Genomic DNA, 54,955 nt, shown 5'->3' with positions numbered 1-54,955 from the left:
CCAGGTGATCGGCGGGCCGTCCTCGGTCTGGTCGTCCTCCGTGGTCATGGCTGCCTCCTCTACCGAAACGGTAGGGGGCGTCGATGCCCGACGCGGACGAATGAATCAATGTCCCATTTGACCGCTATTCCGCCCCAAGGCGTCGCCGGTACAGGAAGAACACCCGCTCGATCCGCGCACCCGCGCTACCCGAGTAGAACGGCACCGGCCCCACCCAGCCGATCTCCGCCCGGTCCAGTCCCGCCGCACGCTGGTCCCGCAGGCAGCGTCGCAGCAACACCCCGCCGATGCCCGAGCCCTCGGCGGCCGGGGCCGTGCCCATCGGCCCGAACCAGCTCGGCCGGGACGATCCGTAGGCGGCGAAGCCCAGAACCTCGCCGGCCCGCTCCGCCAGGTGGCAGCCGGCCCTCTCGCGGCCCACCGATCCGGCCAGCTCACCGTCCCAGGCGCCGCCGAAGGTGGACCGGGCGAACGCGGTCAGCGCCGGCAGGTCCGCGGGCTCGGCCCGCCGTACCGTGATGCCCTGCCCGGCCAGCCGACGCTCGGCGGCCTCCGTCGACCGTAGCGCCGGGGACTCGTCGTACGACAGGTCCGCCGTCATGTTCCAGGCGGTCCGGTCCTGCTGGTAGCCGAGTGCGAGGGCCGCGCACACCGCCGGGGTGTACCGCACGTCGATGCCCGGCCAGGCGTAGTACGGCGGGTTTCCGGCCAGCAGCACCTCGGTCACGCCGTGCTCGGCGAGCGCCCGCTCGGCCCGGGCGAGCAGCGTGCGGCCCACGCCCCGGCGACGCTGCCCCGGCAGTACGGCGACCAGGTCCACGTGCCCGATGCCCGGCTCCGTCGGCGACACCGAGCAGAGCAGCACCCCGACCAGGTCACCGGCCCGGTACGCCCCCAGCCCGATCACCGTCCGGTCGACGGCGGCCCGGGGCCACAGGACGTCCACGATCGCGTCCGCCTCGGCGGCGTCCTCGGGCAGGTCGAGGGCCTGCGCGCAGAGCCGCGCCACGGTGGGCGCGAGATCGAGGGCCAGCCCGGTGACGGTGATCTCGGCGTCCATGGGTGCCGACCCTAGATCACCCGCCAGCCTCCGCACTGGTCACCCCCGGGCGGCGCGGACGGCGGCGTACGCGTCGACCTGGCCGGCGCCGGTGACGTTCGCCGGGGTGCCGCAGGCGTCACCGGGATTGCGCGAGCGGTACGTCGGCTCGGCCGGCGTGGCGGTGTCCCGCAGGATCTGCCGGGTCCGGGCCAGGTCGCCGATCAGCGCCGGGTTCGCCGACCACATGAGCGCGACCACTCCCGCCACCTGCGGGGTCGCCATCGACGTGCCGTCCAGCGCCGCGTACCCGCCGCCGGGCATGGCCGAGACGACCTGCACCCCGGGGGCCAGCACGTCCGGCTTGCCCGCGCCGCCCGGCACCGGCCCGCGCGAGGAGAACTGCGCAACGCGTCGCTGCGCGTCCACCGCACCCACGGTCAGCACGTTCGCGTACGGCGCGGGTGCGTCGTCGATCGACGCGCACCACGGGCCGGTGTTCCCGGCGGCGACGACCACGAAGATCCCGGCCGCGTCCAGCGCCGTGGTGGCCGGCAGCAACGCGTCCCGGTCGCAGCCCTCGATCGAGGGGCAGCCCCACGAGTTGGTCAGCACCTGCGGGGCACGCTCCGGCCGGCCGTCGGTGAACGGGTCACCCCCCGCGGGGAACGGCGCCAGCATGAACTGGAGGCAGTCCAGGTAGTGCCCCGGGCTGCCCAGGTTGCGGTCCAGGTCGACGCAGCCCACCCACTGCGCGTCCGGGGCCACGCCGATGCCGTTGCGCCCGACCGCGCTGCCCACCGTGTGGGTGCCGTGCCCGCCCTGGTCGTTCGGTGCCCGGGTGCCGTCCCACGGGTCGTACCAGGAGTCGTCACCGCCCCGGAACCCGGCCCGCAGCGCCGGGTGGCCGCCGTCCACGCCGGAGTCGGAACTGCCGACCACGATCCCCGTGCCGGTCACCCCGAGTTGGGACCAGACCCGGTCCGCGCCGAGTTGACGGATGTTCCACTCCGGGCCGGTCGGTGCCGGGGCGGTGCCCCGGGTCTGCCCCGCCGGGGCGGGCAGCGGCCGCAGGCGCTGGCTGACCAGCACCCGGGCCACCTCGGGCCGGCGGGCGAGCCAGGCGCGCACGGCCGGGCCGCCGTCCACCTCGACCGCGTTGACCAGGTAGTACGGCACCGGGTCGAGCCGTAGCCGCCCCGCCGTGCGGCGCAGGTCGGCCTGCGTACGGTCGGCGGTCGCCACCAGCCGCCGGTAGACCTCCGCCGCGCGCGCGTCCCGCCCGGCCTGCCCCGGGGCGCCGGCCGCAATGCCGCTCAGGTCGGCCTGCTCGCGCAGCACGACCAGCAGCCGCTCGCCGTACAGGCCGGGCTGACCCGGCCCGACGTCGACCACGCCCACCGTCACCAGCAGGACCGCCGCCGCCAGCGCGGCGATCCGGCGACTCGGGGTACGTGCCGCTGGGCGGGCCAGCAGCATCGCGTACCCGATGGCGAGGACGACCGCGACGGCGAGGCCGACGCCGGCGGCGGCCGCAACCCAGAACGGCACGTCGCGAGTGCCGACCAGCAGCAGGCTGATCTCTTCCGGGTCGGTGAACGCCAGCGGCCCGAGCGCGGCCAGGCCCACCAGCCAGCCGGTCGCGGCCCGGCCGGCGCGGACCGGACCGGTCGTGTCGACGCCGGGACGCGAGGCCGCGACCGGTCTCCCGGTGGCCGGTCGCCAGGTCGCGGCCCAGAGCGCGGCGAGCACGAAGCCGGTTGGCGGCAGCGTCAGCAGGGCGGGCAACTGCGCGCCGGACTGGCCGGTCCCGGCCGCGAGCAGCAGCAGCGCCACCCCGGCGACGAGGCCACCGACCAGCACCAGGCGGGCCGGTCGGGGTGGCCGGCCGACCGCGAACCGGGACCAGAAGCTGGCGTCCAGCAGCGCGGCCGCCAGCACGCCCAGCGAGGCGGCTGCCAGGACCGCGAGGACGGTCTCCAGCAGGCCGCCGAGCGCGCCCAGCCAGGCCCACGGCAGCAACAGCGCCAAGCCGGCGGCGACCGCCAGCAGCGGCACCGCGCCCGGCCGGCGCGCGCCGCGCCCCGCCAGCTCCGCGTCACCGGTGGCGTCGGTCCGCGCGGCGTCAGCCCGCCCCGGGTCGGATTCGGTCCGCGCGGCGTCGGTCGGGGTGGCGTCGGTCCGCGTGGCGTCGCCCTCGTCGTCGGGTGCCGGGCCGTCGACCAGGCCAGCCGGCCCGGGGTACGTCCGCCGACGTCCCGACCACCGGACGACGAGCGCGCCGAGCAGCGCCGTCGCGGCCAGCACGGCGAGGTACGCCTCGTGGTGCACGGGCGGCACGATGCGCAGCGACGTGAGCACACCGAGGGTCAGCGCACCCAGCAGCCACACCCGTCCGCTGGCCCGGACCGCGGCCGAGCGGGGCAGGACGGCCAGCAGCAGGGCGGGCGTGCCGGCCAGCACGACGGCGGTCAGGCCGAGCACCGGCCAGAGCCAGACCACCCGGTCCCGTCCGAAGCCGAGCAGCACCTGATCGGTGAGCCAGCCACCGGTCTGGGTGGCCGACGTGACCGCGACGGTCCAGCAGCCGACGAACACGGCCGCGACCACCGGCCACGGGGAGCTGCGGTGGCCGACGCCAGGATGACCATGCATCCGAGCACCCTACGACCGAGCTGAAAGTCTTGGACAGATTTCGATCCGGCCAACGGAAACTGTCCGAGATCCGTTCCGGCCGACGTGGAACGGGGGCGGTGTGGGGCGGGCGGCACATGCCGACCGGCTGGCACGGCGGTTACGGTGGATGAGTGCGTGATCCCAATGTCTCCCGCTCCGTCGCCGGCCAGCTCTCGCCGATCCGCCGTGCGGCAGACCTGCGCCGGCTCCGCGCCGAACGCTTCGACGTCCTGGTCATCGGGGGTGGGGTGACCGGTGCCGGCGCCGCCCTGGACGCGGCGTCCCGGGGCCTGAAGGTGGCCCTGGTCGAGGCGCGCGACCTCGCGTCGGGCACGTCGAGCCGATCCAGCAAGCTGATCCACGGCGGGCTGCGTTACCTGGAGCAGTTGGAGTTCCACCTGGTCCACGAGGCGCTGACCGAGCGCGGTCTGCTGGCGACCCGGCTCGCGCCGCACCTGGTCCGTCCGGTGCCGTTCCTCGTGCCGCTGCCCGCCGGCCGGGGTCTGCGCGACCTGCCGGCGCGCGTCTTCCGCCGTTCGTACTACGGCGCGGGCGTGGCCGCGTACGACGCCTTCGCCGGTCTCTTCGGCGGCGGCCGGGGCATGCCACTGCACCGGCACCTCACCCGGGAGGGCGCTCGGCGGATCTTCCCGAGCCTGCGTGCCGACGCCCTGGCCGGCGCGATCCGCTACTACGACGGGCAGGTCGACGACGCCCGGTTGGTCGTCACCCTGGCCCGTACCGCCGCCAGCCTCGGCGCCACGGTGGTGAGCAGCGCCCGTGCCGTCGGGTTGATCCGCCAGGCGCGGGAGGTCACCGGTGTCCGGGTCCGCGACCTGGAGGCCCCGCCCGGCTCGCCGGACGCGGAGTTCGAGGTCCAGGCCCGCACCGTCATCGCGGCCACCGGCGTGTGGAGCGACGACATGTCCCGGATGCTCAACGACGTGGGCCTGCGGCCCGGCATCCGGGTGCGTGCCTCAAAGGGCGTGCACCTGGTGGTGCCCCGCTCGGCGATCACCGGGGAGACGGGGCTCATCCTGCGTACGGCGACGTCGGTGCTCTTCGTCATCCCGTGGGGCGGGCACTGGATCATCGGCACGACGGACACCGACTGGCGGCTGGACCGGTCCCACCCGGCGGCTTCGGCACGCGACATCGACTACCTGTTGCAGCAGGTCAACACCGTCTTGGAGCGGCCGCTGACCACCGCCGACATCGAGGGCGTCTACGCCGGGCTGCGCCCGCTGCTGGCCGGGGAGGCCGACTCCACCTCGAAGCTGTCCCGGGAACACGCGGTGTTCGAGCCGATGCTCGGGCTCCTGCTGGTGGCCGGTGGCAAGTACACGACGTACCGGGTGATGGCGTCCGACGTGGTCGACCGGGCCGTACGCCGGTTGGGGGGTGGCCGGGCGTCGCGGACGGCCGACCTGCCGCTGCTGGGCGCGGACGGGTACGCGGCGCTGTGGCGGGACCGGGCCGACCTGGCCCGGCGGCACGGCGTTCCGGTGGGTGTGGTGGAGCACCTGCTGGAGCGGTACGGCAACCTCACCCTGGACCTGCTGGCGCTTGTCGACGCCGAGCCGCTGCTCGCGTCGCCGCTGGCCGGCGCTCCGGAGTACCTGGCGGCCGAGGTCGCCTACGCGGCGCGGGCCGAGGGGGCGCTGCACCTGGAGGACGTGCTGACCCGACGTACCCGGATCTCGTTCGAGACCAGTCACCGTGGCCTGGAGTCGGCGGAGCACGCGGCCGAGTTGATGGGCTCGGTGCTGGGGTGGGACGCGGCCACCCGGGCCGCCGAGGTGGAGCACTACCGCGCGCGGGTCGAGGCGGAGCGCGAGTCCCAGCTCATGCCGGACGACGCCGGGGCGGACGCCGCCCGACTCGGCGTGCCGGACGCCCGTGGGTACGCCGCGGACCGGGGTGGCGACGATCAGGCGGAGCTGCGACCCACGGCGAGATGACCGGTATGTAACGCTACCGATGGGTAACTAGCTATAGCAGCCCGGATGGTGGTTTCGAACGCTACCTACGGTGGGGTAGGTTTCCGCGCGTGCTGTACCGCGCGCGCCCCCGTCTACTCGTCCCCGTTCTCGCCGTGGTACTCGTCGGCGCGCTGGCCGGGTGCTCGCTGCTCGGTCGCGACGACGCCGAGACGCCGGCCGCCCCTCCGCCGGCCGGCTCGGCGGCCGGCCAATCGACCCCCGAGGTCCCCACGACGGTCGCCCAGGGGCAGGTCAGTCTGCTCCAACGCCTCGGAGCGGACGCTCCGCTGCGCACCCTGAGCGTCGAGCGGGACGGCTCGTGGCAGTGCCTCGACTGCGCCGGTGACGGGGTCACCTCCCGGGGCCGGCTGGCGCCGGAGCAGACCGAGCGGCTTCAGGTGCTGCTCGCCGACCCCCGGCTCGCCGAGGAGACCGACCAGGCCCGGCGGTACCGGACCACCTGCATCGACGCGCTCACGTCGAGCCTGCTCACCTCCTCCGGGCTGATCTCCTCGCAGGACTGCCCGGGTGAGGAACGCCCGCCGGTGGCCGGCGAGATCCTGTTGCTGCTCACCCAGGCCACGCCCGCCGAGGTCAAGGGCTGAGCGCCCGCCCCGTCAGAGCACCTTGCCGGGGTTGAGCAGACCGGCCGGGTCCAGCGCCGACTTGATCGCCTGGTGCACCCGGACGCCGACCGGGCCGATCTCCCGCGCCAACCACTCCCGCTTGAGCAGGCCCACGCCGTGCTCACCGGTGCAGGTGCCGCCCAGGTCCAGGCCGAGGCGCATGATCTCGTCGAACGCCCGCCGACCCCGCTCCACGCTCTCCGGGTCGGCCCGGTCGACGACGATGTTCGGATGCATGTTGCCGTCCCCGGCGTGCCCCACCACGCCGATCGGCACCTCGCACTCCGCCGCGATCCGGGCCACCCCGTCGAGCAGCGCGGCGAGCGCACCGCGCGGCACCGCCACGTCGTCGATCACCAGGCCGCCGCTGCCCCCGGGGTGGGTGTCGGCGGCGAACTTCTCCATCGCCGGATGGGCCAGCCGGCGGGCCTGCAACAACGCCGCCGCCTCCAGCGCGTCGGTGGCCGCGTAGACCTCCTCGGCGCCGGCGGCCTCGCACACCTGCGCGACGGCGGCCAGGTCGTCGGCGGCCCGGTCACCGGTGTCGGCGGCGGCCAGCAGCAGGGCCTGCGCGTCGGTCCGCAGACCCATCGGCCGGTACGCCTCGATCGCCCGCAGGTGGGTCTGGTCCAGCAACTCCAACAGGCTGGGCGTGAGGCCCCGCGCGGCGATCTGGGCCACCGCCGTGCCCGCCGCCGCCGTGGATCCGAAGACCGCCACCAGGGTCAACGAGTCGGCCGGGGCGGGCCGTAGCGCCACGGTCACCTCGGTGATCACGCCGAGGGTGCCCTCCGAGCCGACGAAGAGCCGCGTCAGGTCGTAGCCCGCCACCCCCTTGGCGGTACGCCGGCCGGTGCGCAGCACCTCACCGGAGGCGAGCACCACCTCCAGGCCCAGCACGTACTCGGTGGTCACGCCGTACTTCACGCAGCACATGCCGCCCGCGTTGGTGGCCACGTTGCCGCCGATCGTGGACGACTCCCAGGAGCCGGGGTCCGGCGGGTACCAGAGACCCTGCTTCGCGACGGCCGCCGCGAGCGCGGCATTGACGACGCCCGGCTGGACGACCGCGATGCGGCTCACCGGGTCGATCTCCCGGATCTCGTCCATCGCGACGGTGCTGAGCACCACCGAGCCGTCCACCGCGTTCGCCGCGCCGGCCAGCCCGGTTCGCGCGCCCTGCGGCACGACCGGTACGCCGTGGCGGGCCGCCGCCCGGACCACCGCGACCACCTGCTCGGTGGTCCGGGGGCGGGTCACCACGAGGGGTACGCCGGCGGCGCAGAGGTCGGCCTCGTCGCGCTGGTGCACGCGCAGCAGGTCCGGGTCGGTGAGGACGGCGTTCTCGCCAAGCGCGGCGCGCAGGTCGTCGAGGAGTCCGGTGGGGGCCATGCCGCCGAGGCTAGGCCGTGTGTCAGCGGTCATCAACGCGGGTTAACTTTGGCGACATGCTCTACCTGGACCGGCCTGCCTGGCCGTGGCGCGGTCGGCTCTGGTCGCACCTGATCAGCGATGTCTCCTACGCCGAGTTGCACGCCTTCGCGGAGGCGTTGGGCGCACCCCGGCGCGGGTTCGACCGGGACCACTACGACATCCCGGCCGATCGGTTCGCGGCGGCGGTGTGGCTCGGCGCCCGGGTGGTACCGAGCCGGGAACTGGTCCGGCTGCTCCGCGACGCCGGGCTGCGCCGCCCGAAACACCTCAGCGGTTCGCCGACCCGGTGAGAGTTGCCAGCTCACGACGAAGATTGTCGCGGGCCGAAGCCTCCCACCGTCGCGCCAGCGGCGGCAGCCGGAACAGCGCGGGCAGTTCCAGCAGCCCGGTGAGGACGCTGGCCCGACCGCTGCGGAAGGCCGGGTCGGGCACGTGCGCGTACTCCCGTCGAATGGCCGCCGCGTAGCGGTCGTAGGCGGCCGGCGGGCCGGCCAGCACGGCGAGGTCGGCGTCGCAGAGCAACGCGCCGTCGTGGTCGTCCGCCGTCACCCGGTGCCCGGCGGTGAGCAGGACCAGCCGGCGGACCTCGGCCACCACGGGCTCGGGCACCCCGAGCCCGGTGAGCAGGCTTTCGGCCAGCGCCGCGCTGTCCCGTTCGTTGGCGTCGGCGGCGGCGCGGGGGTCGTAGACCGCGTCGTGGCACCAGGCGGCCAACCGGACCAGGTCGGGCCGCTCGGCCAGGCCGGCATGGCGGTCCACCACATCGAGTACGGCGGCCAGGTGCGTGACGGTGTGGTAGTGCCGGTGCGGCTCCCGCCACCGGGCGAGCAGCCGCTCACCGGCCAGAGTCGCGTGCTCGTCCGGCTTCGCACCGGCGGCGCGGACCGCCGCCCGCCACCGTTCCAGCAGATCGGCCACCGTCCGAGTCTGCCGCATCCGCCCGCACCGCACGTCGGCGGGAGGATTCAGCGGGTCTGCCACGGGTAGTCGCGCCCATGGCGGTGGCCCGGGACAAGAGACCTCCGATGGTGCGGCGTGCGCCGCTGCGCGACGGACTGGTGGACGTCGACGGAGCGCGCATCGCCGAGGCCACCGAGCAGCTCAAGCACCGCAGCCGGGCCACCCTGCACGACCGGCTCCACCGGGTACGGATGGCCGGTGGGCTCGCCGTCCAGGCCGGGTTGGCGGCCGGCCTGGCGTACCTCGTCTCGCACAAGGTGCTCGGCAACCCGCAACCGGTCTTCGCGCCGATCTCCGCGGTCGGCACGCTGGCCGCGTCGGTGGGTCAGCGGTTCCGCCGGACCGTGGAGCTGATCGTCGGGGTGGGCGTCGGGGTGTTTGTCGGTGACCTGCTGATCTACTTCCTCGGCACCGGCGCGTGGCAGCTCGGCCTGGTGGTCACCGTGGCGATCCTGCTCACCATCTTCGCCGGGGCGAGCGTGGCCATCGTCATCCAGGCGGCGGCCACGGCGGTGCTGATCGTGACGCTGAGCCCGTCCACCCAGAACCTGGAGATCCCCCGCTTCGTCGACGCGTTCCTCGGCGGCGGCGTCGCGTTGCTGGTGACGGCGGTGCTGCTGCCGCTGAATCCGCTCCGGGTGATCAACCGGGCCGCCCGGCCGGCGCTGGACCTGCTCGCGGCGCAGCTCGACGCCACCGCCGACGGCCTGCGCTCCCGGGACCGCGCCACCATCCAGCGGGCGCTGGAACGGCTGCGCAACAACAAGGACGAGTTGGCCACCCTGAGCGAGGCGATCGAGGGCGCCAAGGAGACCGCCACCCTGTCGCCGGCCCGCTGGCACCGCCGCGACGAACTCGTCCACTACGCGGAGGCCGCCGACCCGATCGACCGGGCGATGCGCAACTCCGGCACCCTGATCCGCCGGTCCGTCACCCTGATCGAGGACGACGAGCCGGTGCCCGACCCCATGCCGGACGCGATCGGCCACCTCGCCGAGTCGGTCCGGCTGCTCAAACACGAGTTCGCGGCGGGGGAGGAGCCGCAGAAGGCGCGGGAGCGGTCGCTGCGGGCCGTCAGCGAGGCCGGCCGGGCGTACGGGGACGGGGTCGGCTTCTCCGGCAGCGTCGTGATCGCCCAGATCCGTACCACGGCCAGCGACCTGCTGGTGGCCTCCGGCATCGAGCAGGAGGAGGCGAACCGCTGCATCCGCACCTCCTTCGGGGACCAGGAGCGGCCGGTGGGTGAACCCGCCGAGCCGGGCGACGCGCCGAAGCCACCCACCGCCCCGCCGGTCGGCTGAGAACGCGCCTCAGGCCAGCTCGGCGAGCGCCGCGAGCAGCCGGTCCACCTGGGCGGCGGTGCTGCCCAGACCGATGCTGGCGCGCAGCGCCGTCGGTGGCAGATCCTTCCGGCCGGTACGGGTGGCGGCCTCGCCGAGCAGCCGCCGGGCCAGCGGGTGGGCGCAGAACAACCCGTCCCGTACGCCGATGTGGTGCTCGGCCGCGAGCCGGGCGGCCACCGTGGCCGAGTCCTGACCGGCGACCACGAACGACACGATGCCGACCCGGGGCGCGTCCGGGCCGAAGGTCCGCAACTCCACGACGTGCGGCAAAGCCGCGAGGCCGGCGCGGAGCCGGGCCAGCAACGCCTGCTCGCGGGCGGCGAGCGCGACCCGGTCGGCGTCGGTAAACGCCGTGCACACCGCCGCCAGCGCCACCGCGCCGAGCAGGTTCGGGGTGCCGCCCTCGTGCCGGGCCGGACCGGTCGCCCAGGTCACGTCGTGGGTGGCCGGCCCGACACGGCTGGTGGCCCCGCCGCCGGCCAGGTACGGCGGGGCCGCGTCCAGCCAGTCCGCCCGGCCGATGAGCACACCCGCGCCGAACGGGGCGTACAGCTTGTGGCCGGAGACCGCCAGGTAGTCCACGTCGAGCGCGCGCCTGTCCACCGTGGCGTGCGGGGCCAGCTGCGCCGCGTCGAGGACGATCCGGGCACCGTGCCGGTGGGCCACCCGGGCCAGCTCGGCGACCGGCCACAGCTCACCTGTCACGTTGCTCGCCCCGGTCACCGCGACCAGCACCGGCAGCGCGGGGTTGCTGTCGCGGCGCAGCTCGGTCAGCGCGGCGGCGAGGTCGCGTACCGCCCCGGCCGGGTTGGCGGGCACCGGCAGGCGTACCGAGCCGCGCGGCCAGGGCAGCAGGTTCGCGTGGTGCTCACCGGCGAAGGTGACCACCGTCGTGCCGGCCGGCAACGACCGGGCCAGCAGGTTGAGCGCGTCAGTGGTGTTGCGGGTGAAGACCACGTGGTCGTCCGCGCCCGCGCCGAAGAAGTCGCCGACCGTCTGCCGGGCCCGCTCGTAGGCCAGCGTGCAGCGCCGCGACAGCGCGCCCGCGCCCCGGTGCACGCTGGCGTACCAGGGCAGCAGTTCGGTGACCGCGTCGGCCGCGGCCCGTGCGCACGGCGCGGTGGCCGCGTAGTCGAGGTTGATCTCGCCGGGTACGCCGAGCACGTCGAGCGCCGCCGACGGCGGGGACGCGACGGCGGGCAGGCTGGGCAGCGAGGGTACGAGAGTGACGGACACGCCGAAACCTCCGGGGTCAGGGACCCCGGGTGTGGCATCGGGACGGGGTCCGCGCTTGCCCAGCACGCCGATCGGGCTGGGCCCGGTCATCACCCGGGGCACCCCACCGCGAACTCGACGAGGGTTGCCGGCCAGCAAGCCGGGGCTTGACGCTGGCGCTCGTGACCTGCCGGCAGCATAGCGGCTGTGGATGCGGCCGAACCAGCCGGCGGGGGATGGCTACGCTGACCGCATGGCCGACACCCCGCCCGGTGCACCCCTGCCGTCGCCGCCGCACCCGCCCGCGGCCCCGCCCGCCGGCACGTCACCCGGGATGCCGCCGCGCCGCTTCGGCTGGCTGCGGTTCCTGGTGCTGGCCGGGGTGGTGCTGCTCATCGCCGCGTGCGCGGTCTTCATGGTCATCCGCCTCGGTCAGTCGCTGGGCCTACAGGCGCTGCTGGTCGGGGTGGGCGCCGCGATCCTGCCGGTGCCGGTGCTGGTCGCCTGCTTCCTCTGGCTCGACCGGTACGAGCCGGAACCCCTGAAATACCTGATCTTCTGCTTCGCCTGGGGCGCGTTCGTCTCCACCGCCGCCTCGCTGAACGTGAACGAGTTCGCCGCCGGACGGTTCGCCGACTGGGGACTGCCGGACGCGCTGACCGCCGTGCTGGTGGCACCGTTCATCGAGGAGCTGACCAAGGCGCTCGGCCCGATCCTGCTGCTGGTGTTCCGCCGCCGGGAGTGGTCCGGGATCACCGACGGCCTGGTCTACTGCGGGCTCTCCGCGGTCGGCTTCGCCATGGTGGAGAACATCCTCTACCTGGGCGGGTACGGCTACGCGGCCGGCGCCGACCGGTACGGCCCGGCGACCGGCACCCAGCAGGTGATCGCCATCTTCATCGTGCGGATCCTCCTGTTCGGGTTCGCCCATCCCCTCTTCACCTCGATGACCGGCCTGGGTCTCGGCGTTGCCTCCCGCAGCGCCGACCGGCGGGTCCGGGTGCTCGCCCCGATCGCCGGCCTGCTGCTGGCGATGATGCTGCACGGCACCTGGAACCTGCTGCCCACGCTCACCCAGGCCACCGGCGAGGCGGTGATCATGCTGTACGGCTTCCTGGGCCTGATGGTGCCGGTGTTCTTCGGCGTCGTCGGGCTGGCCGTGTGGCTGCGCGCCTACGAAGGGCGGCTCACCGAGCGGACGCTGCCGGACTACGTACGCGCCGGCTGGTTGAGTCCGCCCGAGGTGGCCGCCCTGAGCAGCCTGGGCCGTCGGCACGCCGCCCGGAGCTGGGCACGCCGCGTCGGCGGCGACGCCGGTGCGCGTGCCATGCGTGGATATCAGCTCGCCGCGACCCGGCTGGCCCTGCTGCGGGACGGGACGCTGCGCGGTCTGGACCGCAAACCGGCCGACCAGGAGCGGACCGCCGTCGAGGAGCGGCAGCTCCTGGAGGCGATCAGCGCGTACCGGTCGTACTTCGTGGGCCGGGACCCGCAGGCCCCGGCCGGTGTCTGGGACGGTAGCCAGTACCACCTGCGCTTTCCGGACGGCACGCAGCGATCGGTGTCCGCGCCCGACGAGCCGGTGGTGCCCATCCCGGTGGTGCTCGCCCCGCCGCCCCCGGTCGGCTATCCGCCGGCCGGCTGGCACGGTCTGCGCCCCGCCGCGCCGTGGCCGCCCGGTAACGCCTGAGCGCGGGCGGGCGGCGGGTCAGGTCATCAGGGTGGTGAGGAAGTCGCCGAGTCCCTGGGCCATGGCCATCAACGCCGCCCCGATCCCCTTGAACAACTGCGCCGCGCCGTCCGGCCGGAACGCCATGAAGTAGATCAGGAACGCGACGCTGCCCCAGGTCAGCAGTTTCTTCACGAATACCGGCATCGTCCCTCCCCAGGGCCACGGTCGCCGGCTGGCTTCCCGTCGTACGGTCCGACAAACGGAGCGGTCGGGCCCGGGGCGGCTAAGGCCTGTTTCATAAGAACTGGCCGGCCTGCGGCGGGCCCAGACGACGACCGGCGGCGTTGCGGTTTCGTCCGGATACAACACCGGTATCCGGACGAAACCGCGCCTTGCCGGATCGCCGCCCGGACTCCGCCTCGGCTCGACCGCCCTTATGAAACAGGCCCTACAGGTAGAGGCCGGTGGAGTCGTTCTCGATCCGCTCGGCGGCCACGGCGTGCACGTCGCGCTCGCGCAGCAGCACGTACCCGCGGCCGTGCAGCTCGACCTCGGAGCGGTCGTCGGGGTCGAAGAGCACCCGGTCGCCGGAGACGATGGCGCGGACGTTCGGCCCCACACCCACGGCGGTGGCCCACGCGAGGCGCTTGCCGACCGCTGCGGTCGCCGGGATGACGATGCCAGCGGTGGAGCGACGCTCGCCCTCGCTGCCCTCCATCCGCACCAGCACGCGGTCGTGCAGCAGGCGGATCGGCAGGCCGGAGTCGAGATCCTGGTCGGCGGTCACGGGGCAGACGCTACCGTGTCGCAGGTGACCGGCCGCCGGTGGTTACGCCCATGGCCGTGCGGGCATTGTGTGGCGGAACTGCCCTACGGTGTCGGGAACGGACGTATGCTGTCCGACCTGTCGCCGTGGGCCGACGACTCTTCTGCCAGGAGGTGCGCTTGAGCCGCTTCGAGCGGGTACGCGGGCGGCTGCGCCGCGCCTACCAGTCAGAGAAGGAGTCGGTACGCGCCGCCCAGGAGACCCCGAGCGACGCGCCGGAGTCGCCCGGGATCGCCTCGCCGGCCGTCCCCGGGCCCGCCGCCCCGGCGCAGGCCACGGTCGTCGGAGCGGAGCCCCCGGTGGACCTGCACAGCTCGACGTCCAGCCGGGACGACGCCGACGTGCCGCACGGCCTGCGGATCGCCGCCGCCTGGTGCTGGCGGCTGATCGTGATCGGTGTGGTGGCCTGGGCGCTGCTCCGGATCGTCGGCACGGTCCGGATCGTGATCATCCCGTTGGCCATCGCGTTGCTGCTCTCGGCCCTGCTCGCGCCGGCCGTGGGCTGGCTGCTGCGGGCCCGGCTGCCCCGTTCGATGGCGACGGCCGTGGTGCTGGTCGGCGGCCTTGCGGCGGTCATCGGCACCCTGACCCTGGTGGTGAACGAGTTCATCCGGGGCGTACCGGAGCTGAGCCAGAAGTCTTCCGAGGGCGTCCGGCAGATCCAGAACTGGCTCAAGACGGGGCCGTTGCACCTGTCCGACACCCAGCTCGACCGCTACATCGACGAGGCGCAGGGCTGGATCAACGACAACACCTCGAAGTTCACCAGCGGCGCGCTGAGCACCGCGGCGACGCTGGCGGAGGTGCTCACCGGCACGCTGTTGGTGCTGTTCGCGACGTTCTTCTTCCTGCGCGACGGCAACAAGATCTGGCGTTTCGTCGTACGGCTGCTGCCGGTGGCCGCCCGCTGGAAGGTCGACGACGCCGGGCGGGCCGCCTGGCAGACCCTCGTCGCGTACGTCCGCGCGACCGTGCTGGTCGCCTTCATCGACGCGGTCGGCATCGGCATCTTCCTGGTCATCTTCGACGTGCCGTTCGCCTTTCCGCTGGCCGCGCTGGTGTTCCTCGGCGCGTTCATCCCGATCGTCGGTGCGGCGCTCTCCGGCGGTGTCGCCGTGCTGGTGGCGCTTGTCGACAGCGGCCCGGTCACCGCGCTGATCATCCTGGGCGCCGTGATCGGCGTGCAGCAGGTCGAGGGGCACGTGCTCCAGCCCATCATCATGGGCCGGGCGGTGGCCATCCACCCGCTCGCGGTGATCATCGGGATCGCGGCCGGCGTGGTGCTCGCGGGCATCACCGGCGCGCTGGTCTCCGTCCCCCTGATCGCGGTGCTGAACACCGCGGTGCGCCGCCTCGCCGCCCGTACGGTCCCCGACACCCCGCCCGACGCCGTGGTCGTCGCCTCGCAGGCCCCCTGACCGCCCGCCCCACCCCGCGGCCTCCGCGATCTTGCACTTTCGGTGGCGACAACAGGGCCCAAAAGCCCTGTATCGACAACCGAAACTGCAAGATCGGCGCGGGGTCCGGGGCCAGGGCCTACGTGGTGGCTAGGCGCTTCAGGGCGCCTTGGGCTACCTCGGGGCGGGTCGTGTACCAGAACGGGGGGAGGGAACGGCGCAGGAACGGTCCGTAGCCTCGGGCCGTCTCCAGGCGGGAGTCGAGCACCGCGACGACCCCCTTGTCGCCGGTGGCCCGGATCAGCCGGCCCACGCCCTGCGCCAGCCGTACCGCGGCGATCGGCACGCTGACCGCGGCGAACCCGGAGCCGCCGCCCGCGTCCACGGCGGCGGCGCGGGCCGCCGCGAGCGGTTCGTCGGGCCGGGGGAAGGGCAGCCGGTCGATGACCACGAGCTGACAGGCGTCGCCCGGCACGTCCACTCCCTGCCAGAGCGACATCACCCCGAAGAGGCAGCTCGACTTCTCCTCGCGGAACCGGCGCACCAGCAGCGGCAACGCCTCCTCGCCCTGCAACAACACCGGCAGGTCGGTCCGCGCGCGCAGCAGCTCCGCCGCCTGCGTCGCGGCCCGCCGCGAGGAGAAGAGCCCGAGGGTACGACCACCGAGCGCCTCGACGAGCCCGAGCAGCTCCTCACCGGCCGCGTCCGGCAACCCGGAAACGCTGGGCCGGGGCAGGTGCGCGGCGACGTACAGGATGCCCTGCCGCGCGTAGTCGAACGGCGAGCCCACGTCGAGCGAGCGCCACCCCGGTCCCTCGGTCGCGGGGATGGTGGTGGCGTCGGCCAGCCGGCGGCCCGGCGTCTCAGCGGCCGGGCGGCCCGCGCCGGTGCGGGCGGCCAGCGAGGCGGCGGCGGGCGACGCGGGGACCGGCGGCGCGTCCAGGCCGAGGGCGCGGGCCACCGTGTCGAACCGGCCGCCGAGCGCCAGGGTGGCCGAGGTGGCGACCACGGTGCGTTCGTCGTACAGGTGGGCGGCGAGGGTGCCGGCGACCGACAGCGGTGCGACCACCAGTGCCCGCCGGTTGCCGCTGTCGTTCTTCTCCACCCAGGCCACGTCGTGGTCGGCCTCTTCGAGGAGCCGTTGGGCGGTGGTGGAGAGGTCGTCCATCGCGGCCTTGGCCTGCTGTTTGCGCACCGGATCGGGGTCGTCGGACTTGATGTCGCCGATGGCGTCCAGGGCGGCGCGGGTGGCCGAGTCGAGCAGGGTGCAGGCCTCGCGCAACGGCGTCGGCAGACCGGCGGTGAGGCGACCGGCCGGCGCCTCGGCCAGCCCGACGGCGAGGGCGTCACCGGCGGCGACGAGCGCGTCGGCCGTCTCCGGGCGCAGCAGCGGGCGGGCACGCCGGGTGGACCGGTCGATCATCTCCGGCACCAGCTCGGCCTGGGCGGCGGAGGAGACGCGGTCGGCCAGCTCGTGCGCCTCGTCGACGATCAGCAGCTTGTGCGGCGGGACGATGTGCCGCTCGGCCAGCATGTCCACCGCGAGGAGGCTGTGGTTGGTCACCACGATGTCGGCCTCACGGGCGCGGGCCCGGGACGCCTCGGCGAAGCACTCCGCGCCGAACGGGCAGCGGGTCGCGCCGACGCACTCCCGCGACGGCATGGAGACCAACCGCCACGCCTGGTCGTCGACGCCCGGGTCCAGCTCGTCGCGGTCGCCGGTGTCGGTCTTCTCGGCCCAGTCACGCAGGCGCTCGATCTGCTTGCCCAGCCGGCCGGCCTCGCCGAGCCACTTCGTGCCGCCGCCCGGGCGGGCGGCCGGGGAGTCGAAGAGGGTGTCCTCCGGCTCGTCGGCGGTGGAGTTGTCCAGTCGGGCCAGGCAGAGATAGTGATGGCGACCCTTGAGCACCGCGAACGTGGGCCGGCGGCCGAGCACCGGCTCGACCGCGTCGGCCAGTCGGGGAAGGTCGTGGTCGACGAGTTGGGACTGCAACGCCAGCGTGGCCGTGGAGACCACCACCGGGCCGTCCACGGTGAGGGCCGGCGCGAGATAGGCCAGTGACTTGCCGGTGCCGGTGCCCGCCTGCACGAGCAGGTGCTCGCCGCTGGTCACGCACTCCTCGATGGCGGTGGTCATCTGCTGCTGGCCGGGCCGTGCGGCGCCGCCGGGGACCGCGCCGACCGCCGCCGCGAGCAGCTCCGTGCCGCTGGGCCGGGCACCCCGCCGTCGGCCTGCGCCACGGGCCGAGGGGGTGGCGGAACCGGTGGCGGTGCGGGGCGGAGTCACCGTGCGACGGTACCCGTCGCCGCCGACACCGACCTCGCCCATCCGCCCGCGTGGCGCGTACCCGCCATTGGGCTCCGCCGGCCCGTGCCGTCCGGTTACGGCGGCACTACGACGTGTGGGCAGTATCGGTTAGGGTGCGAATCATGCCGAGCGACGTGGTCCGAGTGATCTACCGCAAGTACGACGGCAGCGCCCACCGCGACTACCCGGCCCGCCGCCTGGCCGAGGACGACCTCGGCGTGTGGCTCGGCGTCCCGTTCGGCACCGAGTCGGTCTACCACGGCCGACCGTCGGTGGAGAAGATCCCCTTCGTCCTGCTGGTGCCGCACCACGCCTGGTGGACGTGCATGTTCAACCCCCCGCCGCGCACCAGCGAGGTCTACTGCGACATCGCCACCCCGGCCCGTTGGGAGTCCGACGACACCGTCCACCTGATCGATCTCGACCTGGACGTGGTCCGCCGACGGGCCACCGGCGTGGTGGAGCTGCTGGACGAGGACGAGTTCGCCGAGCACCGGGCCCGCTTCGGCTACCCGGACGACGTGGTGGTCGAGGCCGAGGCGGCGGCCCGGTGGTTGTACGGCGCTCTCGGCGACGGCACCGAGCCGTTCGCCACCTCGTACCGCAAGTGGTTGGCCCTGGTGGTCTGAGCCGGCGCGGGTGGTTCGGCGGCGTCGGGCCTCGCCGGGCGGATGGCACGCGGGTGGGCGATGATCCTCAGATGAGCGAATCCCGGCAAGAGCAGGGCGGTCGGATCGTGACGCCGCACGGTGGGTCCGTGCGGGATCTGTTGCGGGTCACCGCTCCGGTGGATCTCGCCGCGATCGATCCCCGGTCCACGCCCGGCCTGCCGGCCGCCGAGGAGATGGGCGAACGCCGCAAGACCTGGGCCCGGACGCAGGTGGGGCTGATCGGCGAGGAGTTGGGCCGCCAGCAGGAGATGCTCTTCGCGATGGCGAAGGCCGGGTCGACGCGCCCCGCGCACCGGGTGCTGCTCGTGCTCCAGGCCATGGACTGCGGTGGCAAGGATGGCACGATCAAGCGGGTCGCGGGCGCGATGAACCCGCTGGGCCTGCACATCCGTTCGTTCGGGCCGCCGACCGAGGAGGAGTTGCAACACGACTTCCTCTGGCGGATCCGCCGGGAGTTGCCGCCTGCGGGGTACGTGGGCATGTTCAACCGGTCGCACTACGAGGACGTGCTGATCGCCCGGGTCGGCGCGTTGGTGCCGGAGGCGATCTGGCGGGCCCGGTACGACGAGATCAACTCCTTCGAGCGGGAGCTGACCGAGGACGGCGTCACCGTGATCAAGGTGATGCTGCACATCTCGTACGCCGAGCAGGGCGAGCGGCTGCTGGAACGGCTCACCGACCCGCGTAAGCACTGGAAGTACAACCCGTCGGACGTCGACTCCCGGTCGCACTGGGACGACTACCAGGCCGCGTACGCCGAGGCCCTGAGCCGGTGTGGCACGGACGCCGCGCCGTGGTTCGTGGTGCCCGCGGACCGCAAGTGGTACCGGGACTGGGCGGTGGCCCATTTGCTCCGAGAGACGTTCGACACGCTCCGGCTGGGGTATCCGCCTGCCGATTTCGACGTGGCGCACGAGCGCGAGCGGTTGGCTGCTGGGGGAGCGGGGACGGCTGGGACGCCCGAGATGAACACTAGGTGAACGAGCGGTGAATGTGGTCCGACCAGGGGTGGGCCGGCGAATTCGCGGATCTGGCGTTTCCTAGCATTCACCGAGCGGACGCCCACGGACGCCGCCACCCTTCCACCGACGCGACGAGGTCTGTGCTGTGAAGTTTTCCTTCCGCCCCACCGAGGGCGCCTTCTACGAGCTCTTCACCAGGGCCGCGCAGAACCTGGTCCGGGGCACCACGCTGCTGAACGAACTGGCCCTGCCGGGTGTCGACGTGCAGTCGGTCAGCGAGCGGCTGACCGAGGTCGAGCACGACAGCGACCAGATCACGCACGATCTCTACAAGAAGATCAACTCGACCTTCATCACGCCGTTCGACCGGGAGGACATCTACCGGCTCGGCTCGCTGCTCGACGACGTGATGGACCACCTGGAGGCGGTCGGGGACCTGCTCTACCTGTACGGGCTCACCGAGCTGCCGGCGCTGCCCCGCGAACTGCACGAGATGGTCAACGTGCTCGACCAGCAGGCCAAGCTGACGGCCGAGGCGATGCCCCGGCTGCAGTCGATGAAGGATCTTGAGGACTACTGGATCGAGTGCAACCGGCTCGAGAACGAGGGCGACCGGATCAACCGGCAGCTCCTCGTCCGGCTCTTCTCCGGCGAGTACGACGCGTTGACGGTGCTGAAGATGAAGGAGGTGGCCGACGAGTTGGAGGCCGCCTGCGACGCCTTCGAGCACGTGGCCAACACCGTCGAGACCATCGCGGTCAAGGAGTCCTGAACCGGTGTCTACCGAACTCATCGCCGTCCTGGCGGTGATCGCGGTGGCCTTGGCGTTCGACTACACCAACGGTTTCCACGACGCCGCCAACGCGATCGCGACAAGCGTCTCCACCCGCGCGCTGACACCCCGGATCGCTCTCGGCCTCGCCGCGGTCGGCAACTTCATCGGCGCCCACTTCGGCGCCGGTGTCGCGAAGACCGTCGGCGACGGCCTGGTCACCCTTCCCACCGGGGTGAGCAGCCTCGGGGTGGTCTTCGCCGGGGTGCTGGGCGCCATCGCCTGGAACCTGATCACCTGGTACTTCGGCCTGCCGTCGTCGTCCTCGCACGCGCTCTTCGGCGGCCTGGTCGGCGCGACCCTGCTGTCCACCGGCGGCATCGTGCAGTGGGGCAACATCGGCGAGAAGGTCATCCTGCCGATGGTGCTCTCGCCGATCGTCGGCCTCACCCTCGGTTACCTGCTGATGCTGGCGATCCTCTGGCTGTTCCGTAAGGGTCAGCCGGGCAAGCTCAACCGGGGTTTCCGGCACGCGCAGACCGTCTCCGCCGCCGCCATGTCGGTCGGCCACGGCATGCAGGACGCCGCGAAGACGATGGGCATCGTGGTGCTGGCGCTCTACACCGGCGGTTTCCAGGAGAGCAAGACGCACATCCCGGGCTGGGTCTTCTGGACCTCGGCCACCATGCTGGCCCTCGGCACGTACGCCGGCGGTTGGCGGATCATCCGCACCCTCGGTCGTAAGATCATCGACCTCGGCCCGCCGGAGGGCTTCGCCGCCGAGACGGTGGCCAGCGCGGTGCTCTACTTCAACGCCCTGGTGCTCAAGGCCCCGATCTCCACCACCCACACGATCACTTCGGCGATCATGGGCGTGGGCGCGACCAAGCGGCTCTCCGCGGTCCGCTGGAACGTCGCGGGCAACATCGTGATCGCCTGGATCATCACGTTCCCGGCGGCCGCGCTGATCGCCTGTGTCACCTACCTGCTGGTCCGGCCGCTCTTCGGCTGACCGGACCCCGTACGCCGAGAGGCCCCCCGGATCGGGGGGCCTCTTCGCGTTCACTCGTAGCGCACGCCGATCTGCTCGCGGACCGTGTCCAGCAGGGTCATCACCTCGAGGGTCGTGGTGTGCGGCACCAGCGGGCTCTCGGTCAGCCCGGCGGCCAGACAGCGCCCCACCTCGATCGCCTCGTACTGGTAGCCGTTGCCGGCCTCCTCGGCGGTGATCGTCTCGGGCTCGGCGCCGTCCCGGTGCAGGGTCAGCGAGGCCGGCCGGAAGAACGGCTCCGGCAGGTCGATACGGCCGGTGCTGCCGGTGATCGAGGCCGCCAACGAAGTCGCCCCCACCATGCCGCAGCTCAGCGTGGCCACCGCCCCGCTGTCGTACCCGAGGAGGATGCCGGTGTTCTCGTCCGTCCCCTCCGGGCCCAGGTGCGCCCAGGAGCGGATGTGCTGCGGCACGCCCAGCAGCAGGTGCGCCAGGCTGATCGGGTAGATCCCCAGGTCGAGCAGCGCGCCCCCGCCCAGCGCCGGGTTGCGCATCCGGTGCTCCGGCGGGAACGGCCCGGCCACCCCGAAGTCGGCCCGCACGTTGCGCACCGTGCCGATGGCGCCCTCGGCGATCAGCTCGACCGCGCGAAGGATGAGCGGGTTCGTCCTCATCCACATGGCCTCCATGAGGAAGACCCCGGCGGCGCGGGCGGTGTCCACCAGCTCGGTGCTGGTGGCCAGGTCGAGGGTGAACGGCTTCTCCAGCAGCACCGCGCGGCCGGCGGTCAGGCAGGTCAGCGCCGCCTCGTGGTGCGCGGCGTGCGGAGTGGCCACGTAGATCACGTCGACCTCGGGGTCGGCGGCCAGCTCCACCCAGGAGCCGTACGCCCGCTGCGCGCCGTACGTGTCCGCGAACCGCCGCGCGCTGTCGGCGGAGCGGGAGCCGACCGCGACCAGTTCGGCGTCCGGCACCAGCCGGAGGTCTTCGGCGAAACGGCTGGCGATGTGGCCGGTGGCCAGGATGCCCCAACGAGTCATGCCGGAACGCTAACCCCTGCGCCTGCCCGGCGAACGTCGCCCCTCGCCGCCCGGCCACCCCGCGGTTCCCCCCTTTGCTCTGCTTCAGCCCAGGCAACACCGGCGGGCCGTTACTGTCGCCTCCGCTGAAGCAGAGCAAAGGGGGCTGAGCATGGGTTGGCGGCGGCCCGCCGCCTCGGTGTGGTGGCGAACTAGGCTCGCGGCATGACGATCGACAGCGACGGCTTCGCCGCCCCGGCCGCCCTGGTCGAGCACGCCCGCCGGTTCCAGGCCGAGGGTGGCACTCCGGCCACGCCGCGGGTCGCGGCCACCGTGTTGCTGCTGCGTCCGACGGACACCGACTTCGAGGTGTACGTCATCCGCCGGGTCGCCGCGATGACCTTCGGCGGGATGTACGCCTTCCCCGGCGGCGGCGTCGACCGCTCCGACTCGGAGGCGCACCTGGACTGGGCCGGCCCGACGCCGACCGAGTGGGCGGGGCGGCTCGGGGTGGCCCCGGACGCGGCCCAGGCGGTCGTCTGCGCTGCCGCCCGGGAGGTGTTCGAGGAGGCGGGCGTCCTGCTCGCTGGCCCGGACACCGAGACGGTGGTCGGCGACGTCAGCGGCGACGACTGGGAGGCGGCGCGGCAGGACCTGGAGGGACGCCGGCTGGGTTTCGCCGCGCTGCTCGCCGACCGCCGACTGACCCTTCGGTCCGACCTGCTGCTGCCGTGGAGCCGGTGGATCACCCCGGAGTTCGAGCCACGCCGCTTCGACACGTACTTCTTCGTGGCCCTGCTGCCGGCGGGGCAGCGGACCCGCGACGTCTCCGGCGAGGCCGACCAGACCCTGTGGATCCGACCGGCGGACGCGTTGGCCCAGGCGCGGGCCGGCGAGCTGACCATGCTGCCGCCGACCCTGGTCACGCTGGCCGAGGTGGCGGCTGCCGGCGACCTGGCGGGAGTGGCCCGCGCGGCGGCCGACCGCGACGCCGCCACCCCCATCACCCCGCGCCTGGACCTACCGCCAAACGGCGAACCCCGCTTCGTCCTGAGCTAACCCCGCCCCCAACCGCGTCGATCATGGAGTTGTGGTGGGGGACAGAACTGTCCTTGATGCTCCTGTCGGGCACCACAACTCCATGATCGACGGGTGCGGTCCGGCGGATCAGCCGAAGCGGCCGGTGATGTAGTCCTCGGTCTTCTTCACGCTCGGGTTGCTGAAGATCTTCTGGGTGTTGTCGTACTCGATCAGCCGGCCCGGGTCGCCGGTCTTCTCGATCGAGAAGAAGGCGGTCCGGTCCGACACCCGGGCTGCCTGCTGCATGTTGTGGGTCACGATGATGATCGTGAACTTGTCCTTGAGCTGGAACATCAGGTCCTCGATGGCCAGCGTGGAGATCGGGTCCAGGGCCGAGCAGGGCTCGTCCATCAGCACGACCTGCGGCTCGACCGCGATGGTCCGGGCGATGCAGAGCCGCTGCTGCTGACCGCCGGAGAGGCCCGCGCCGGGCTTGCCGAGGCGGTCCTTGACCTCGTCCCACAGGTTCGCCGAGCGCAGGGCCTTCTCGGCCGCGTCCTCCAGGATCGACTTCTTGCGGACCCCGTTGAGCTTCAGCCCGGCCACCACGTTCTCGAAGATGCTCATGGTGGGGAACGGGTTCGGCCGCTGGAAGACCATGCCGATCGTGCGCCGGACCGCTGTGACGTCCACGTCCCGGTCGTAGATGTCCTGGTCGTCGATGGTCAGGCTGCCCTCGACGCGGGCCCCCGGCAGCACCTCGTGCATCCGGTTGATCGACCGCAGGAACGTCGACTTGCCGCAGCCGGACGGCCCGATGAGAGCGGTGACGGTCTTCGGCTCGACGGTCAGGTTGATGTTCTCGATCGCCTTGAAGCCGCCGTAGTACGCGGTGACGTTCGAGGCGGAGACGCGCTTGGCCATGGTGGTACCTCCGGGGTTCATCGGCTGAGCCTGTTGCGACGGGCCAGCAGCTTCGCCGCGATCGTCAGGATGAGCACGAGGGCGACCAGGGTGAGTGCCGCGGTCCACGCCCGTGCCGGTGCGTACTTCGACGCGTCGCCGGCCTGCTGGTAGACGAAGAGGGACAGCGACGACTGGTTGTTCTCGAAGGGGTTGGTGTTGATGGCCGCGCCGCCACCGGCGACCAGCAGCACCGGCGCGGTCTCGCCGGCCGCGCGGGCGATCGCGAGCATGACGCCGGTGACGATGCCGGGCAGCGCCGTCGGCAGGACCACCCGCAGGATGGTCTTCCACTTGGGTACGCCGAGCGCGTACGCGCCCTCGCGCAGCGGCGGCGGAACGAGGCGGAGCATCTCCTCGGTGGACCGGACGATCGTGGGCAGCATGAGCACGCTCAGTGCGAGCGCGGCGGCGAAGCCGGAGAAGCTGGGCCGGCCGTCGTTGAACCACGGCGACACGATCAGCACCCAGAACGCCAGCACGAACAGGCCGGAGACGATCGACGGAATGCCCGTCATGACGTCCACGAAGAAGCGGATCGCGAAGGCGAAGCGGCCCCGCCCGTACTCGACGATGTAGATGGCGCAGAGGATGCCGAGCGGGACGGTGATCAGGGTGGCGATGCCGACCTGCTCCAGCGTGCCGACGATCGCGTGGTACGCGCCACCGTTGGCGTCCCGGGCCCCGATGTTGTTCATCGAGGTCTGGAAGAAGTTGCCGTCGAGCCGCTCGGTGCCCTTGCTGACCAGCGTCCAGACGACCGAGATGAGCGGCAGCACCGCCAGCACGAACGCGGAGTGGATCAGCGCGCTCCAGGTGCGGTTGCGGGCCGACCGGCGTCCCTCGACCACGTTGGCCGCGACGAAGAGCCCGGCCAGGTAGAGGATCGCGCCGAGGACGACGACGAGGACCGGGCCGCCGATGTCTCCGCCGTAGACGATCACGGCGGAGAGCGCGAGGGCCGCCACGGCGATGACCGGTGCGGCGTACCAGGGCAGGCGCTTGGCCCGCAGCGAAGCGGGCTGGGCCGGCGGCCGGGTGCGGTGGGAGGTGACGGTTGTGGTCATGCGGCCGACTCCGTGAACTCCCGGCGGCGGTAGATGATCGCCCGCGCCGTGATGTTGACGATCAGCGTGATGGTGAACAGCACCAGGCCGGAGGCGATGAGCGCGCCCCGACCGGTCTCGTTCGCCTCGCCGAACGCGTTGGCGATGTTGGCGGCGATCGTGTTGCCGCCGTTCTGGATGAGGTTGAACGAGATGCCGAAGGTGATACCGAGGGTGAGCGCCAGCGCGATGGTCTCGCCGAGCGCCCGACCGAGGCCGAGCATCACCGCGGCGATGATGCCGGGGCGGCCGTAGGGAAGTACCGCGGTGCGGAGCATCTCCCAGCGGGTGGCGCCCAGGGCGAGGGCGGCCTCCTCGTTGGCGGTCGGCGTCTGGAGGAACACCTCGCGGGAGAGCGAGGTGATGATCGGCAGCACCATGATGGCGAGCACCAGGGCGCCCAACATGATCGACTTACCGAACGGCCCGTCGCCGCCGAAGATCGGGATCCAGCCGAAGTACTCGTTCAACCAGACCGAGAAGTCCCGGACCGGGTTGCTGAAGACGTCCCGGCCCCAGAGACCGAAGACCACGCTCGGCACGGCGGCCAGCAGGTCCACCAGGAAGCCGAGCGCGGTGCCCAGCCGGCGCGGCGCGTAGTGCGAGAGGTAGAGCGCGATGCCGAGCGCCACCGGCACCGCGATCAGCAACGCCAGCGCCGAGCTGAGCACGGTGCCGAACGCGAGCGTGCCGATGCCGAACTTCGGCTCCGTGTCGTTGGGGGACCAGCCCTCGTAGGACCAGAAGTTCTCGGTGTTGGCGCGCAGGGCCGGCACCGCCTTGGCGACCAGGAAGATCGCGATGGCGGCGATGATGACCAGAACGGCGGTGCCGGCGGCCAGTGTGAGGCCGCGGAAGGCCCGCTCGGCGCCGAACTTGCGGCTGCGCGGCAGAGCGCCGCCGCCGCCCAGCCCGGTGCCGCCCGGGGAACGGGTGCTTACTGGTGCCTCGGCCACACGCGCCGAGGCACCGGCGGGCCACTCGTGACTTTCAGTCACGCGCGTCCCGCCGGTGCCGGCGTCGGCCGAGCGGTGAGGGGTTTCACCCATCTGCTCGCTCGATTCGGTTGCGGAGGTGTGGGGGTCGGGTCAGGAGAGGTTCTTGACCGCGGCTTCGACCTTGGTGCGGACCGTCTCCGGCAGCGGGGCGTAGCCGAGGTCGGTCAGCGAGTTCTGGCCCTCGGCGCTGGCGGCGTAGCCCAGCAGACCCTTGACCAGCTTGAGCTTGTCGGCCGCGAGGCCCTTGCTGCAGACGATCTCGTACGTCGCCAGGACGATCGGGTACGCCCCGGCCTCCTTGGTGTTGTAGTCGATCGACAGCTTGAGGTCGTCGCCCTGGCCGTCGACCTTGGCGCCGGCGATGGTCTTGCCGGCGGCCTCGGCGGTCAGCGCGGCGAACTCGCCGTTGCCGTTACCGATCTTGGCCATCTTCAGGCCGGCGTTCTCGGCGAACGACCACTCCATGTAGCCGATGGAGCCGTCGGCGCCCTTGACCGAGCTGGCCACGCCGTCCGAGCCCTTGGCGCCGGTGCCGCCCGGGGCCTTCCAGGCCTTGGCGTTGCTGAAGGTCCAGTCGCTCTCGGAGGTCTTCGAGAGGAACTTGGTGAAGTTATCGGTGGTGCCCGACTCGTCCGAACGGTGGACGGTCTGGATGGTGGTCGCCGGGAGCTTGGCGTCCGGGTTGTCGGCCTTGATCGCCGCGTCGTCCCACTTGGTCACCTTGCCGGCGAAGATCTTCGCCAGGGTGGCCGGCTTGAGCTGGAGGTTGTCCACGCCGCTGACGTTGTAGGCGACGGCCACCGGGCCGATGACCATCGGCAGGTGGATGGCCTTGCCGCCGGCGCACTTGGCGTCGGCCTGCGGCTGCTCCTCCGGCTTGAGCGCGGAGTCGGAGCCGGCGAAGTCGGCGGTCCCGGCGATGAACGCCTGGATGCCGGCGCCCGAGCCGGAAGCCTCGTAGTTGATGGTGGTGCCGGCGCACTTCTGCTGGTACGCCTTGATCCACTCGGCCATGGCGTTCTTCTGGGCCGACGAGCCCTGTGCGTTGACCGTGCCGGTACCGCAGTCGACCGCGGCGGCGGAGCCCGAGGCGCTGGCGCCGGAAGTGGGCTCGTTGTTGTCCGAGCCGCATGCACTGAGGCCGAGCGTCGCGGCAAGAGCGAGGCAGGCAATAGTGCCGTACCGCTGGAGCTTCACCTGAGGGGTTTCCCTTCGCGTCTGACTTGGTGCCCCGATCCCGGGGCCCGAGGACCGGCACTGACCGGCTGACACGAAAGTTAGAAGTGCCAGGTAGCCGGTTCGCCGGTCGCAAGTGAACGCAGGGTGAACAGGTACGGCCCCCGAGGTGACCGCTCGCTGAGGGTGAGTTGTCCGTTAAGTGAACCGGGGCACTTCAGTGCCCGTTGCCGCTCAGCCGAGGTGGTAGTTGATGTGCGCGGACCACCGGGCGAAGCCCAGCCGCTCGTACAGCGCTACCGCCTCGGTGTTCGAGTCGTCGACGTAGAGCATCACCCGGTCCAGGCCTCGCCGGTCCCGCAGGTACGCGAGCCCCGCCGTGGTCAGCGCCCGGCCCAGGCCGCCACCGTGCGCGGTCGGCTCCACCCCGAGCACGTACACCTCGCCGATCCGGGCCGACCCGGGCCGTTCGTGCACCTTCGTCCAGTGGAAGCCGAGCAGTCGACCGGTCGAGGTCTCCTCGGCGAGCAGGAAGCCGGCCGGGTCGAACCACGGCTCGGCGAGGCGGACCCGCAGGTCGTCCGGGGTCCACCGGCCCTGCTCGGGGTGCTCGGCGAAGGCCCGCGCGTTCAGGGCCAGCCACGCGGCGTCGTCCGCCCCGGGCCGGAACGCGCGCAGCGCCACCCCGTCGGGCACGCGCGGCTCGCCCAGTGGAGCCGCCAACGATCGGCGGAGCTGCCAGAGCACCCGCGCACGGGCGAACCCCAGGTCCACGGCGAGCGCCGCCGCCGACGGGTGGTCGCCGTGGGCCCACGCCCGCAGCGGTCCGGTCGCCGAGGCGAGCACACCCCGGGCCAGCGCCCGGCCGGTGCCGCGCCGCCGGTACGCCGGGTGCACCGCCAACTCGACACCGATCCCGTCCACCGGGTCGGTGGTGTCCAGGTGCGCGTACCCGGTCAGCGTGCCGTCGTCGGCGCGGGCGAGCAGGTGTACGGCCGGAGCGTCCGCGTCGCGCAGGCGGAGCAGGACGTGCTCGTCCAGCGGGTCCGCGCCGTCGGTGTCGCCCGCCGTACGGGCCAGGGCCAGTACGCCGGCGATCTCCGTGGGGGACAGTCGGTCGGACCGGGTGACCTGGTCGCTGGTCGCTTCCGCGCTGCTCATCCCGTCACCGTAGCCGTTGCGTCAGGCGCGTCCCGGACGGTCGCCCGAGGAGCGTCCCGGACCCGTCGCCCGGGTGAGTTGTCCGGCTCACGTGGGGTCGGTGGGCAGCGCCTCCAGCTCGTACCGTGCGGTGAGCTCGGGCAGGATCCGGCGTAGCGCGTCGACGGTGCCCTGCCGGTCGCCGCCCGCGTCGTGCATGAGGACGACCGCACCGGGCTGCGCCTGTGTGAGCACCGTGGTGGCGATCTTGTTGGCGCCGGGCGCCTGCCAGTCCGACGGGTCCACCGACCAGTGCAGCGGGGTCATGCCGAGTTGCCGGGACACCGACACCACCGGGTAGGTCCAGGCGCCGCCGGGTTGGCGGTACCAGACGACCGGGACGTCCGGCACCGCTGCCCGGATGGCCTCGTTGGTGCGTATCAGGTCGGTTCGGATCTGGTCGGCGGACCGGTTGCCCAGCGAGACGTCGTGGTGCCAGGAGTGGTTGCAGAGCGTGTGGCCGTCCGCCACGATCGCCTGGATCAGGTCGGGGTGGTCCTGGGCGTTCTCGCCCACCACGCAGAACGTGGCCTTGACGTCGTACTCGCGCAGCATCGCGAGGACCTGTGGGGTGTAGCGCGGGTCCGGCCCGTCGTCGAAGGTCAGCGCGAGTCGGGCGGTGCCGGTGTCCGTGTGGGCGCCGAACAGCCGGTCGCCCCCGGCGTCCCGGCCCGTGCCGTCCTGGCTGGCCTCGGCGGGACCGGCGGCGCTCTGGCTGGTGCTCGGGTGTTCGGTCGACGGCTGCTCGGGAGGCTGGTCGGCGTAGTGGGGGCCGGTGGCGTCGGTGGTGACGCCCGTGGCGTGCTGGCGGGGCTGGTCCGGAACGAGGCTACGGCCCAGCACGTACGCGGAGCCGAGCAGCGCCGCCGCCACCACCGTCACGATCCCGGCCGCACGCGCGGTCGAGCTGACCCGCGTCACGGCTTCCACCCGGTCGGCCGGAGCTCCCGGCCCGTCGCCCCCGTGTTACCTGCGCGCACCCTTGCCCCCTTTTGCGACAAACCCGGCAGTCAGAATAGGACTGCCAAGCTGCGCAAAAGGGGCATATGGGAAATCGGCCGACGCTAGACGGGCAGCGGCGCGTGCTCCGTCTCGGGCAGCGAACGCGAGGGGGGTACGACGAACTTGTAGCCCACCTGGCGGACCGTGCCGATCATCGACTCGTACTCCGAGCCGAGCTTGGCGCGCAGGCGTCGGACGTGCACGTCCACCGTCCGGGTGCCGCCGAAGTAGTCGTACCCCCAGACCTCGCGCAGCAGCTGGTCGCGCGTGAACACCCGGCCCGGGTGCTGGGCCAGGAACTTCAGCAGCTCGAACTCCTTGTAGGTGAGGTCGAGCGGGCGACCCTTGAGCTTCGCCGCGTACGTGTCCGGGTCGATGGTGAGTTCCCCGGCCCGGATCGAGCCGCCGGCGCCGGCGGTCGCGTTGCTCAGGCGGCCGACCGCGAGCCGCAGCCGGGCCTCGACCTCGGCGGGGCCGGCCGAGGCGAGGATGACGTCGTCGACGCCCCAGTCGGCGTTCAGCGCGATCAGGCCGGCCTCGGTGACGACCGCGACCAGCGGCACCCCGAGCCCGGTGGCGTGCAGCATCCGGCAGGTCGCCCGGGCTTCGCTCAACTCCGACCGGGCGTCCACGAGCACCGCGTCGGGGCTCGGCCCGGCGACAAGGGTGCGGACGTCGCGCGGCGCGGTACGCACCGAGTGTGGCAGCAGGTCGAGTGCCGGCAGCACAGCCGACGGTTCACCTGCGCGCGCGGTCACCAGCAGCAGGATCTCCACGATCACCTCCGTCCCGGCGGCGCATCGCCGCACGCGACCAGACACACTCGTGAGGGAGTGCGCTGAGAAATTGCGTGGTCCCGGCGTCGCTGACGGGCGGGTAACGCGTTGAGCGTAACCGATCGCCCCGGCTGCACCGTCAGGCCATTTCCCGTTTGTCTAGCTTGCCCCTGATCGTGGCACAGGTTTTAACGTTACTGAAACCCGCGACCACTGCACCGGGCGGTCGATCTGGCACGATCGGGGCGTGTTTCCCTCCACCTCGCCCGACGCGGGCCGCGACTCGTGGACCGACGGCCCCCGTCCGGGTCCGGCTGCTCCGACCCGTGGCCACCCACCCGCGCCGCGTACCGGACCGGCTGTCGCCGACGGCGAGCGCCGTGGACGTGGGCCGCGCCGGGCCCGCCGTGCCGGAGAGCCGGCCCGTCGTACCGAGGAGGAGACCGACGAGCCGGAGGAGGAGGTCGTCCCCCCGGTCGAGGTGCACCGCCCGCTGGCGCTGACCATCGCCGGCTTCGCCGCGCTGCTCGGCGTGGGTCTGGTGCTCGGCGCGCAGACATCGGGCCCGGGTCACCGCCTGCCGTTCGCCGTCATCGTCTTCGGCGTCCAACTGCTGTTCGTGCTCGCCTGGACGATGGCCATGCGCCCGCCGGCGCTGCTGCTGGTCGCCGGGATCAGCGCCGCCGTCGCCGCGGCCGCCGACGTCGCCGCCGTCCGGAGCGACATCGCCGGCCTGGCGCCGCTGGGCTACCTGGCCGTCGGGGGCTTCCTCGCCGCCGTGCTCGGCCAACTGGTCCGCCGCGTCGACCGGGTCCGGGTCACCGACTCCCTCGGCGCCACCCTGCTCATCGTGGTCGGCGTCGTGGCCTTCGGCACCCTGATCGTGCTCAGCCGCATCCCCGCCGGCACCCAGGCGATCACCGTCTGCCTGACCGCGAGCGGGGTCGCGCTCACCGTCGCCCGGCTCACCGACGCGGTGCTGCCGTGGCCCCGGCTGGCCCCGCAGGTGCCCCGGGGCGCGGCCGGCGTCGTCGGCGGCGCGATGGTGGGCACGCTGGTCAGCGCGCTGCTCGGCGGCTATCTGGTGGCACCCTTCACCCCGACCAGGGCCGCGGTGATCGGCCTGGTCGCGGCCGTCACCGCCGTCCTCACCGACCTCGCCGTGGGGTACGCGGAGGCGGGTCGCCTGATGGCCGGAGAGCCGCCCACCATGTGGGTCGCCCGGCACATGCAGGGGCCGCTCGGCGGGTTCGCCCTGGCTGCGCCGGCCGCGTACGCCATGTGCATGCTCTTCCTCTGAGCCCACGGTTGAGGTCGGTGCCGCTCGGGTACCTACGGGTGCGCCGCGCAGCGGCACCGGTTCGGACGACCCGCCGTGTCGCGGCGGGCGGAGACAGGAGGCGGCGTGGCCCAGGAGTATCCGGTCGACGACCAGCAGCAGGCCCGGCCCCGACGGCGCGGGCGCAAGCTGCTCATCGGCCTGGTCGTCCTGCTCCTCGTGGTGGCGGGCCTGCTGGTGGTCGCCGACCGGGTGGCGGTCGGGGTGGCCGAGCGGCTCATCGCCGAACGGGTCAGCCAGGAGATCAGCAAGCAGGGCGCGCAGTCCTCGACGCCCGATGTCGAGGTCGGTGGGATGCCGTTCCTCACCCAGGTGCTCGACGGGCGGTACGAACGGATCTCCATCTCGCTCCGGGACGTGCAGGCCTCGGTCGAGGGTGACGCCGTACGGCTGCCGGTGCTGGACGTCGACGCCCGCAACGTGCGGGCGTCGCTGGACACACTGCGGACGGGGCAGGGCGACGTCGTGGCCGACACGGTCGACGGCACCGGCACGATCAGCTACGAGAGCCTCGCCGCGCTGCTGAAGCGACCCGGTCTCACTCTCGGCGAGCAGGGCGGCAAGCTGGCCGTCAGCGCCCCGGTCGACATCCTCGGCACGAAGTTCACCGTCGCCGGCACCGCCGACGTCACGGTCGCCAAGAACGGCGCGGTCGCCCTGCGCTTCAACAACCTGGACGCCGCCGGGCTCCCGAACCTGCCGCTGGCCCGCACGATCCTCAGCAACTACGCCAAGAGCATCTCCATCGACGTGCCGCTGCCTGACCTGCCGTTCCAACTCACGGTCCGGAAGGTCCAGCCGTTGCCCGAAGGGCTGGCCGTGACCGCCGACGCGAAGAACGTACCGATCAACTCCGTCAGCTGAGTCGTGCGTCAACAGCCCGGGCCACTGGGACGCCACGGTGGCCCGGCGGCGGGACGATTCCCGGATGGTGGTCGGCACGGTGGCAGCCCTCCGGATCGCTGGTAGGCTGCCTGACCATGGGGACCCACCTCACCAAACGGCGCGCGGTCGACCTGTGCCGCGTGGCCACCTGCCTGTGTCGCCCTGTCATCTGACGGCGGGGCTGTTTTCGGCCGCCTGACGGCGGCCACCGGCACGCAGGGTCCTCGACCCTTTCCGGTGATCCCACCGAACGCCCGGCAGCGGCGCCGTCGCACGAACCCGTGATCCCGTCCTTCCGCTGGGTCCCGCGCGCGGTGCGACAGTTCAACCCATCGATATTCGCGCGTTGGCTCACCATCCATCCTCACCAGGGAGTGAATCGATGAGTCGCGACACCGCACTCGTCTCGGCCGAGTGGGCCGAGAAGAACCTCGACGCCCCGGGCGTCGTCTTCGTCGAGGTCGACGAAGACACCTCGGCCTACGAGACCGGCCACATCGCCGGCGCCATCAAGGTCGACTGGAAGACCGACCTCCAGGACCCGGTCCGCCGGGACTTCGTCAACAAGACCCAGTTCGAGGCGCTGCTGTCCGAGCGGGGCATCAGCAACGACGACACCGTGATCCTCTACGGCGGCAACAACAACTGGTTCGCGGCGTACGCCTACTGGTACTTCAAGCTCTACGGGCACCGCGAGGTCAAGCTGCTCGACGGCGGTCGCAAGAAGTGGGAGCTGGACGCCCGCCCGCTCGTCACCGAGACGCCGACCCGCCCGGCGACCCAGTACGTCGCGCAGGAGCCGGATACCTCCATCCGGGCCTTCCGCGACGAGGTCGTCGCCGCGATCGGCACCAAGAACCTGGTCGACGTGCGCAGCCCCGACGAGTTCGCCGGCCGGCTGCTGGCCCCCGCCCACCTGCCGCAGGAGCAGGCGCAGCGGGCCGGTCACATCCCGACGGCGATCAGCGTCCCGTGGTCCAAGGCGGCCAACGAGGATGGCACCTTCCGGTCCGACGACGAGCTGCGCAAGATCTACGGCGACGCGGGGCTGGACGACAGCAAGGAGACCATCGCGTACTGCCGGATCGGTGAGCGTTCCTCGCACACCTGGTTCGTGCTGCAGGAGCTGCTCGGTCACCGCAACGTGAAGAACTACGACGGCTCCTGGACCGAGTACGGCTCGCTGGTCGGCGTGCCGGTCGCGCTCGGCGACGAGCCAGGGGAGGCCTGACGATGACCGCTCCCACCGCTGCCACCGCTGCGGGCTGCGCCGCACCTGACCAGGCCGCGCCCCTGCCGGCCAGCCTGGACCTCGAGAAGGAGACCGTCATCACCGGCATCGTCCGGTCGACGGCGGACGAGGTCGTGCCGGGCGCGTACGTCCGGCTGCTCGACTCGACCGGCGAGTTCACCGCCGAGGTGGTCACCTCGGCCGCCGGTCAGTTCCGGTTCTTCGCCGCGCCGGGCTCCTGGACGCTGCGGGCGCTGTCCCGGCACGGCAACGGCGACACCGCCGTCACCGCCGGCCGGGGCATCAACGAGGTGTCCGTCACCGTCGCCTGACCCACCGCTCTGATCGACCGGGGCCGGTCACCCTCCTGGGTGGCCGGCCCCGGTCGTCGTCGTGGGCGTGGTCAGATGCCGGTGGCTCTCGTGCAGGACGAGACCGGGTCGAGGACGACGTCGACGGTCCCGACGAGGCCCGCCCTGATGCGGGTGCGCTGCGTCTGCGGTATCCACCCGTCCTTGGCGACGATCACCTCGTAGCGGCCCTTGGGCAGCCACCACACGTACCGGCCCTGCGGGTTCGCGGTCAGGGTCCAGCCGGTCGTCCCGCCCACCCGGTTGACCCGTACCGTCGCCGCGACCCCGACCGTCGCACCGGCGCAGGTGACCCCGGTGACGGTGCCCTGGATCCTGCCCCAGCTCGCCGGCGGCGAGACGGTCATCCGCGCCGGCACCGCCGGAACCCGGTACGGCGTGTCCGACGCGATGCCCAGCTCGCCGGAGTAGGTGCCCGGTTGGGCCACACCGGCGGCGGCCGTGGCACGCATCTTGACGGTGACGGTCCGGGAGGCCCCCGGCGCGAGGGTGAACGTGCCCGGCTTGGTGGTCAGCCAGGGTAGGTCCGCCTCCCCGGCGCACAGCTCCAGGCCGCTGAGCCGTTCGGCGTCCGGGGAGCCGACGAAGGGGGACGGCGAACCGCCGATCCGGTACGCGCCGCAGGCGGCAGCGCCCCGGTACCGACCGGACTGGACGTTGGGCAGGTCGCGCCAACTCCCCGCCACCGGGTCGTACGCGATGGTCCGGTTGGTCACCGTGGTGGACGCCGCCGTGACCCCACCGGCCAGGACCAGAAGGTCACCGGCCGCCGCGTACTGGGCGCCCCAGAGGTCCACCGGCAGGTCCGGCAGGGGATGCCACGCGTCGGCCGTCGGGTCGTACCGGTAGGCGTCGGTGTAGTCGTCGTCGCCGGTGCCGCCGGCGCAGTAGAGCGCGCTGCCGATCCCGCCGCAGGAGAGCCAGGACACCGGGTGCGGGTACGCCGCGCCGGTGTGGAACGTGCCGGTGGCCGGGTCGAGGACGACGAGCCGGTCCGATTCGGCGCAGTCGTTGTTCTGGCAGCCACCGACCAGGTAGATCTTCCCGCCGGTGACCGCTCCGCCGGCCGCCGCCACGGGGAACGGGTTGCCCGGCCCGGCCAGCGTGCTCCACGTGTCGGTGGCCGGGTCGAACACGTCCACGGAGGCGACGGTGTCGTCGTCGACGCCCCAGCCACCGAGGACGTACAGCTTGCCGCCGACGGCCGCCGCGACCGGCTTCGCCCGGCCGCTCGGCAGGTCGGGCAGCGCCGCCCAGGTGTCCGTGTCGGGGTCGTAGCGCCAGGCCTTGCGTTCGAGGCCGCTGCCGCCACCGCCGCCGACGGAGTACACCTTGCCGTCGAGGGTGGCCGCCGCGTTGTCGTAGACCGCCGCCGGAAGGGTGGCGATACCGGTCCAGGCGTCCTGCGTCCGGGGGCCGGTCCCGGTCCCGGACGCGCCGTACGCGGTGCCCGTACGGGTCTTGCTGATCCCCTTGATCCGCTGCTCCCGCAGGGGCGCTCCGGCTCTGGACAGCGCATCGAACCGCCCGTTGCGCTCCACCAGGTCGACGGCGGCCGGCGCGCTGCCGGTGTTGCGTACCTTCAGCTTCGCGGTCCGGGTGCTGCCGTAGGGCTGGGACGACCGGACGGTCGCCGGTGTGACGGTGAGGCGACCGGCGGCCAGCGCGACGTCCAGGCGGCGGACACCGTCGGCCGGCACGCTCGCCGTCCTGGTGGCCACCTGGTACGGCGTCCGGCTGGCGGTGAACCGGTGTGCCCCGGTCAGCCCGGAGAACAGCCAGTAGAAGCCGTCCGGCATCGTCGGGTCGTCCGGCGTCGCCGCCGATCTGCCCCGGTCCTGCGGGCGGTCGGCGCTGGCCACGGTGACCCCGTCGAGCGGCGTGTCGGTGTTGCGGTCGGTGGTCACCCCGAGCACGAGCCCGCCCGGGGCGGGTACGCAGTCGCGGTTGACCACCTGCACGTCGTCCACCTGCCACCACCAGGCGAAGCTGCCGTGGAAGCGGAACCGGACCCGTACCGAGGCGGCCCCGGCCGCCGGGTCGAGTGGCACCTCCTCGACGACCGGCCCGCGCCGGCTGGTGGTCTGGTGCCAGACCGTGGTCCAGGTGGTGCCGCCGTCGGTGGAGACGTCCACGTCGGCGGTGTCGCTCACGCCGACCGCCCGCCAGTCGCTGTGGAAACGCAGCACCGGCGCCGGTGTGCCGCGCAGGTCGATGCTCGGGGTCACCAGGTCGGTGTCCTGGGTCCGGCCGGAGCCGAGACGGTCGCTGTCGGCGATGGCGAAGGCGCCGCTGCCGCCGGTGAGGTTGCCCCGCTCGCCCGCGTCGGTGAAGGTCCAGCCGCCGTCGTCGGTACGGTTCCGTACCGACCAGCCGTCCGGCGTCGCGGCGCTGTCGAAGCTCTCCCGTAGCAGGGGGTCGCCGAAGCTACCGGTGTAGCCGGCGGCCGTGCATCCGGTCTCGACCGGTACGGCGAGGTCGGCCGTCACGGGGTCGCCGTCGGTCACCACGTCCCGGGTGACCGTGCGATAGCCGGGGTAGTGGGCGGTGACGGTGAGCCGGTACGTGGCGTTGCCGGGCACGGTGAACGAGTACCGGCCGGTGGCCGGGTCGGTGAACACCGGTCCACCGGGACGGCCGGCGACCTCGATCCGGGCGTAGAGCGGCCAGCCGTGCCCGGAGGCGTCGGTGACCTGGCCGGCCACGGTGACCGTCGGGTTGGCCGTCAGGGCGAAGTCCCGCGTGAGCGCCCCGCCCTCGGTGACGGTGACGGTGGCGCTCTGTCCGGCGTACCCGTAGGCGCTGGCGGTGACCGTCGCCTCGCCGGCCGGCACGGTCAGCGCGTACCGGCCGTCCGCGCCGGTGGTGACGCTGCGCGCGCCGTCGCCGACGGTCGCGCCGGCGATCGGGTCACCGCCGCCGGCCGTGGTGATCGTGCCGCTGATCCGTCCGACGGCGCCGCGCGGCGCGGCCCGAGCCGCCGCGTACGCGTCCAGCCGACCTTCGCCGAAGACGTTGTTGTCGGCGGCGGTGCCTCCGCAGGCGGTGGCGTCGACGTCGCGGGCGGTCCGGTCCAGCAGCTCCTCGGTTCCGGCGACGTCCCCCCTGAGGGTCGGCGCGGCCGACCAGAGCAGCGCCACCGTGCCGGAGACGTGCGGCGCGGCCATCGAGGTGCCGTCGTACGCGGCGTAGGAGTCACCGGGAACGCTGGAGCGCACGTTGCTGCCGGGCGCGACCACGTTCGGCTTGTACGACCGCCCGTCGGTGCCGGCGCCCCGCCCGGAGAAGTCGGAGATGGTGTTCTGCACGTCGTACGAGCCGACGGCGTACGCGTTGGCGTTGTCTCCGGGTGAGCCGGCGCTGCCGCAGGCCGGGCCATCGTTGCCCGCGGAGAAGACCCCGAAGATGCCGGCAGCGCGCCAGGCCGCGATGGTCTGCTCGAACCAGGGGTCGCCACCGGCGCCGCCCCAGGAGTTGTTGACCACGTCGGGGCGCAGGTCGGGGCGGGGGTTCTGCCCGTTCAGGTCGGTCGGGGCCAGCACCCACTGGCCGGCCGCGAGCAGCGAGGCGTCGGTGCAGGAGTCGGTCTCGCAGCCCTTCGCGGCGATCCACTTCGCACCGGGAGCGACGCCGATCTGGTTGCCCGCGCCGTCGTCGCCGACCATCGTGCCCGTGGTGTGTGTGCCGTGGCCGACGTTGTCGCAGGGCGCGGCGCTGGGGCACACACCGGCCGGGTCGTACCAGTTGTGGTCGTGGTCGAAGACGCCGCCGCCGAGGTTGCCGCGGTACGCCCCGACCAGCGCCGGGTGGTCGTACTGGGCGCCGCTGTCGATGGTGGCGACGACCACGCCGTCGCCCCGGTCGCCGAGTTCGCTCCACACCTGCGGGGCGTTGATGTTGGTGAGCCCCCACTCCGGGCCGTTCGCCTCCGCGTGGCCTCCGGCGGCCGGGGTGGGCCGCAGCAGGGGGTAGCTGCGGCTCGGCTCGATCCTCGCCACGTCGGGCCGCTTGGCGATCTCGTCGACCAGCGCGCGATTCCCGGTGACGCGGACCGCGTTGGCGATCCAGTACGGGGTGTGTGCCGCCTTGCGGGTCCTGAGCAGCGTGCGCAGACCCTTCTGGGTGCGCGTGGCGGTAGTGGTGAGCAGCCGGTGCACCTCGCGGGCCCGGTCGTCCGGGTCCCGCAGCCTGGCGGTCCGCGCCACCGGCGCGGTGCTGCGCAGGTAGACGAGGAAGCTGCCGGTGCCCGTCGTGCCGAGCTGGCGGAGCAGCCGCTGGTCGACGCGGGCGGGCGTGGGCGAGGGTCGGGCGGCGACGGCGGGTTGGGCGGTGAGGGCCAGCAGGGCCGCGACGCACGCCACGGCCGTTCGCCAGAGGACGGATCTCGCGTTCGGTGGTGGTTGGAGCACTGTTCCTCCCCACATTGGGTCCCGCTGGGTTCGGGACCTGCTCGGACGGTGCTCAATACCTAACGATCGGCCGGTGACCTGGCGTTATTCCGGCCGGGAGGCGGGCTGTCGGGTCGTCGACCACTGCCTTTCGAGAGCGGAGGACGGCTCGTGACACCATGGCCGGGTGAGCGGTGCTGTCCAGACGGGTTGGCCCTCGTCGAGCGACCCCGCCCCGCCGGCGCCTGCCCGGCGCGGGCGGCGTTGGCTGCTGGTCGCGACCGTCCTGTGGGCCCTTCTGCTGGCCGGGCTCACCTGGATGTCGGTCCGCGACGACCCGCCGACGGTGCGCGAGCAGCGCACCCTCGCCGAGGCCGCTCCGGTGGTCGAGAGGGCGGTCGGCGAGCTGGTCCGGGCCGCCGGCACGACCGGGCTGCTGGAGCTGGGACCGGCGCGGGTCAGCGCGGGCTGCCGCGTCACCCCGCTCGCCGACGGCGCGAGGCTGCGTCGCGAGGTCGCCGTGTTGGCACCCGCCGACACCGGGCGGGCCGTACTGACCGGCATCGCCGACCGGCTGCCCGCGAGCTGGCGGGCCGGGGTCGGCCCCGGCCTGGACGGTCCGGAACTGCGCGCCGACGCCGGGGAGTTCGTCGCCGTCGCCGGGCGACCGACCGGGGACGGCCGGGTGCGGTTGACCGTCGACACGGGCTGTCGGCCGCCGGGCGCCGGTTACGACCCGCCGCCGGCCACCCCCGTCGGCCCGGAGGCGGCGGCGCTCGCGGCCGCCCTGACCGCGCTGGGCCAGCCGGCCGGCAGCGCGCCGGACCTGGTCACCGCGCCCTGCCCGGACGGCACGCTGGCCCGTACCGCACGGTCCGCCGCCGGTCCCGCGCCGGCCGGGACCAGCGCCCTCGCCGCGCTGGCCGGCGGCGCCCCACTGCTGGACAACCCCCCGGTGTACGCGTACCGCGCGGGTGACGTCACCGTGCTCGCCGAACTCGGCCCGGACGCCGCACGCGTGGCCGCCACCGTCGGCTGCCCCGGCTGAGTAGGCGGGTCAGCCGCCCGTGCCTCGATCGTCCGGATCGCGGCTGCGCCCCAACGCGTCGACGCGACCCCAGCGACCGGGGATGTCCAGCAGCTCCACCCGGCCCATGCCCGGCGGCACGGCCGGGTCGATGATCAGATGTTCGCCCTGCGGTTCCAGGCCGAGCATCACGCGTAGCAACAGCAGCGGCGTGCCACTCGACCAGGCCTGCGGGCTGCACGCGGTGGGGTACTCCACGGGGTAGCCGGTGCGGCTGCGGGCGTAGCCCGCGAACGCCTCCGGCAGCCGCCCGCCGAAGTACTCCGACGCGGCCAGCATGGCATCGCAGATTCGCCCGGCCTCCTCCCGATATCCGTACCGGGTCAATCCCCAGGCGATGATCGAGTTGTCGAACGGCCAGACGGTGCCCACGTGGTAGCCGATGGGGTTGTACCGACCCTCGCCCTCGGCCAGGGTCCGCACTCCCCAGCCGGAGAAGAGCCGCGGCCCGAGCAGATGTTCGACCACCTTGCCGGCCCGTGGCTCGTCCACGATCCCGCTCCACAGCAGGTGCCCGATGTTCGACGTCAGCGCGTCGACCTGCTGACCGTCGGCGTCCAGGGCGAGCGCGTAGTACCCACGGTCGGCGATCCAGAAGTCGCGGTTGAACCGCTGCTTGAGCTCCGCCGCCTCCCGTTCCAGCCGGTCGGCGTACGCCGGGTCGTTCCAGACCTCGCGGGCGAGCCGGGCGGCGCGGACCTTCGCGTCGTACGCGTAGCCCTGCAACTCGCAGGTGGCCCGGGGGAAGCCGGGGATCCGGCCGTCGGCGTACGAGATGCCGTCCCAGGAGTCCTTCCAGCACTGGTTCTGCAGGCCGGTCTCCGGGTTGCGGGTGCGGTACCAGAGGTAACCGGTGCCGAGCAGGTCGCCGTAGGTGTCGATCCAGTCCAGCGCGGCGCGGACCTGCGGCTCCAACTGCTGGACCAGCGCGGTGTCGCCGGTCCAGCGCTCGTACTCGTCGACCAGGATGACGAACAGCGGGGTCGAGTCGGCCGAGCCGTAGTACGGCGAGTGGGGCTGCTCCTCGAAGCCGGCGGTCTCGCCGTACCGCAGCTCGTGCAGGATCTTGCCCGGCTCCTCGTCCCGGAAGTCGTCCACCCGGTGCCCCTGGAGGCCGCCCAGCATCTGCGCGGTCGGCGGGATCAGCTCCGGCAGGAACGGCAGCACCTGCAACGAGGTGATGATGCTGTCCCGACCGAAGAGGGTCATGAACCACGGCAGCCCGGCGGCGATCAGCCGTACGCCCAGGGCGATCGACTCGTAGCGCAGCGCGGCCAGGTCGTTGAGGCTGCGCCGGTACGCCCCGGCCAACGGCTCGCAGTCGCAGCCGAGCTTCGGCGCCCGGTCGATCAGGTCCCGGTGCTCGGCCCGGATGGCATCCCCGCCGCGCCCGCCCGCGTACGGCAGGGTCGTGCGGATGTCCTCGCCCCGCGCGCCGAAGACGGTGGTGGAGACGTACAGCCGGGTCGTCCATTCGCCGTTGCTGTCGATCCGGACCCGGAACGTCATCCCGGCGGGGTCGACCTGTGCCGGTGCCGTGGAGCGGATCCGGGTCTCCCGGTGGAAGGCCTCCCGCCGGTACGTCAGGCGCAGCTCGTCGTCGGTCACCGCGACCGTCGTCCGGCCCACCTTCTGTTGGGCGTGTTTGATCTCGAACAGGTCGGCGAAGTCGCTGCCCATCTCGATCCGGACGATGAGCTCGGCCTCCTCGCCGGAGTGGTTGAGGACGGTCAGCTCCTCGTCGAAGCCACCCCCGATCTCGCGGCTGCGGATCACCGACGCCTTGGCGTCCAGGTAGTGGGTGGGTTCGCCGGGCGCGAGGAAGAACGTGGTGCGGTACGACTCGCTGGAGTCCACGGAGAGAGCGTGCAACCGCTGCCCGTCGAGCGTGAGCACCCAGCTCGACAGGAAGCGGGTGTCGAACGAGAACAGTCCCGTCGGGAAGTCGAAGGACGGCTCGATGTCCCCACGGTGGTCGGTGACCAGGAAGGTGTTGCCGTCCAGGATGCTGACGAGATCCTTCACGAACGCCGCCCGACTTCCTGTCGGGCGACCTCGCGCGGGTCCCTCGTACCCGGCGGGTCCGGAAAGAAGCGGCGGAAGGCCAGAAAGAGCACCACGTCACCGCTGAAGGTGCTCTCGTTGCGCAGCACGGCGGCGAGCGCCTGGGCTTCGCCGGCGATCAACCTGTCGAACAGGGCCGAACTGCTGTACCAGATGGCGTCGGCCGGGCCTCGCTCGCGAGTGGCCCGCACCTCGCCCGGCCGCATCCGGACCAGCCAGTGCTCGGTCTGGTGGCCGGTGCCGAGGTCGATCTGGAGGGTTCCGACGGCCAGGCCGCGCAGGACCGTCGGTGCCCGCGCCGGCAGGGATTCGAAGAACCGCTGGGTTGCCTCGGTCACATCCGAATCGTAGGCAGCGCGTCGGATTGCCGGGTCGGTATTCGAACTCCGCCACCCGGCTGAGTCAGGGATCAGTACACGAGTGCCTGCGCGCCCTCGGCCAACGCCTCCTCGACGAAGACCGCGGCGCCCGCGATCCGCACACCGGGCAGTACGTCCTCCGGGCCGATCTCCCGACGGGCCGCGCACTGGGTGCAGGCGGTCACCCGGCCGCTGGTCAGGATGACGTGCAGCAGCTCGGCCAGGGGCGCGGAGTGCGGCAGCTCGAATTCCTGGGCGCGACCGGGCAGCGCGAACCAGGTCGATTCCCCGGTCAGCCAGAGCGAGACGTCCACGCCGGCCGCGACCGCCGTGGCGGCGACCGTGAACGCCTGCGCGCACCGCTCCGGGGCGTCCGCACCGGCGGTGACCTTGACGACGAGAGAGCGGGCCATGGGGCCCAGCATAGGATGGTCGGGATGGTTACCGAGATCGGGTTCGTCAGCCTGCTGGTCGCCGGCCTGGGCGCGCTCGCTGGTGGCCTGGTCTACCTGGCAGTGAAGATTTCAAGGGGACGCTGGTGAGCGCAGAGTGAGCGACGAGAATCCGCTGCAACCGCCGTGGCTCAACGCGCCGCCGGTCGAGGAGTACCCGTACGAGGAGAGCCACGACCTGCGCGTCGGGCCGAAGCTGCACCCGGCGCTGGACGGCCTCCTGCCGTACATCGGTCTGTGGCGGGGCCGGGGCAAGGGTGGCTTCCCCACCATCGAGGACTTCGACTACGCGCAGGAGATCCGGATCAGCCACGACGGCCGACCGTTCCTGCACTACGAGTCGCGGGCCTGGATCCTCGACGAGCAGAGCCGGCCCGTTCGCCCGGCCGGGCGTGAGGTCGGCTGGTGGCGGCCGGTCATGGTGGACGGCCGGGCCACCGACGAGCTGGAGGCCCTGCTGACGACTCCCACCGGCGTGATGGAGCTGCACCTCGGCAAGCGCACCGGCACCCAGGTGGAGTTCGCCACCGACGCGGTGGTGCGAACGGCGACCGCCAAGGAGGTCACCGGGGGTCACCGGCTCTTCGGCATCGTCGAGGGCGCGCTGCTGTACGCGCAGGAGATGGCCGCGATGGGTCACCCGCTCAGCCCGCACCTGTCGGCACGGCTCGTCCGGGTCGGCGGCTGACGGCTCAGTCGACGGGGAAACCCAGCAGTTCGTGCAGGGCGGGGGTACGCGGGCAGGGGTCCCGGCGTACCCCGTCCAGCATCCGCACCTCGGCGAGTCCGCGTACCGAGGAGCTGAACCAGAGCCCGTCGGCGGCGTGCAGCTCCGCCGGCGTAACCATCCGTTCGGCGCCGTTCAGGCCCAGCTCGTGCGCGTGGGCGAGCAGCCAGGCGACGGTCGTGCCGGGCAGGATGCCGGTGGTGGCGGCGGGCACCGTGCAGATCGTGTCGCCGGTGAGCCACACCACGTTCGCGATCGGCCCCTCCAGGGCGTACCCGTCGGACGAGACCCAGAGCACGTCGTCCACCCCGGCACGTCGCGCCCAGCGGCGGGCGGCGCTGTTGACCGCGTACGAGGTGGATTTGATGCCCGCCGGCAGCCAGTCCAGCCCGGTACGCGCGTCGGCGGGCACCCCCAGTGGCAGGACGGCAACGGTTATCCCGTTCCGTCGCGCCGCCAGCGACGACGCCGGGACGGCGGTCAGCGTGGCGTAGACGGTGGGCGGACCGCCGGCCTCCGAGCCCCGGGTGCAGACCAGCCGCAACGCGCCCTCCACCTCCGCCGGCCAGCCCACGAGCACGGAGTCGAGCAGATCGGTCAGCGCGTCGGTCGGCGGCAGGTCCAGGTCGACGGCCGCCGCCGCCGTGATCAGCCGGGCCAGGTGCTCGTCGCGGAGCCACGGTCGCCCGTGGCGCAGATGCATCGACTCGAAGAGCCCATCGCCGCGCAGGACGCCCAGGTCGTCGCCGCGGAGCACGGGTTCGTCCGCCGGGATCGGGCCCCGACCCAGCACGGCGATCCGCGCGCTCGGCGTGGCCGGGACATTGCCGACGGACGACGTCACCATGACCGTCGAGCGTAGCGGGGGACAACCGCGCGTAGGGAGTCGCCGCGTTCGCCGAACTATGATCGGACGGTGTCCGAATCCTCCCTCGCGGAAATGCTCCGGGCCCGTGGGCTGCGGCTGACGGCGCAACGGCAGCTCGTCCTGCAGGCGGTGCTCGATCTGGGCCACGCCACCCCGGAGCGGGTGCACGCCGCCGTCCGGGAGGTCGCCGCCGGCGTCAACATCACCACCATCTACCGCACGCTGGAGCTGCTGGAACGGCTTGGCCTGGTGACGCACACCCACCTGTCGCACGGATCACCGACCTACCACGCGGCGGGTGAGCACCAACACGTCCACCTGGTCTGCCGGGAGTGCGGCGCGATCGACGAGATCGATCCGGAGCTGCTCCGTCCGCTCGCCGACCAGTTGGAGGCGCAGCGGGGCTTCCGGGTGGACATCGGGCACGTGTCACTCTTCGGCGTCTGCGGCCGGTGCGAGAACGGGGACCACAAATGATCGACATTGCGGGCGCGGTGGCCGTCGAGAGCATCGACGAGGCCAGCCGCGACCAGCCGGACCCGGCCCACGTGGCGGCCGGGGTGCGGGGCGTGGCCGCGCACTACGGCGATCCGCTGCGCGAGCAGCGCGTGCTGGACACCGAGGTCGGCCTGGTCGACAGGTCGCACCGGGGGATCGTCGCGGTGCCCGGCGAGGAACGCGCCGGTTGGCTGCACACGATCACCTCGCAGCACCTGTCGACGCTGTCCGCCGGTGAGGGCACCGAGCTGCTGGTGCTCTCCCCCCACGGGCACGTCGAGCAGCATGCCCTGGTCGCCGAGGACGGCGAGACCACCTGGCTGGACACCGAGCCGGGAGCGACCGACGGCCTGCTGGCGTACCTGGAGAAGATGCGGTTCTTCAGCAAGGTCGACCCCCGCGACGCCACCGCCGAACGGGCGCTGCTGTCGCTTGTCGGTCCGGCGGCGGCGGAGGCCGTCGGGACGCTCGGCGTGACCGGGCTGGCCGTACCGGACCTGATCCCGGTGCCGGGTCCGAAGTTCGCCGCCGGGGCCGTGCCGCCCCGGGCGGGCATCCGGTACGACGTCCGACCGCTGCCCATCGGCGGCTGGGCGCGACGCGGCCTCCTCGGGGTGGACCTGCTGGTGCCCCGCTCGGCGATGGAGCAGGTCGTCGCGGAGCTGCGCGGCGCGGGCGTGCCGGTCGCCGGCCTCTGGGCGTACGAGGCGATCCGGGTGGCCGCCCGGCAGCCCCGGGTGGGGGTGGACACCGACCACCGGACGATCCCGGCCGAGGTGGACCTGATCGGCCCGGCCGTGCACCTGGACAAGGGCTGCTACCGGGGTCAGGAGACGGTCGCCCGCGTGCACAACCTGGGCCGGCCGCCGCGCCGCCTGGTGCTGCTGCACCTCGACGGGGTGACCACCGACCAGCCGCCGACGGCTGGTACGCCGGTGACCCTCGACGGACGGGCGGTGGGCTTCGTGGGCAGCGCCGTGCTGCACCACGAACTGGGTCAGGTCGCGCTCGCCGTCCTGAAGCGGAACGTCCCGGACGACGCCGCGCTGATGATCGGCGAGACCGCGGCGGCGATCGACCCGTCCTGACCGGCACGTCTAGGATCGCCGGCATGACGACAGGGACGTTGATCACGGTGGCCCCGACGGGCGCGGAGTCGGCCAAGGCGGAGGTGCCGGCGCTGCCGGTGACGCTGGACGAGCTGCTGCGTACCGCCAAGGAGTGCGAGGCGCTCGGCGCCGCCGTGATCCACGTCCACATCCGCGACGACGAGGCCCGGCCGACCCTCGACCCGGGCCGCCTGGCCGAGACGGTGGCGGCGCTGCGGGAGAACACCGACCTGATCGTGCAGCTCTCGTCCGGCGGCGCGGTGACCGACCCGGAGGCGTCCCGGCTCGCCGTGCTCGATGCCCGCCCCGACATGGCCTCCTGCACGATGGGCACGGTCAACTTCGGCGACGACGTCTTCCTCAACCGCTGGGAGTTCATCGTCGACCTGCACACCCGGATGCAGGAGCGCGGGATCGTGCCGGAGTACGAGATCTTCGACCTCGGCCACCTGTCCGCGTTGCAGCGGCTGCTCGGCAGGTACGGGCTGCCGGCGGGCGGGCACGTGCACGTCGACTTCGTGATGGGGGTGCCGGGCGGCATGCCGGGCACCACCGAGACGCTCGTCGCCGCCCACCGGATGCTGCGGGATCTGCCCGAGGGCACCACGTTCTCGGCCACCGGCATCGGCCGCAGCACCATTGCGGTGCTGCTGGCCTCGCTCTCGACGGGCGGGCACCTGCGGGTCGGCATGGAGGACACGGTGACGTACGCCAAGGGCCGTCCGGTCGAGTCCAACATGCAGCTGGTCGCTCGCGCGGTCGGCTTCGCCCAGCTCGCCCAGCGGCCGCCGCTGACCACCACCGAGGCTCGCGCGCTGCTCGGGCTGTAAGGCCGCGGGCTTTCCGCGCCCCTGTCACTCGGGCGGTTGACGACCTGGTCACCCCGCCGACGGGCGGCCCGATCTCCTCGGTACCGTCCAGCACGTGGGAAAGACGTACGAGGGCGGCGTGCCGCTCGCCGAGGTGGTCCGGTCCGGCTTCGTGGAGGGCGGACACCGCGGTTCGGTGGTGGTGCTGGACGCGACCGGGGCGCCGCTGGCCGCCGCCGGGGACGTGACCGCGCCGATCTTTCCGCGCTCGGCCAGCAAGCCGATGCAGACGATCGGGATGCTCCGCGCCGGCCTGCCGCTCACCGACCAGGCCGACCTGGCGTTGGTCTCGGCCAGCCACGCGGGGGAGGACTTCCACCTGGCCCGGGTCGGCGCGCTGCTCGACCGGGCCGGGCTGGACGCCTCGGCGCTGCACTGCCCGCCCGACCTGCCGGCGGGCGTGGCGGCCCGGGAGGCGGTGCTCCGTGCCGGGGGCGGGCCGAGTCGGGTCCAGATGAACTGCTCCGGCAAGCACAGCGGGATGCTGCTGACCTGCGAGGCCGCCGGATGGCCCCGCGACGGCTACTGGCGGCCGGAGCACCCGTTGCAGCAGCGGTTGCGGGCGACCGTCGAGGAGTTCACCGGCGAGCCGACGGCGGCGGTGGGCGTCGACGGGTGCGGCGCACCGGTGCTCGCGGTGTCGCTGACCGGCCTGGCCGGGGCGTACCTCCGGCTCGTCGACGCCGAACCCGGCTCGGCGCCGCGCCGGGTTGCCGACGCGATGCGGGCCCACCCGGAGATCGTGGGCGGTACCCAGGCCGACGACACCCGGCTGATGCGCGGCGTTCCGGGTCTCCTGGCCAAGGTCGGCGCCGAGGGTGTGTTCGCGGTTGGACTGCCGGGCGTCGGCGCGGTGGCCCTCAAGATCGACGACGGGGCCGACCGGGCACGCATGCCGGTGCTGGTCTCGGCGCTGCGCCGGCTCGGCGTGGACGCGCCGGTACTGACCGAGTACGCGGAGATCCCCCTCTTCGGCGGCGGCCTCCCAGTAGGAGCAATCCGCCCCCTCTGGTAAACGCCCGGGCCGGGGCACCCACCCCGTTGATCATGAAGTTATTGCTACGACACGCCGACGCGAGTGGCAATAACTTCATGATCAACGGGGTGGGGCGGCTACCGCTAGGGCAGGAAGCCGAGGAGGGCGGCGGTGACCGGGTCCGGGCGCTCCAGGGGGAGCAGGTGTGCGGCGTCTGGGACGTCCGGTAGGCGTACCGCACCGGGGACCTCGGCGGCGATCCGGTCGGCGAGTTGGCGGATGTCCGGGACGTCCGCCGCGCCGGCGGTGACCAGGACGGGGATCTTCAGCTCGCCGAGACGGTCGATCGCCGGTGGCGTCAGCTCTCCCACCTCGACCGCGCCGAGCGCCAACTCGGCGGCCAGGGCGCGCTGGTCCATCTCCTGCGCGAACGCCAGCAGTTCGGGGTCGACGTCGGCCGGCTGACGGGCCGGGCCGACCACCCAGAAGCGCACCTCGCCGGCCGCGCCCGCCACGAAGTCGTCCGGGTCGACCTCGCCGACCAGCTCGTCCCAGAGGTCGTTGGCCTCGTCGGACCACTCGTTGCCGGAGACCGCCGTGTCGAACAGGGCGAGCGCGCTCACCCGGTCCGGATGGGCCAGCGCGGTGTCGACGGCGACCGACCCGCCGAAGGAGCAGCCGACCAGGGCGGCCTGGGGCAGGTCCAGGGCGTCCAGCAGGCCGGCCACGTCGTCGTGGTGTGCGAACGGCGTCGGCGGCAGTTCCGACTCGCCGTACCCGCGCAGGTCCGGGACGATCACGCGGTGCCGGGCGGCGAGCGCGGGTACGACGCCCCGCCACATGCGCCGGTCCGCGATGCCGGCGTGCAGCAGGACGACGGGGGAACCGCTGCCGGCCTCGTCGTACGCGAGAACTGCTCCATTGACTGTGATCTTGTGCACCATCGGACCGTACGGACCGGTTGGGGTGGGGCGCAAACGGGACGCTGAGACCTTGCTAACTCTGGCTAGCGTTTTGCTTGCAGGAGTTAGCGGATCCGATTAGCGTCGGCACCATGGCGACACCAAAGGACCTCCCCGACGTCGGCGGGTTCATCCGCGATCTGCGCCGTAACGCCAAGATCTCACTGCGCCAGCTCGCCGAGCAGGCGGGGGTCAGCAACCCGTACCTGAGCCAGATCGAGCGCGGCCTGCGCCGTCCGAGCGCCGAGGTGCTCCAGCAGCTGGCCAGCGCGCTGCGGGTGTCGACCCCGGCCATGTACCTGCGGGCCGGGCTGCTGGACGACAAGGAGGGCCACGGTGTGCTCGCCGCCATCGCGGTGGACCCCGACCTGACGATGGCCCAGAAGCAGTCGCTCAGCCAGATCTACGAGACCTTCCGCCGGGAGAACGCCCGGCTGTCCGAGGCCCAGGCCGCAGCCGGGGCGACCACTCCGACAGAGACCCAGGCCGCAGCTGCGGCGACCACCCCGACAGATGTCGCCGACGCGCCCGCCGACGTGGCCAACCTGGCCGCGACCGGCCCCATCACCGAGGGCGGCACCCCGACCGAGGCCGTGCTCGAGTCGGTCGCCGTGACCGAGGCGGGCCCCGCACCCGCCCCGAGCAGCACCCCCGGGAAGAACGCCCCGAACAGCACCCCCGAGAAGAAGAAGGCCGCCGAGACGGCCGAGGAGGAGACGTCATGACCGAGCCGAAGACCAATCGCATCCCCGCTCCCATCTACGCCGCCGCCGGTGCGGCCGAGCTGGCCATCGAGCAGCTCCGCAAGCTGCCCATGGCCGTTGGTGTGCACGGCACCCGGGTCGTCGCCGACCTGGGCGGCCGGGCGGTGCTGACGGGCTTCGAGCTGCGTCAGAAGGCCACCGAGACGCTGCGTACGGCCAACGAGACCGCCGGCACCCTGCGCGACCGCGCACAGGCCGAGCTGGACCTGGCCAAGCTGCGCGAGTCGGCCGACCTGGCCAAGCTGCGCGAGGTCGCCGACATCGAGAAGCTGCGCGCCGCCGCCACCCGCAACGCGGCCGTGGTGGTCACCGCGGCCCAGGCTGCCCAGGAGCGGGCGTTCGCGGCGTACGGCGCGCTGGTGGCTCGCGGCGAGCGGGTCGTCGGCGCCGGCGTGTTGGAGGCCGCCGAGACGGTCAACGCGGACATCGAGGCCACCGAGGCGACGACCGCCACGGCCCAGACCGCGACTACGGCCGAGGCCGCCACCACGACCCAGACCGCGACGACGGCGCAGGCGACGCCCGCCCCGGCGGAGGTGCCGAGCCCGGCCGAGGTCGCCGAGATCGCGGAGGCCAAGCCGGCCGCCGTCAAGAAGGCCACCCGGGCGAAGGCCACGAAGCCGGCCGAGACCCCGTCGGCCAAGCTGCCCCGGGCCACCAAGCGGACCCGCCCGGCGGCCGAGTAGTTCATACCTGTCGGCGATCCCGACGGCGTCCTTGTCGGACGTAGTCGGGGTCGTCGACATAAACTTGCCGGCATGGCCACCGCCGCGCCGATCTTCGCATTCGAAGTCCGTTACGTGATCGAGCTGATCCTGCTCGTCTTCGCGTTGATCATTCAGGGTGTCGCGCTGGTGCATGCCATCACGCAACGGTCCGACGCCTTCGCCGCCATCGGGACGCTGCCCAAGGGCGGCTGGATCGCGATCCTCGCGGTCTGCCTCGTCCTGATCCTGCTCAGCCGTGGTCCGATCAGCCTCTTCGGACTGATCGGCATCGCCGCCGCGCTCATCTACCTGCTCGACGTGCGGGTCGGTCTCCGCGACCTGAGTGACGGCAACGGCAAAGGGTTCTGGTGAGAGGTTTCCGCTGGCCTCCGCCACCGGACAGCGGCCCCCGCACCTTCGGTCCGGGCCCGGGTGGGCCGCGCACCGGCCGTCCCGCGATCCCCGATCCGGAGACGGAGCTCGTCGACACGCCGCACGGCGTGCAGTTGGAACGCCTGGTCACCGGCGTCGGTGACCCGGTCACCGTCTTCGCGCACGGGCTGGGCAACGGGATCGCCACCACGCGGCCGTTCGGCAGTGGGGTGGCCGGTCGACGGCTGTTCTTCCAGTTCCGGGGGCACGGTCGCTCGGAAGCGCCGCCCGGCTCGTGGACCTACCTCGACCTCGCCCGGGACCTGCGGGCGATCGCGGATCTCGGCGGCGCCAGCCGGGCGTTCGGGGCGAGCCTCGGCGCGGGGGCGCTCTGCCGCCTGCTCGCCGAGAGTCCGGAGCGCTTCGAGAAGCTGGTGTTCTTCCTGCCGGCGGCGCTCGACCAGCCGCGTGGTCCGGCCGCCTGGGACCGCGTCGGCGCCCTGGTGGATGCCGTGGCCAGCGGTGACGCGGGGGCCGTCGCGGACGTCGTCTCGCTGGAGCTGCCGGCGGCGGTCCGCAACACGCCGGCCGGCTGGGCGTACCTGCGGCAGCGGCTGGACCAGTTGCTCCGCGACGGCCTGGACGAGGGCCTGGCCACCCTGGCGGGGCAGGTGCCGCTGGACGACGCCGGTGTGCTGTCGGCGGTCACCGCGCCGGCCCTGGTGATCGGGTGCGCGGGCGACGACCTGCACCCGGTCGAGGTCGCCGAGCAACTCGCCGCCGCGCTGCCCCGGGCCACCCTGCACGTGTACGACCGCCCCGGGTTCCTCTGGTCGGAACGCGCCGACCTGCGGGGGCGCGTCTCCGGCTTCCTCAACGAGTAACGTGCCCTGTCATGGGCGTCACACAGCACGGCCGGACGCACCGGCTGGATCTCGCGGACCCGACCCTGCGCGAGTGGACCTGCACGGTCCTGCACGCCGATCCGGAGCAGGGCATCGTGCTCGACCGCTCGGCGTTCTATCCGGGTGGCGGCGGGCAGCCGCCGGATCACGGCGTGCTGCTCTGGCAGGGCGTGCAGACCCGGATCGTCGGCACGCGCAAGGGCGACGACCCGTACCTGATCCCCGCCGAGGGTGACCCGTTGCCGCCGGTCGGCACCGAGGTCGTCGGCGCGGTGGAGGACGAGCGCCGCACCCGTCTGATGCGTACCCATTCGGGGTTGCACGTGCTCTGTGGCGTGGTGTTCCGCGACTTCGGCGCGCTGGTGACCGGCAACTCGATGGAGCCGGGCGAGGCTCGGATGGACTTCAACCTTCCCGAGGTGCCGCCGGACTTCAAGAGCCGCATCGAGGAGTTGGTCAACGCCGAGGTCGCCGCCGACCGTTCGGTCGCCACCCGGGTGCTGCCGCGTACCGAGGCGTTGGCCCTGCCGGACATCATCCGCACCCAGTCCAACCTCATCCCGCCGGATGAGCAGGAGGTGCGGATCGTCGACATCGTCGGGCTGGACGTCCAGGCGGACGGCGGCACCCACGTCGCGTCCACCGCCCAGATCGGCAAGGTGCAGGTGGTCAAGGTGGAGAGCAAGGGCCGGGCCAACCGGCGGGTCCGCGTCCGGCTGGTGGATTGACGAATTCGGACGTCGGTTGTCAGGTATCGCTGGCAGCCTCGCAGGCATGACACCACCGCTCGCAGGAAAGGTCGCGCTCGTCGCCGGTGCCACGCGGGGCGCCGGGCGACAGATCGCGGTCCAGTTGGGCGCGGCCGGCGCCACCGTGTACGCCACCGGTCGCAGCAGCCGTGCCGGCCGTTCGGAGATGGACCGGCCGGAGACCATCGAGGAGACCGCCGAACTGGTCACCGCGGCCGGCGGCACCGGCATCGCGGTGCAGGTCGACCATCTGGTGCCGGATCAGGTCCGCGACCTGGTCGCCCGGATCGACACCGAGCAGGGCGGCCTCGACGTGCTGGTCAACGACATCTGGGGCGGCGACCCGCTCGTCACCTGGGACAAGCCGGTCTGGGAGCAGCCTCTCGACAAGGGGTTCCGCACCCTGCGGCTGGCCGTCGACACGCACATCATCACCAGCCACTTCGCTCTGCCGTTGCTGATCCGTAAGCCCGGTGGTCTGGTCGTCGAGATCGGGGACGGCACGAAGGCGTACAACGACGAGAACTACCGCCTCTCGGTCTTCTACGACCTGGCCAAGACCTCGGTCAACCGGCTCGCCTTCAGTCAGGCGCACGAGCTGAAACCGCACGGCGGCACGGCCGTCGCGCTCACTCCCGGATGGCTGCGCTCGGAGGCGATGCTGGAGCACTTCGGGGTCACCGAGGAGACCTGGCGCGACGGTGCCGCCACCGACCCGCACTTCCTCATCTCCGAGACGCCCGCCTTCGTGGGCCGCGCGGTGGCCGCGCTCGCCGCCGACGAGGACAAGGCCCGCTGGAATGGCCGGTCCGTCGACGCCGGCACGCTGTCCAAGGTGTACGGCTTCACCGACGTCGACGGCAGCCAACCGGAGGCCATCCGGTACATCGTCGAGGTGGTCGAGGCGGGTAAGCCGGCCGACGTCACCGGGTACCGCTGACGCCGTCCGCCACCGCCGGGCCGTCGTAGCGCGCGGCGGCCCGGCGTGCCGCGTCCGCCATGCGTCCGCGCAGCTCCGGCGGGTCGAGCGCCTCCACCTCCGGGCCCAGCGCCAGCAGTTGGGCGTACGCGACGTCGACCGTCTCCACCGGCAGTCGCGCCACCACCCAGCCCTGCCCGTCCGGTTCGCTGATGGTGGTGACGACCTCGTCGTACACCTCGGGAGCGTCGACCACGTGCCGGAGCCGGCGCAGGCCGGCGGGGCTCAGCCGGACCGTGACCTCGGCCCGCAGTATGGTCCGCAGGAACGACCCGGCCTGCTCGCGCCAGTGCCCGGCCAGGTCGAAGCCCTCGTTGCGCGCGAACCGCTCGTCGTCCACCTCGACGCCGGTCACCCGGTCCACCCGGTAGGTGCGCATGTCGTCGCCGACCCGACCGACCAGATACCAGGTCGCGTTCTTGAGCACGAGCCCGTACGGCTGAAGGTGCCGGGTCACCTCGTCGCCGCCCCGCCGGTAGCGCAGCCGTACCACCCGATCGCCCCAGACCGCCCGCGCCAGCTCGGTGAGCCAGGGCGGTGGCGGCGCCTGTCGGAACCACCCCGGCACGTCCAGGTGGAACCGCTGACCCGTGCGTACGGGAGCGTCGCGCAGGGCCGGTGGCAGTGCGGCGAGCACCTTCAACTCGGCGGCGGCGACCGCGTCGGCCAGACCCATGTCGCCGGCGGGGCCCGGCAGACCGGCCAGGAACAGCGCCTCCGCCTCGTCGCGGTTCAGCCCGGTCAGCCGGGTCCGGTAGCCACCGAGCAGCCGGTACCCGCCGGCCCGGCCCCGGTCCGCGTACACCGGCACACCGGCGGCGGACAGCGCCAACACGTCCCGGTAGACGGTCCGCTCGGAGACCTCCAGCTCGTGTGCCAGCTCGCCAGCCGTCATGGAACCGCGCGCCTGCAACAGCAGCAGCAACGAGATCAGCCGGGAGGCGCGCACCCGCCCATCCTGCCTCGTGCCGCTCGCCGTCCGGCGGATTCGATCACCGGTCGTTAGGCTGCTCGATCGTGGACGCCAGCAGAATCGCCAAACCGGTCACCGGGGCCGTCGGACGCTTCCTCCTCGGGGTGCGGCTGCTCCTGCGCGGGCTGGGCCTCTACGTGCGCAGCCCGAAGCTCATGCTGCTCGGAATCGTGCCGGCGCTGATCTCCGGCGTGCTCTTCGTGGCCGCGTACGCCACCCTCGTCTACTTCGTGGACGACCTCGCCGCCCTGGTCACCCCGTTCGCCGACGACTGGTCGAGCACCGGCCGCAGCCTGGTCCGGGTGATCGCCGGCCTGGCCTTCCTGGGGATCGGCGGTCTGCTCGCGGTGATCAGCTTCACGGCGGTCACCCTGGTCATCGGTGACCCGTTCTACGAGAAGATCTCCGAGAAGGTGGAGGAGCGGCTCGGCGGCACCTCGGACGCCGTGGACGTGCCGTTCTGGTCGTCGCTGCGCCGCAGCACCGCCGACTCCGTACGCCTGGTGGCCCTCACCGCGCTCGTCGGCATCCCGCTCTTCATCGCCGGGTTCATCCCGGTGGTGGGCCAGACGGTGGTGCCGGTGATCGGGGCGGCCGTGGGTGGCTGGTTCCTCGCCGTCGAGCTGGTCGGAGCGCCGTTCTACCGGCGTGGCATGCGGCTGCCGCAGCGCCGGACGATCCTCAAGGCGGACCGGCCCACCGCGCTCGGCTTCGGAGTCGCGGTCTTCCTGTGCTTCCTCATCCCCCTCGGCGCGGTGCTGGTCATGCCGGCCGCCGTCGCCGGCGCGACCCTGCTGGCCCGCCGGTCGTTGGGCCAGTCGATCGAGGAGAACTGACGTGGAGATCACCCTGATCCAGGGCGACATCACCGACCAGCGGGTCGACGCCATCGTGAACGCCGCGAACTCGTCCCTGCTCGGCGGCGGTGGAGTGGACGGCGCGATCCACCGACGCGGCGGCCCGGCCATCCTGGCCGACTGCCGGGCGCTGCGCGCGTCCAAGTACGGCAAAGGGCTCCGCACCGGGCAGGCGGTGGCGACCACCGCCGGAAACCTGCCGGCCCGCTGGGTCATCCACACGGTCGGCCCGGTCTTCTCGGCCGCCGAGGACCGGTCGGGGCTGCTGCGCGACTGCTACGCCAACAGCCTGCGGGTGGCCGACGAGCTGGGCGCGTCCACGGTGGCGTA

55 protein-coding genes and 1 riboswitch (2 of these 56 running past the window's edge) are annotated in these 54,955 nt (G+C 72.8%); of the genes, 31 read left to right on the top strand and 24 right to left on the bottom strand.

Annotated features, from left to right (window positions below; translation table 11 throughout):
* The 3 genes from ACIA3K_RS08790 to ACIA3K_RS08780 all read right to left on the bottom strand — a co-directional run.
* Positions 1-48, bottom strand: the start of a protein-coding gene (locus tag ACIA3K_RS08790) for a hypothetical protein (RefSeq protein WP_357392347.1). 198 nt of this gene lie to the left of the window's left edge; the window shows 48 of its 246 coding nt (coding positions 1-48); its start codon is at positions 46-48; the stop codon falls past the left edge of the window.
* A 76-nt stretch (positions 49-124) separates the two neighbouring features.
* Positions 125-1,060 (bottom strand): GNAT family N-acetyltransferase, encoded by a 936-nt coding sequence (locus ACIA3K_RS08785; protein WP_396799991.1) that lies wholly within the window; start codon positions 1,058-1,060, stop codon positions 125-127.
* Positions 1,061-1,099: 39 nt separating this feature from the next.
* Positions 1,100-3,694: a S8 family serine peptidase gene (locus tag ACIA3K_RS08780; protein ID WP_396799990.1), complete on the bottom strand. Its 2,595-nt coding sequence runs from the start codon at positions 3,692-3,694 to the stop codon at positions 1,100-1,102.
* Positions 3,695-3,846: 152 nt separating this feature from the next.
* Here ACIA3K_RS08780 and ACIA3K_RS08775 point away from each other — a divergent pair, with 152 nt between their 5' ends.
* A complete protein-coding gene (locus tag ACIA3K_RS08775) occupies positions 3,847-5,676 on the top strand; it encodes a glycerol-3-phosphate dehydrogenase/oxidase (RefSeq protein WP_396799989.1) in 1,830 nt (609 codons plus the stop codon).
* 89 nt (positions 5,677-5,765) lie between these two features.
* A complete protein-coding gene (locus ACIA3K_RS08770; protein ID WP_396799988.1) occupies positions 5,766-6,302 on the top strand; it encodes a hypothetical protein in 537 nt (178 codons plus the stop codon).
* A 12-nt stretch (positions 6,303-6,314) separates the two neighbouring features.
* Here the strand turns inward: ACIA3K_RS08770 and ACIA3K_RS08765 are convergent, their stop codons facing one another.
* Positions 6,315-7,715 carry an FAD-binding oxidoreductase gene (locus ACIA3K_RS08765; RefSeq protein WP_396799987.1) on the bottom strand — a complete coding sequence of 467 codons (1,401 nt, stop codon included), beginning with the start codon at positions 7,713-7,715 and terminating at the stop codon, positions 6,315-6,317.
* A gap of 56 nt (positions 7,716-7,771) precedes the next feature.
* Between ACIA3K_RS08765 and ACIA3K_RS08760 the strand changes: the two genes are divergently transcribed.
* Complete coding sequence (locus ACIA3K_RS08760) at positions 7,772-8,047, top strand: DUF4031 domain-containing protein (protein ID WP_396799986.1); 276 nt, start codon at positions 7,772-7,774, stop codon at positions 8,045-8,047.
* Here ACIA3K_RS08760 and ACIA3K_RS08755 read toward each other — a convergent pair.
* A complete protein-coding gene (locus ACIA3K_RS08755) occupies positions 8,025-8,675 on the bottom strand; it encodes a metal-dependent phosphohydrolase (RefSeq protein WP_396799985.1) in 651 nt (216 codons plus the stop codon). The two genes, ACIA3K_RS08760 and ACIA3K_RS08755, sit on opposite strands and share 23 nt — an antisense overlap.
* 107 nt (positions 8,676-8,782) lie before the next feature.
* Here ACIA3K_RS08755 and ACIA3K_RS08750 point away from each other — a divergent pair, with 107 nt between their 5' ends.
* On the top strand, positions 8,783-10,018 hold the full coding sequence (locus ACIA3K_RS08750; RefSeq protein ID WP_355050891.1) for an FUSC family protein: 1,236 nt from the start codon (positions 8,783-8,785) through the stop codon (positions 10,016-10,018).
* Positions 10,019-10,027: 9 nt separating this feature from the next.
* On the opposite strand, the gene ACIA3K_RS08745 is transcribed toward ACIA3K_RS08750, so the two are convergent.
* Positions 10,028-11,263, bottom strand: coding sequence for an aminotransferase class V-fold PLP-dependent enzyme (locus tag ACIA3K_RS08745; protein WP_396800298.1), 1,236 nt, complete (start codon positions 11,261-11,263; stop codon positions 10,028-10,030).
* A gap of 79 nt (positions 11,264-11,342) precedes the next feature.
* Positions 11,343-11,463: riboswitch (SAM riboswitch) on the bottom strand.
* Between the two features lie 23 nt (positions 11,464-11,486).
* Here ACIA3K_RS08745 and ACIA3K_RS08740 point away from each other — a divergent pair.
* Positions 11,487-12,965, top strand: a complete 1,479-nt coding sequence (locus ACIA3K_RS08740) for a PrsW family intramembrane metalloprotease (RefSeq protein ID WP_396799983.1) — start codon at positions 11,487-11,489, stop codon at positions 12,963-12,965.
* A gap of 18 nt (positions 12,966-12,983) precedes the next feature.
* On the opposite strand, the gene ACIA3K_RS08735 is transcribed toward ACIA3K_RS08740, so the two are convergent.
* Positions 12,984-13,151: a hypothetical protein gene (locus ACIA3K_RS08735; RefSeq protein WP_396799982.1), complete on the bottom strand. Its 168-nt coding sequence runs from the start codon at positions 13,149-13,151 to the stop codon at positions 12,984-12,986.
* Between the two features lie 244 nt (positions 13,152-13,395).
* The gene (locus tag ACIA3K_RS08730) at positions 13,396-13,734 is read right to left on the bottom strand and encodes a GroES family chaperonin (RefSeq protein WP_396799980.1); all 339 of its coding nucleotides are present in this window, start codon (positions 13,732-13,734) and stop codon (positions 13,396-13,398) included.
* A 158-nt stretch (positions 13,735-13,892) separates the two neighbouring features.
* Between ACIA3K_RS08730 and ACIA3K_RS08725 the strand changes: the two genes are divergently transcribed.
* Positions 13,893-15,191 (top strand): AI-2E family transporter, encoded by a 1,299-nt coding sequence (locus ACIA3K_RS08725; protein WP_396799978.1) that lies wholly within the window; start codon positions 13,893-13,895, stop codon positions 15,189-15,191.
* A 118-nt stretch (positions 15,192-15,309) separates the two neighbouring features.
* Here the strand turns inward: ACIA3K_RS08725 and ACIA3K_RS08720 are convergent, their stop codons facing one another.
* On the bottom strand, positions 15,310-17,499 hold the full coding sequence (locus ACIA3K_RS08720; protein WP_396799976.1) for an ATP-dependent DNA helicase: 2,190 nt from the start codon (positions 17,497-17,499) through the stop codon (positions 15,310-15,312).
* 101 nt (positions 17,500-17,600) lie between these two features.
* On the opposite strand from ACIA3K_RS08720, the gene ACIA3K_RS08715 reads away from it, so the two are divergent.
* The 4 genes from ACIA3K_RS08715 to ACIA3K_RS08700 all read left to right on the top strand — a co-directional run bounded on the left by ACIA3K_RS08715 (position 17,601) and on the right by ACIA3K_RS08700 (position 20,895).
* Positions 17,601-18,107, top strand: a complete 507-nt coding sequence (locus ACIA3K_RS08715; RefSeq protein ID WP_357128972.1) for a DUF402 domain-containing protein — start codon at positions 17,601-17,603, stop codon at positions 18,105-18,107.
* 71 nt (positions 18,108-18,178) lie between these two features.
* Entirely contained in the window at positions 18,179-19,129 is a 951-nt protein-coding gene (locus ACIA3K_RS08710) for a PPK2 family polyphosphate kinase (protein ID WP_396799974.1), read from the top strand.
* A 127-nt stretch (positions 19,130-19,256) separates the two neighbouring features.
* Positions 19,257-19,883: a DUF47 family protein gene (locus ACIA3K_RS08705; RefSeq protein WP_355050883.1), complete on the top strand. Its 627-nt coding sequence runs from the start codon at positions 19,257-19,259 to the stop codon at positions 19,881-19,883.
* A 4-nt stretch (positions 19,884-19,887) separates the two neighbouring features.
* The gene (locus ACIA3K_RS08700) at positions 19,888-20,895 is read left to right on the top strand and encodes an inorganic phosphate transporter (RefSeq protein ID WP_355050882.1); all 1,008 of its coding nucleotides are present in this window, start codon (positions 19,888-19,890) and stop codon (positions 20,893-20,895) included.
* Positions 20,896-20,945: 50 nt separating this feature from the next.
* Here ACIA3K_RS08700 and ACIA3K_RS08695 read toward each other — a convergent pair whose 3' ends face one another.
* Complete coding sequence (locus tag ACIA3K_RS08695; RefSeq protein ID WP_396799973.1) at positions 20,946-21,914, bottom strand: Gfo/Idh/MocA family protein; 969 nt, start codon at positions 21,912-21,914, stop codon at positions 20,946-20,948.
* A gap of 204 nt (positions 21,915-22,118) precedes the next feature.
* Here ACIA3K_RS08695 and ACIA3K_RS08690 point away from each other — a divergent pair, with 204 nt between their 5' ends.
* Positions 22,119-22,952 carry an NUDIX hydrolase gene (locus ACIA3K_RS08690; RefSeq protein ID WP_396799972.1) on the top strand — a complete coding sequence of 278 codons (834 nt, stop codon included), beginning with the start codon at positions 22,119-22,121 and terminating at the stop codon, positions 22,950-22,952.
* A gap of 108 nt (positions 22,953-23,060) precedes the next feature.
* Here the strand turns inward: ACIA3K_RS08690 and pstB are convergent, their stop codons facing one another.
* From pstB to ACIA3K_RS08655, 7 genes are all read right to left on the bottom strand, one after another.
* Complete coding sequence (gene pstB / locus ACIA3K_RS08685) at positions 23,061-23,837, bottom strand: phosphate ABC transporter ATP-binding protein PstB (RefSeq protein WP_099848932.1); 777 nt, start codon at positions 23,835-23,837, stop codon at positions 23,061-23,063.
* A 17-nt stretch (positions 23,838-23,854) separates the two neighbouring features.
* Entirely contained in the window at positions 23,855-24,943 is a 1,089-nt protein-coding gene (gene pstA / locus ACIA3K_RS08680; RefSeq protein WP_396799971.1) for a phosphate ABC transporter permease PstA, read from the bottom strand.
* Complete coding sequence (pstC, locus tag ACIA3K_RS08675) at positions 24,940-26,031, bottom strand: phosphate ABC transporter permease subunit PstC (protein WP_396799970.1); 1,092 nt, start codon at positions 26,029-26,031, stop codon at positions 24,940-24,942. The genes pstA and pstC overlap by 4 nt, the downstream gene beginning before the upstream one ends.
* A gap of 39 nt (positions 26,032-26,070) precedes the next feature.
* Positions 26,071-27,177 (bottom strand): phosphate ABC transporter substrate-binding protein PstS, encoded by a 1,107-nt coding sequence (pstS, locus tag ACIA3K_RS08670; protein WP_396799969.1) that lies wholly within the window; start codon positions 27,175-27,177, stop codon positions 26,071-26,073.
* A 213-nt stretch (positions 27,178-27,390) separates the two neighbouring features.
* Complete coding sequence (gene mshD / locus ACIA3K_RS08665) at positions 27,391-28,317, bottom strand: mycothiol synthase (RefSeq protein WP_396799967.1); 927 nt, start codon at positions 28,315-28,317, stop codon at positions 27,391-27,393.
* Between the two features lie 87 nt (positions 28,318-28,404).
* Positions 28,405-29,277, bottom strand: a complete 873-nt coding sequence (locus tag ACIA3K_RS08660; protein ID WP_396799965.1) for a polysaccharide deacetylase family protein — start codon at positions 29,275-29,277, stop codon at positions 28,405-28,407.
* A 143-nt stretch (positions 29,278-29,420) separates the two neighbouring features.
* Positions 29,421-30,140 (bottom strand): response regulator transcription factor, encoded by a 720-nt coding sequence (locus ACIA3K_RS08655; RefSeq protein WP_357129003.1) that lies wholly within the window; start codon positions 30,138-30,140, stop codon positions 29,421-29,423.
* Between the two features lie 241 nt (positions 30,141-30,381).
* Here ACIA3K_RS08655 and ACIA3K_RS08650 point away from each other — a divergent pair, with 241 nt between their 5' ends.
* From ACIA3K_RS08650 to ACIA3K_RS08630, 5 genes are all read left to right on the top strand, one after another.
* Entirely contained in the window at positions 30,382-31,434 is a 1,053-nt protein-coding gene (locus tag ACIA3K_RS08650) for a hypothetical protein (protein ID WP_396799963.1), read from the top strand.
* Positions 31,435-31,539: 105 nt separating this feature from the next.
* Complete coding sequence (locus tag ACIA3K_RS08645; RefSeq protein WP_396799962.1) at positions 31,540-32,337, top strand: DUF2993 domain-containing protein; 798 nt, start codon at positions 31,540-31,542, stop codon at positions 32,335-32,337.
* A 116-nt stretch (positions 32,338-32,453) separates the two neighbouring features.
* Positions 32,454-32,531 carry an Ms5788A family Cys-rich leader peptide gene (locus ACIA3K_RS08640; protein ID WP_310503780.1) on the top strand — a complete coding sequence of 26 codons (78 nt, stop codon included), beginning with the start codon at positions 32,454-32,456 and terminating at the stop codon, positions 32,529-32,531.
* A gap of 209 nt (positions 32,532-32,740) precedes the next feature.
* A complete protein-coding gene (locus ACIA3K_RS08635) occupies positions 32,741-33,589 on the top strand; it encodes a sulfurtransferase (protein ID WP_396799960.1) in 849 nt (282 codons plus the stop codon).
* A gap of 2 nt (positions 33,590-33,591) precedes the next feature.
* Complete coding sequence (locus ACIA3K_RS08630; protein ID WP_396799958.1) at positions 33,592-33,921, top strand: DUF1416 domain-containing protein; 330 nt, start codon at positions 33,592-33,594, stop codon at positions 33,919-33,921.
* A 71-nt stretch (positions 33,922-33,992) separates the two neighbouring features.
* Here the strand turns inward: ACIA3K_RS08630 and ACIA3K_RS08625 are convergent, their stop codons facing one another.
* Positions 33,993-38,384, bottom strand: coding sequence for a S8 family serine peptidase (locus tag ACIA3K_RS08625; RefSeq protein ID WP_396799956.1), 4,392 nt, complete (start codon positions 38,382-38,384; stop codon positions 33,993-33,995).
* A gap of 151 nt (positions 38,385-38,535) precedes the next feature.
* Between ACIA3K_RS08625 and ACIA3K_RS08620 the strand changes: the two genes are divergently transcribed.
* A complete protein-coding gene (locus tag ACIA3K_RS08620) occupies positions 38,536-39,396 on the top strand; it encodes a hypothetical protein (RefSeq protein WP_396799954.1) in 861 nt (286 codons plus the stop codon).
* Between the two features lie 9 nt (positions 39,397-39,405).
* On the opposite strand, the gene ACIA3K_RS08615 is transcribed toward ACIA3K_RS08620, so the two are convergent.
* The 3 genes from ACIA3K_RS08615 to ACIA3K_RS08605 all read right to left on the bottom strand — a co-directional run bounded on the left by ACIA3K_RS08615 (position 39,406) and on the right by ACIA3K_RS08605 (position 42,283).
* On the bottom strand, positions 39,406-41,460 hold the full coding sequence (locus ACIA3K_RS08615; RefSeq protein ID WP_396799953.1) for a glycogen debranching N-terminal domain-containing protein: 2,055 nt from the start codon (positions 41,458-41,460) through the stop codon (positions 39,406-39,408).
* A complete protein-coding gene (locus ACIA3K_RS08610) occupies positions 41,457-41,837 on the bottom strand; it encodes an SCP2 sterol-binding domain-containing protein (protein ID WP_396799951.1) in 381 nt (126 codons plus the stop codon). The genes ACIA3K_RS08615 and ACIA3K_RS08610 overlap by 4 nt, the downstream gene beginning before the upstream one ends.
* Before the next feature lie 71 nt (positions 41,838-41,908).
* The gene (locus ACIA3K_RS08605) at positions 41,909-42,283 is read right to left on the bottom strand and encodes a DsrE family protein (protein ID WP_355050866.1); all 375 of its coding nucleotides are present in this window, start codon (positions 42,281-42,283) and stop codon (positions 41,909-41,911) included.
* A gap of 12 nt (positions 42,284-42,295) precedes the next feature.
* On the opposite strand from ACIA3K_RS08605, the gene mtfM reads away from it, so the two are divergent.
* Entirely contained in the window at positions 42,296-42,400 is a 105-nt protein-coding gene (gene mtfM / locus ACIA3K_RS08600; protein ID WP_281292090.1) for a small membrane protein MtfM, read from the top strand.
* Positions 42,401-42,407: 7 nt separating this feature from the next.
* The gene (locus ACIA3K_RS08595; RefSeq protein ID WP_396799949.1) at positions 42,408-42,998 is read left to right on the top strand and encodes an FABP family protein; all 591 of its coding nucleotides are present in this window, start codon (positions 42,408-42,410) and stop codon (positions 42,996-42,998) included.
* A gap of 4 nt (positions 42,999-43,002) precedes the next feature.
* On the opposite strand, the gene ACIA3K_RS08590 is transcribed toward ACIA3K_RS08595, so the two are convergent.
* Complete coding sequence (locus tag ACIA3K_RS08590; protein ID WP_396799947.1) at positions 43,003-43,884, bottom strand: aminotransferase class IV; 882 nt, start codon at positions 43,882-43,884, stop codon at positions 43,003-43,005.
* Positions 43,885-43,953: 69 nt separating this feature from the next.
* Here ACIA3K_RS08590 and ACIA3K_RS08585 point away from each other — a divergent pair, with 69 nt between their 5' ends.
* From ACIA3K_RS08585 to ACIA3K_RS08570, 4 genes are all read left to right on the top strand, one after another.
* Entirely contained in the window at positions 43,954-44,382 is a 429-nt protein-coding gene (locus ACIA3K_RS08585; protein ID WP_355050863.1) for a Fur family transcriptional regulator, read from the top strand.
* The gene (locus tag ACIA3K_RS08580) at positions 44,379-45,491 is read left to right on the top strand and encodes a YgfZ/GcvT domain-containing protein (RefSeq protein ID WP_396799945.1); all 1,113 of its coding nucleotides are present in this window, start codon (positions 44,379-44,381) and stop codon (positions 45,489-45,491) included. Before ACIA3K_RS08585 ends, ACIA3K_RS08580 begins: the two co-directional genes overlap by 4 nt.
* 23 nt (positions 45,492-45,514) lie before the next feature.
* Positions 45,515-46,342, top strand: coding sequence for a 3-keto-5-aminohexanoate cleavage protein (locus ACIA3K_RS08575; protein ID WP_396799943.1), 828 nt, complete (start codon positions 45,515-45,517; stop codon positions 46,340-46,342).
* A 94-nt stretch (positions 46,343-46,436) separates the two neighbouring features.
* Positions 46,437-47,396 carry an asparaginase gene (locus ACIA3K_RS08570; protein WP_396799941.1) on the top strand — a complete coding sequence of 320 codons (960 nt, stop codon included), beginning with the start codon at positions 46,437-46,439 and terminating at the stop codon, positions 47,394-47,396.
* Positions 47,397-47,500: 104 nt separating this feature from the next.
* Here the strand turns inward: ACIA3K_RS08570 and ACIA3K_RS08565 are convergent, their stop codons facing one another.
* The gene (locus tag ACIA3K_RS08565; protein WP_396799940.1) at positions 47,501-48,301 is read right to left on the bottom strand and encodes an alpha/beta fold hydrolase; all 801 of its coding nucleotides are present in this window, start codon (positions 48,299-48,301) and stop codon (positions 47,501-47,503) included.
* Positions 48,302-48,411: 110 nt separating this feature from the next.
* Between ACIA3K_RS08565 and ACIA3K_RS08560 the strand changes: the two genes are divergently transcribed.
* From ACIA3K_RS08560 to ACIA3K_RS08535, 6 genes are all read left to right on the top strand, one after another.
* The gene (locus ACIA3K_RS08560; protein WP_396799939.1) at positions 48,412-49,044 is read left to right on the top strand and encodes a helix-turn-helix domain-containing protein; all 633 of its coding nucleotides are present in this window, start codon (positions 48,412-48,414) and stop codon (positions 49,042-49,044) included.
* The gene (locus ACIA3K_RS08555; RefSeq protein ID WP_396799937.1) at positions 49,041-49,769 is read left to right on the top strand and encodes a hypothetical protein; all 729 of its coding nucleotides are present in this window, start codon (positions 49,041-49,043) and stop codon (positions 49,767-49,769) included. The genes ACIA3K_RS08560 and ACIA3K_RS08555 overlap by 4 nt, the downstream gene beginning before the upstream one ends.
* Before the next feature lie 72 nt (positions 49,770-49,841).
* The gene (locus ACIA3K_RS08550) at positions 49,842-50,162 is read left to right on the top strand and encodes a DUF2516 family protein (protein WP_355050857.1); all 321 of its coding nucleotides are present in this window, start codon (positions 49,842-49,844) and stop codon (positions 50,160-50,162) included.
* A complete protein-coding gene (locus ACIA3K_RS08545) occupies positions 50,159-51,046 on the top strand; it encodes an alpha/beta fold hydrolase (protein WP_396799936.1) in 888 nt (295 codons plus the stop codon). Before ACIA3K_RS08550 ends, ACIA3K_RS08545 begins: the two co-directional genes overlap by 4 nt.
* Positions 51,047-51,057: 11 nt before the next feature.
* Positions 51,058-51,795, top strand: a complete 738-nt coding sequence (locus tag ACIA3K_RS08540) for an alanyl-tRNA editing protein (RefSeq protein ID WP_151488505.1) — start codon at positions 51,058-51,060, stop codon at positions 51,793-51,795.
* 46 nt (positions 51,796-51,841) lie between these two features.
* On the top strand, positions 51,842-52,756 hold the full coding sequence (locus ACIA3K_RS08535; protein WP_396799934.1) for an SDR family oxidoreductase: 915 nt from the start codon (positions 51,842-51,844) through the stop codon (positions 52,754-52,756).
* Here the strand turns inward: ACIA3K_RS08535 and ACIA3K_RS08530 are convergent.
* Positions 52,740-53,744, bottom strand: coding sequence for a helix-turn-helix transcriptional regulator (locus tag ACIA3K_RS08530; RefSeq protein WP_396799933.1), 1,005 nt, complete (start codon positions 53,742-53,744; stop codon positions 52,740-52,742). The two genes, ACIA3K_RS08535 and ACIA3K_RS08530, sit on opposite strands and share 17 nt — an antisense overlap.
* 68 nt (positions 53,745-53,812) lie before the next feature.
* On the opposite strand from ACIA3K_RS08530, the gene ACIA3K_RS08525 reads away from it, so the two are divergent.
* Positions 53,813-54,604: an EI24 domain-containing protein gene (locus tag ACIA3K_RS08525; protein ID WP_396799931.1), complete on the top strand. Its 792-nt coding sequence runs from the start codon at positions 53,813-53,815 to the stop codon at positions 54,602-54,604.
* 1 nt (position 54,605) lies between these two features.
* On the top strand, positions 54,606-54,955 hold the 5' portion of the coding sequence (locus ACIA3K_RS08520) for an O-acetyl-ADP-ribose deacetylase (protein WP_396799930.1). Its footprint extends 166 nt past the window's final position; the window shows 350 of its 516 coding nt (coding positions 1-350); the start codon lies at positions 54,606-54,608; the stop codon falls past the right edge of the window.

It is taken from the genome of Micromonospora sp. NPDC051543 (genome assembly GCF_044454415.1).
Taxonomy (GTDB): Bacteria; Actinomycetota; Actinomycetes; order Mycobacteriales; family Micromonosporaceae; genus Micromonospora.
The sequence above is the reverse complement of the archived record's forward strand: the minus strand, read 5'-3'. Positions and strand labels throughout refer to the sequence as shown.

What these genes read in the sequence shown, in the direction of transcription:
- ACIA3K_RS08630 (WP_396799958.1), top strand. Translation starts at nt 33,592, where the DNA reads ATGACCGCTCCCACCGCTGCCACCGCTGCGGGCTGCGCCGCACCTGAC.
- ACIA3K_RS08635 (WP_396799960.1), top strand. Translation starts at nt 32,741, where the DNA reads ATGAGTCGCGACACCGCACTCGTCTCGGCCGAGTGGGCCGAGAAGAAC.
- ACIA3K_RS08740 (WP_396799983.1), top strand. Translation starts at nt 11,487, where the DNA reads ATGCGGCCGAACCAGCCGGCGGGGGATGGCTACGCTGACCGCATGGCC.
- ACIA3K_RS08760 (WP_396799986.1), top strand. Translation starts at nt 7,772, where the DNA reads ATGCTCTACCTGGACCGGCCTGCCTGGCCGTGGCGCGGTCGGCTCTGG.
- ACIA3K_RS08695 (WP_396799973.1), bottom strand. Translation starts at nt 21,914, where the DNA reads ATGACTCGTTGGGGCATCCTGGCCACCGGCCACATCGCCAGCCGTTTC.
- ACIA3K_RS08710 (WP_396799974.1), top strand. Translation starts at nt 18,179, where the DNA reads ATGAGCGAATCCCGGCAAGAGCAGGGCGGTCGGATCGTGACGCCGCAC.
- ACIA3K_RS08735 (WP_396799982.1), bottom strand. Translation starts at nt 13,151, where the DNA reads ATGCCGGTATTCGTGAAGAAACTGCTGACCTGGGGCAGCGTCGCGTTC.
- ACIA3K_RS08715 (WP_357128972.1), top strand. Translation starts at nt 17,601, where the DNA reads ATGCCGAGCGACGTGGTCCGAGTGATCTACCGCAAGTACGACGGCAGC.
- ACIA3K_RS08550 (WP_355050857.1), top strand. Translation starts at nt 49,842, where the DNA reads ATGGCCACCGCCGCGCCGATCTTCGCATTCGAAGTCCGTTACGTGATC.
- ACIA3K_RS08565 (WP_396799940.1), bottom strand. Translation starts at nt 48,301, where the DNA reads ATGGTGCACAAGATCACAGTCAATGGAGCAGTTCTCGCGTACGACGAG.
- mshD (WP_396799967.1), bottom strand. Translation starts at nt 28,317, where the DNA reads ATGAGCAGCGCGGAAGCGACCAGCGACCAGGTCACCCGGTCCGACCGA.
- ACIA3K_RS08625 (WP_396799956.1), bottom strand. Translation starts at nt 38,384, where the DNA reads ATGTGGGGAGGAACAGTGCTCCAACCACCACCGAACGCGAGATCCGTC.
- pstA (WP_396799971.1), bottom strand. Translation starts at nt 24,943, where the DNA reads ATGACCACAACCGTCACCTCCCACCGCACCCGGCCGCCGGCCCAGCCC.
- mtfM (WP_281292090.1), top strand. Translation starts at nt 42,296, where the DNA reads ATGGTTACCGAGATCGGGTTCGTCAGCCTGCTGGTCGCCGGCCTGGGC.
- ACIA3K_RS08575 (WP_396799943.1), top strand. Translation starts at nt 45,515, where the DNA reads ATGACGACAGGGACGTTGATCACGGTGGCCCCGACGGGCGCGGAGTCG.
- ACIA3K_RS08580 (WP_396799945.1), top strand. Translation starts at nt 44,379, where the DNA reads ATGATCGACATTGCGGGCGCGGTGGCCGTCGAGAGCATCGACGAGGCC.
- ACIA3K_RS08785 (WP_396799991.1), bottom strand. Translation starts at nt 1,060, where the DNA reads ATGGACGCCGAGATCACCGTCACCGGGCTGGCCCTCGATCTCGCGCCC.
- ACIA3K_RS08590 (WP_396799947.1), bottom strand. Translation starts at nt 43,884, where the DNA reads ATGGTGACGTCGTCCGTCGGCAATGTCCCGGCCACGCCGAGCGCGCGG.
- ACIA3K_RS08780 (WP_396799990.1), bottom strand. Translation starts at nt 3,694, where the DNA reads ATGCATGGTCATCCTGGCGTCGGCCACCGCAGCTCCCCGTGGCCGGTG.
- ACIA3K_RS08640 (WP_310503780.1), top strand. Translation starts at nt 32,454, where the DNA reads ATGGGGACCCACCTCACCAAACGGCGCGCGGTCGACCTGTGCCGCGTG.
- ACIA3K_RS08690 (WP_396799972.1), top strand. Translation starts at nt 22,119, where the DNA reads ATGACGATCGACAGCGACGGCTTCGCCGCCCCGGCCGCCCTGGTCGAG.
- ACIA3K_RS08750 (WP_355050891.1), top strand. Translation starts at nt 8,783, where the DNA reads ATGGTGCGGCGTGCGCCGCTGCGCGACGGACTGGTGGACGTCGACGGA.
- ACIA3K_RS08765 (WP_396799987.1), bottom strand. Translation starts at nt 7,715, where the DNA reads ATGGCCCCCACCGGACTCCTCGACGACCTGCGCGCCGCGCTTGGCGAG.
- ACIA3K_RS08720 (WP_396799976.1), bottom strand. Translation starts at nt 17,499, where the DNA reads ATGGGCGAGGTCGGTGTCGGCGGCGACGGGTACCGTCGCACGGTGACT.
- ACIA3K_RS08535 (WP_396799934.1), top strand. Translation starts at nt 51,842, where the DNA reads ATGACACCACCGCTCGCAGGAAAGGTCGCGCTCGTCGCCGGTGCCACG.
- ACIA3K_RS08555 (WP_396799937.1), top strand. Translation starts at nt 49,041, where the DNA reads ATGACCGAGCCGAAGACCAATCGCATCCCCGCTCCCATCTACGCCGCC.
- pstB (WP_099848932.1), bottom strand. Translation starts at nt 23,837, where the DNA reads ATGGCCAAGCGCGTCTCCGCCTCGAACGTCACCGCGTACTACGGCGGC.
- ACIA3K_RS08540 (WP_151488505.1), top strand. Translation starts at nt 51,058, where the DNA reads ATGGGCGTCACACAGCACGGCCGGACGCACCGGCTGGATCTCGCGGAC.
- ACIA3K_RS08605 (WP_355050866.1), bottom strand. Translation starts at nt 42,283, where the DNA reads ATGCTGGGCCCCATGGCCCGCTCTCTCGTCGTCAAGGTCACCGCCGGT.
- pstC (WP_396799970.1), bottom strand. Translation starts at nt 26,031, where the DNA reads ATGGGTGAAACCCCTCACCGCTCGGCCGACGCCGGCACCGGCGGGACG.
- ACIA3K_RS08560 (WP_396799939.1), top strand. Translation starts at nt 48,412, where the DNA reads ATGGCGACACCAAAGGACCTCCCCGACGTCGGCGGGTTCATCCGCGAT.